The following is a 56419-nucleotide window of genomic DNA, read 5'->3' as shown; positions in this document are numbered from 1 at the left end:
GTGCCAGCGCAGCCTGCAGCGTTTCGTGCTGCCGGTGACGCTGAAGCAACGGTTGGGTCTGGTACGCAGCGAAGAGGAAGAAGCCGCGCTGCCGCCCGACTACGAAGCGCTGCTGGTGCCGGAAGACGGCATGCTGCGCCCCGCCGACCTGGTGGAGGACGAACTGGTCCTCGCCGTGCCGGTGGTGGCGGTGGACCCGGCGTCCGACGCGGTTGAGCGCGAATGGGCGGCGGACGAAGAAGAAGTGGCGAAGACCAGTCCGTTCGCGGCACTGGCCTCGCTGAAGAAGAACTAGCCGCTACCGCGGTCTGGCAATACGAACCGCAAGGTTCACCAACAGATACAAGAGCTGGAGCAATCCCATGGCTGTGCAGAAATCCCGCGTCACCCCGTCCCGTCGTGGCCAGCGTCGTTCGCACGACGCGCTGACCGCCAAGCAGCTGTCGACCGACCCGACCACGGGCGAGATCCACCTGCGCCACCACGTGACCGCCGATGGTTACTACCGCGGCAAGAAGGTCATCGCCACCAAGACCTCGGTGGTCGAGGAAGATTGATCCGTGCGGCGCGCCCTTCCGCAGGGCGCGCTTTCCGCATGATCGATGACAACCAGGGCCCGTCTTCGGGCCGGCAATGGGAGCGTGCATGAGCGAGCCGGGTAACAAGGGGCGCATTTACGCGCGCATCGCCGGGACGGGCAGCTATTTGCCTGAAAAGGTGCTGACCAACGAAGACCTCTCGAAGCTGGTCGATACCAGCGACGAATGGATCCAGTCCCGCACCGGCATCCGCGAACGCCATATCGCCGCCGAAGGCGAGACCGCTGGGGACCTGGGTTACCAGGCGGCACTCCGCGCACTCGAAGCGGCAGGTGTCGATGGGTCCGAGATCGACCTCATCGTGGTGGGCACCACGACGCCCGACCTGATCTTTCCGTCCACCGCCTGCCTGATCCAGGCGCGCCTGGGTGCGGCCGGCTGCGCGGCGCTGGACGTCAATGCCGCATGTTCGGGCTTCATCTATGCGTTGAGCGTGGCGGAGAAATTCATCCGTTGCGGCGATGCCAAGACCGCGCTCGTCATCGGTACCGAAACGCTCAGTCGCATCGTCGACTGGACCGAGCGCACCACCTGCGTGCTGTTCGGTGATGGCGCCGGCGCCGTGGTGCTCAAGGCGGACAGCGAGACCGGCATCCTCAGCACCCATCTGCATGCCGATGGCAGCAAGAAGGAACTGCTGTGGAACCCCGTCGGTGTGTCCAAGGGCTTCAAGGCGGATGAGCCGAACAACGGCATCCGTATTGAAATGAAGGGCAACGATGTCTTCAAGTACGCCGTCAAGGCGCTGGACAGCGTTGTCGACGAAACGCTGGAAGCCAACGGGCTCGACAAGCACGACCTGAACTGGCTGATCCCGCACCAGGCCAACCTGCGCATCATCGAAGCCACCGCAAAGCGGCTGGATATGTCGATGGACCAGGTGATCGTCACCGTCGACAAGCATGGCAACACCTCGTCCGGTTCGGTGCCGCTAGCGCTTGATGCCGCCGTGCGTTCCGGCCGTGTCGAGCGTGGTCAGCTGCTGCTGCTCGAGGCGTTCGGTGGTGGTTTCACCTGGGGTTCGGTACTGCTGCGCTACTGAGCCGTGCGCTTCGGCAACGACGGAAGGCGATGCTGCGAGGCGTCGCCTTCTTCGTTTATGTCGCCATCGTTCTTGCAGCGCTTTGAGCAACCCGCATGCGGCGCGCTGTCGCATGCGCATACGCCCCGGTACAGACAATCCGTCGGGTTCGCCCGTATCATCGCCGCCTGATTTCACGCAGGGTGTCCGAGTGACTTCCACGCAACTTGCTTTCGTCTTCCCCGGTCAGGGTTCGCAGTCGGTCGGCATGCTGGCCGAATTGTCCGAACTGCATCCGATCGTACGCGAGACGTTCGCCGAAGCCTCCGAGGGGGCGGGTGTCGATCTGTGGGCGCTGTCGCAGGGCGGTCCCGAGGAAATGCTCAACCGCACCGAGTACACGCAGCCGGCACTGCTTGCCGGCGGCATCGCGGTGTGGCGTGCATGGCAGGAGCAGGGTGGCGCGCAGCCGTCGCAGCTTGCAGGCCACAGCCTGGGCGAATACACCGCGCTGGTCGCCGCAGGCGCCTTGTCGTTGAAGGACGGTGCGCACCTCGTGCGCCTGCGCGGGCAGCTGATGCAGGACGCGGCGCCCGCGGGTGTCGGCGCGATGGCCGCGGTACTCGGCGCTGAGGATGCGATGGTGGCGGAGGTCTGCGCGCAGGCGTCCGACAGCAAAGTGGTGGTGCCCGCCAACTACAACTCGCCAGGGCAGATCGTCGTCGGCGGCGATGTCGAGGCCGTCGATCGCGCGATCGCGATGCTGACCGAGCGCGGTGTCCGCAAGGTGGTGAAGCTGGCGGTCAGCGTGCCGTCGCATACGCCGCTGATGCGCGAAGCCGCCAACCGTCTCGCCGAGGTGATGGCGGGCCTTCCGTGGCATTCGCCGTCGCTACCTGTCGTGCAGAACGTGGACGCGCAGGTGCATACCGGTGTCGACGCGATCCGCGACGCGCTGGTGCGCCAGTTGTACCTGCCGGTCCGCTGGACCGAGTGCGTGCAGGTGCTGGCATCGCATGGCGCCACGCAGATCGCCGAATGCGGCCCGGGCAAGGTGTTGGCCGGCCTGGTGAAGCGCATCGACAAGGGCCTGGATGCGCGAGCCATCGGCGGCGTCGGTGACTTCCAGGGCGCACTCGCCGACTGGCAGGCCTGACGCTCGTCGCGTCCGTTCCCTTATCCTGACCGCCACGCGCGGAACGTCACGAGGACAACATCATGAGCAAGCCCCTGCAGGGTGAAATCGCACTGGTCACCGGCGCAAGCCGAGGCATCGGTGCCGCCATCGCCGATGAGCTGGCTGCGCAGGGCGCGACGGTCATCGGCACCGCCACCACTGCTTCGGGCGCGCAGGCGATTGGCGAGCGGATGGCGGCGGCAGGTGGCCATGGCCGCGAATTGAATGTCACCGATGCGGCGGCGGTCGATGCGCTGATCGATGCCATCAGCAAGGAGTTCGGCGGCATCTCCATCCTCGTCAACAACGCCGGCATCACCCGCGACAACCTGCTGATGCGGATGAAGGACGAGGACTGGCAGGCCATCCTCGACACCAACCTCACCAGCGTCTACCGCACCTCCAAGGCGGTCATGCGCGGCATGATGAAGGCGCGCAAGGGCCGCATCATCAACATCGCCTCGGTGATCGGCGTGACCGGCAATGCCGGGCAGGCCAACTATGCCGCCGCAAAGGCCGGCATCATCGCGTTCTCCAAGTCGCTCGCGAAAGAGATCGGCAGTCGCGGCGTCACCGTCAACGTGGTCGCGCCGGGCTTCATCGCCACCGACATGACCAAGGACCTGCCGGAAGAGACCAAGAAGGCGCTTGGCGAGCAGATCGCGCTGGGTCGCCTTGGCGAGCCGGCCGACATCGCGAATGCGGTGGCCTTCCTCGCAGGACCCGCTGCCGGCTACATCACCGGTGAGACCCTGCACGTCAACGGCGGCATGTACATGCCGTAAGAATTAGCTGTAAGTGGTTGATTCGGTGGTGTTTGGTGATATCTGCCCGCCGCCGCCGGTTTCCACTACACTATCCCCGGTTTGCCTTCGCCCCGCGTCGGCAGAATCCAACAAGTCACCCATCTCCGTCTGGAGCGAATCCATGAGCAGCATCGAAGAACGCGTCAAGAAAATCGTCGTCGAACAACTCGGCGTTAAGGAAGAAGAAGTCACCACCAGCGCATCGTTCGTCGATGACCTGGGCGCCGACTCGCTGGACACCGTTGAACTGGTGATGGCGCTGGAAGAAGAGTTCGAATGCGAAATTCCGGACGAGGAAGCCGAGAAGATCACTTCGGTGCAGCAGGCCATCGACTACGTCAAGGCGCACGTCAAGGCGTAAGTCCGGCAGTTGTGGCAAACCGTGTCGGGGCCGCGCATGCGGCCCCGCGCGTATCCGGCCCCCATCCGCCCGCGTAGGGCGTGGCCGCCAAGATCCAAGAGGAATCCGATATGAGCCAGCGTCGTCGCGTCGTCATCACCGGCATGGGCCTGGTGTCCCCCCTGGGCAATGACATGGCCACCAGCTGGGACGGCATCGTCAACGGGCGCTCGGGCCTGGGCCCGATCACCACGTTCGATACCGAGGGCTACAGCACGAAGATCGCGGGCGAGATCCGTGGCTTCGATCCCACCGCCTTCGTATCGCCGAAGGACGTGAAGAAGATGGACTCGTTCATCCACTACGGCCTGGCCGCCTCGCTGATGGCGATGGACGATGCCGGCCTGGAAGTGACCGAGGCCAATGCCGAACGTATCGGCGCGATCATCGGCGCCGGCATCGGCGGCATCCTCGGCATCGAGGAAACCGCGGTGAAGCTGCATGAAGGCGGCCCGCGCAAGATTTCTCCGTTCTACATCCCCAGCACCATCATCAACATGCTGCCGGGCCACCTGAGCATCATGAAGGGACTGAAGGGTCCCGGTTATTCGGCGGTCTCCGCCTGCGCCACGTCCAACCATTCGATCGGCATTGCCATGCGCAGCATCCAGTACGGCGACGCCGACGTGATGATCGCCGGCGGCGCCGAGCGCGGTTCGTCGCCCACCTCGGTGGGCGGGTTCTGCGCGATGAAAGCAATGTCCACCCGCAACGACGATCCGACGCGCGCCTCGCGCCCGTGGGACAAGGATCGCGACGGCTTCGTGCTGGGAGACGGCGCCGGCATCCTGGTGCTGGAGGAGTACGAGCATGCCAAGGCGCGCGGCGCACGCATCTACTGCGAGCTGGCCGGGTTCGGCGCTTCGCAGGACGCATTCCACATGACCGCACCCAGCGAGAACGGCGAGGGTCCCGCGCGCTGCATGCTGTCGGCACTGAAGGACGCAGGGCTGAATCCGGAGCAGGTCGAGTACCTCAACGCGCACGGCACCTCCACGCCGCTGGGCGACCTGGCCGAAACGCTGGCGATGAAGCGCGCGCTGGGCGACCACGCATACAAGATCATGGTCAGCTCCACCAAGTCGATGACCGGCCACCTGCTGGGTGCGGCGGGCGGCGCGGAAGCGATCTTCTCCGTACTGGCCATCCACCACGGCATCATCCCGCCGACCATCAACCTGGACGAACCGGGCGAAGGCTGCGATCTCGACTACGTGCCGAACACGGCGCGCGAGAAGAAGATCGATGTCGCGGTGTCGAATGGCTTCGGCTTCGGCGGCACCAACGGCACGCTGGTGTTCAAGCGGATCTGATCCGCGGCGTCCACGTGGCATGAGGAGCGGCGGTACCCTTGGGGCCGCCGTTCCTGTTTTCCTCCCCTGCATTCCCGGCCGCTCCATGTGAGCGTGCAACGACTCCGATGATCGAAACCCGCGCGCTTCCGTCCGATACCGATCTGCTGTCCCTGCATCGCCTGGACCCGCAACGCTATCCGGTGCTGCTGGAGTCGGTGGCGTCAGGCACTGCGCAAGGACGTTGGGATTTCCTGCTGGTCGCCGACGGCACCGGGCTACGGCTGGAGGCGGATGGGGTCACCCGCGATCTGCAAGGTCGGGTGGAAGCAGGCGATTTCCTGACCGTGCTCGACCGCCATTGGAAGTCGCAACGCATTCCTCGTGAAGAACCGCGCTGGCCGTTCCGCGGCGGCTGGGCGTTGCTGCTGGCGTACGAGCTGGCACAGCAGGTGGAGCCGGTGCTGCAGCTTCCGCAGGCGCCGGCGACGCAGCCGGTCGCACTCGCACTGCGCTGTCCCGCGGCCGTGCTGCGCGATCGCAGTACGGGCGACTGCGTGATCGTGGCCGAAGCGGGGCGGGGCGACTTGATCGCGTGCACCGTCGACGACGTCGCGCGCGCGGCTGGCATGCGTCCGCTACCGGCATGGCAACCACCCGCGCGTATCCACGAGGACGAACCGCAACGCTTCACTGACGGCGTCGACCGCATCCTCGACTACCTGCGCGCGGGTGACATCTTCCAGGTCAATCTGTCGCGTGCCTGGCACGCGCGATTCGATGCGCCGCTCGATCCGGCCGCGTTGTATGCGCGGCTGCGCACCGCCAATCCCGCGCCGTTTGCCGGTGTGTTCGCCACACCCGAATGGACGGTGGTCAGTTCATCGCCGGAGCGCCTCGTTTCTATACGTGGCGACGTGGTGGAGACCCGGCCCATCGCCGGTACGCGACCGCGCTTCGAAGGCGACGACGATGCGGAGCGCATCCGCGAACTGGTCGGCCATCCGAAGGAGCGCGCCGAGCACGTCATGCTGATCGACCTGGAGCGCAACGACCTGGGCCGCGTCTGCACGCCCGGCAGCGTGCAGGTCGACGAACTGATGACGGTGGAGAGTTACGCCCACGTGCACCACATCGTCAGCAATGTGCGCGGCCACCTCCGGGCCGATGCCACACCCGGCGACGTCATTCGCGCCACGTTCCCCGGCGGCACCATCACGGGCTGCCCGAAGGTGCGTTGCATGCAGATCATCGCCGAACTGGAACAGGTGCCCCGCGGCGCCTACACCGGCGCGTTCGGCTGGTTGAACCGCGACGGCGATCTCGACCTGAACATCCTGATCCGCAGCGCCGAGGTGGTCGCGGACGGTGCGGGCAGCGTGGCCCGGTTCCGCACTGGCGCGGGCATCGTGGCCGACTCGATCCCGGACAGGGAACTGGACGAGACCCGCGCCAAGGCCCGGGGCGTGCTGCGGGCGCTGGAAGGCTGACCGGGGTTCGCCCGGCGCCTGCGCCTACAGCCTGAGACGGCGACCGGGTATCCTGCACAGCCTGCTTCACACCCCGAGGATTGCGTGGCGTCAGCACTCAAGCGCGGTTGCCGCTTCATCGTCATCACCTTCGTCCTGTTGCTCGCCGTGGCGGTCGCCGGTGGGCTGTGGCTGTGGCAGGGCCATCGTGGCTTCGGCGACGCGCTACTGGACGGCGTGACGCCCGGCAGCACCGTGGAGGTCGCCCGTGGCGACGCATTCCCCACCGTGCTTCGCAAGCTGCGCGAGCGCGGCGTGACGCAGGGATCGGATCTGCAATGGCGCTTGCTAGCGCGCGAGACCGATACTGCCAGCCAGTTGAAGGTGGGCGAATACGCGCTGGAGCCGACCCTCACGCCTCGCGAACTGCTCAAGCGCATGCGCGAAGGCCGCACGCTGCAATACCGCGTCACGATCGTGGAGGGCTGGAACATCCGGCAACTGCGCGCCGCGTTGCGCGCCGCCACGCCGCTGCAGCAGGAGACTGCGCAGATGAGTGATGCCGAACTGATGGCGGCGCTAGGCCACGACGGCCAGCATCCCGAGGGCCGCTTCCTGCCCGAGACCTATGTCTACACCCGTAGTGAAACCGACCTGGACGTGCTCAAGCGCGCCTATGGCGCCATGGAGAAGGCGGTCGATGCGGCCTGGCAGGCACGCGCGCAGGACATTCCGCTGAACTCGGCCGAAGAGGCGCTGATCCTGGCCTCTATCATCGAGAAGGAAACCGGCATCGCCGAGGAACGCCCGGCGATCGCGGGCGTGTTCGCGCGCCGGCTGAAGCTCGGCATGCCGCTGCAGACCGATCCCACCGTGATCTACGGCATCGGCAGCAGCTATGACGGCAACATCCGCAAGCGCGATCTGCTGACCGATACGCCGTACAACACCTACACGCGTCGTGGTCTGACGCCCACACCCATCGCCATGCCGGGCGCCGATGCGCTGAAGGCCGCGGTGAATCCGGCGGACGGCAATGCGCTGTTCTTCGTGGCCGTAGGCGACGGCAGCGGGCGCCATATCTTTTCGGCCACGCTCGCCGAGCACAACGCCGCCGTGGCGCGCTACCTGGTGACCCGTCGCGAGACCCTGCGCAAGGCGGAAGCGCCGTGAGCGAAGCCCTGCTGTCGCAGCCGCGACTGATCACGCTGGAAGGCGGCGAGGGCGCCGGCAAGACCAGCGCCATCGCGGCCATCCGCGACCGTCTGCAGGCCGCGGGCCACGACGTGGTGCTTACGCGCGAGCCCGGCGGCACGCCGCTCGCGGAGCGCATCCGCGAACTGCTGCTGGGCGCGCAGGACGAACCGCTCGCCGCCGAGACCGAACTGTTGCTGATGTTCGCCTCGCGCGCGCAGCACGTGCGCGAAGTGGTGCGTCCGGCGCTGCGACGCGGCGCCTTCGTCATCAGCGACCGTTTCACCGATTCCAGTTACGCCTACCAGGGCGCCGGCCGTGGCCTTGATCCCGAGTGGATCGCCGCGCTCGAGCGCCGCGCAGTGGGATTGAAGCCGGGCCTGACCCTGCTGCTCGATCTCGACGTGCGCGAGGGCCGTGCACGTACCGCCGGTCGCGACCTGTGGCCGGACCGCATCGAGAGTGAGCAGGACGATTTCTTCGAACGCGTGCGCGCCGGCTTTCGTGCGCGCGCCGTCGCCGAGCCCAACCGTTTCCGCGTGATCGATGCCGCCTTGCCACCGACCGGCGTCGCCGCAGCGGTCGAGCAGGCCATCACCGCTTACCTGCGCACCCTGACGGACAGCGATCTGGCATGAGCGCAGCGTTCTCGCCCTGGCAGCAACGCGCCTACGACCATGCCGTCGCGGCGCTGGAGTCCGGCCGTCTCGGCCACGGCCTGCTCGTCTGTGGTCCGGCCGGCCTGGGCAAGCGAGCGGTGCTCGACCGGCTGGCGCGCCGCGTGCTGGCGCAGCAGCGCGATGCGCACGGTGAGCCCGCGCCGGACGATCGCAGCGCCCGGCTGATCGACGCCGGTACGCATCCGGACCTGCAGGTCATCTCGTTCGTCGCTACCAAGGACGGCAGCAAGCTGCGCACCGAGATCGTGATCGACCAGATTCGCGAGGTATCGCAGAAGCTGGCGTTGACACCGCAGTACGGCGGCGCACAGGTGGCGCTGATCGATCCCGCCGATGCGATCAACCGGTCGGCCTGCAATGCCTTGCTGAAGACGCTGGAAGAACCCGCACCCAACCGCTACCTGTGGTTGGTCAGCGCGCAACCCGCGCGGCTGCCCGCCACGATCCGCAGCCGCTGCCAGCGCATCGAGTTCCGGCTGCCGCCGCGCGACGAAGCGCTCGCCTGGCTGCAGGCGCAGGGACATTCCGCTACCGATGCCGCGCGCGCGCTGGATGCAGCGCGCGGTCACCCCGGCCTGGCCGACGACTGGCTGCGCAACGACGGGCTGGCACTGCGCGAGGCCGTGGCACGCGACATGCAGCGGCTGGAGAAGGGCGAGGTCGGCGTGGTCGAGACCGCACAGCGCTGGGCCAACGATGAACTCGCCGACGCACGGCTGCGGCATGCGGCGGACCTCGCGCTGGAACAGGCCGGCACCGTCGGCTTGACCGATCCGGCCCGATTGAACAAGCTGGCCGCCTGGTTCGACGCCGCCAACCGTACCCGCGACCTGTTGCGGACCACGGTACGCGGCGACCTGGCCATGGTGGAACTGCTGCTGGCCTGGGCCGGCAGCGATCGCGGACGCGCTGTCGGGGCGCGCCGCTGACCGAAACACGGAGACGCTGATGAATGCAGCAGGTGGACGGCAGGGCATCCTGTCGCTGGCAGTGAAGGACAAGGCTGCGCTGTACAACGCGTACATGCCGTTCGTGAAGGGCGGCGGCATCTTCGTGCCCACGCCGAAGCGCTACTTCCTCGGCGACGAGGTCTTCCTGCTGCTCACGCTGCCCGAATCAAGCGACCGCCTGCCGGTGGCCGGCAAGGTGGTGTGGGTGACGCCCGTCGGCGCGCAGGGCAACCGTGCGGCCGGTATCGGCGTGCAGTTCGCCGAGAACGGCGAGGGCGAGGCCATCAAGAACCGCATCGAGACGATGCTGGCCGGCAGCCTCAACGGCGAGAAGCCGACGCACACGATGTGAGCGATCACGGCCCTAGCGTCGGGCCGTGAAAGCGCTGCGTTGGCCTGGCCCGCCGGGCGGAGCGGGCATCGTGCGGGGAATGGTCGATCTGCGGTCTACCGCTTCGTCGCCAGTACATCCCTGCCCAAAGGAACGCCCATGAAATACCTCGGCCTTGCCTACTTCACCCCTGACGCGTTCAACGCAATGGCCCCCGGCGAGATCGAGGCGCTGGTAAGCCAGTGCCCCGCCCTGGACGAAAAGATGCGCGCCACCGGCAAGGTGCTCGTATCCGCGTCACTGGGCGACCTGGAAGGCTGGAGGACGCTCCGTCCCCGCAGCGGCAGGACGCAGATCAGTGACGGGCCCTACACCGAATCGAAAGAAGTGGTGGGTGGGCTGTTTGTCATCGAAGCGGACACCCACGAAGAGGCCCTGGAGATTGCATCGATGCATCCGGCGGCCACGCTGGGTGAAGCGGGCGGATGGGCCGTCGAACTCATTCCCATGGAGTTCTATCTCGCTCGCTGAAGGCATGAGGGGCGCCCATGAACCTGCGGGCGCCCACATGCTTCGTGCAGGGCGTGACGTCGTGGCCCTGATCTCCGAGGACCGACTTACCGCGCGATGTTGCGGTCGAGGAACGCGAGCATGCTCGCCGCGATCTCGCCGCCGTGCGTCTCGATGGCGAAATGACCCGTGTCGAGGAAACGCACTTCGGCCTTCGGGTTGTCGCGCTTGTAGGCTTCGGCACCGGCGGGAATGAAGAACGGATCGTTCTTGCCCCAGATCGCCAGGGTCGGCGGCTGGTACGCGCGGAAGAACGCATGCAGCTGAGGGTACTGCCGGACGTTGCTGCCGTAGTCGAGCAGCAGGTCCATCTGCGGTTCGTCGCCGATACGTGCGATCGCGGCGGACGCCAATTGGTAGGCCTCGGGTGCGATCAGCGAGGTATCGCGGACGCCCTCGGTGTACTGCCACTTGATCATGTCCGGCGTGTTGAAGCGGCGCAGCGCTTCGCGGTTCTCGGCGGTCGGTGCGTCCCACGCCTTGCGCATGTCGGCCCAGCCGGCGCTGAGGCCTTCTTCATAGGCGTTGCCGTTCTGGCTGACGATGGCGGTGATCTTCCGGGGATTGGCCACGGCCAGGCGCCATCCGACGGGTGCGCCGTAGTCGAAGACGTAGAGCGCGTAACTATCCAGGCCCTTCTCGACCGTAAAGGCGTCGATGACCGAGGCCACGTTGTCGAAGGTGTAATCGAACGCGACGCCCGGGTTGACCGTCGTCTGTCCGAAGCCCGGCAGGTCGGGGGCAATGACGCGGTAGCGCTGCGCCAGCACCGGAATCAGGTCGCGGAACATGTGGGAGGAGGCGCCGAAGCCGTGCAGGAGCAGGACGGCCGGGGCATCCGCAGGTCCCGCTTCCCGGTAGAAGACGCTGACGCCCTGGATGTCGGCGGTGCGGTAGTGAACCTGGCTGGCGGACTCAGCCGCCGTGGCAGAGAGGGCGGTGCCTAGCGTGGCGGCAGCCAGAAATAGGCTTTTGAGGCTCATGACGGATTCTCGTGATGGTGGATAGGCTGAACGTAAATAACCTCAATAAGATTGTTTAAGAGGTTACTTTGACCTAGACTGCGCCTGTCGTGGTAACCTGTCAATAGTTATTTTAGAGGTTACTTTTATGGGTGCTGTGGAGCTGCGCGCAGCAAATGGCATTACCGATGCCCCCCAGGTGGGCGATCACCTGGCGCTGGACCTGCTCAACACGGAGGCGCGAAGCCAGGGCCTTACCGTCGATCACTGGACAACGCCCGAAGACGTGTGCCGATGGCTGGCGCGACAGGGCGTGTTGCCGGCAGATCCCGTCGGGCCGGTGCCTGCGGATCTACTGATGCGCGGTCGCGAACTGAGGACCGCGGTCCGGGAAGCGATCGCCGCGCGCAAGGCGGGCGAACCGGTCGGTATCGAAGGTCTTAATACCTACCTTCAGGCGTACGTCACCGCGCCGCTTCTTCAACGGGACGATACGGGCGCGGTAACGCTGGCTCGTGTCGCACGCGGCGACGGGGCCGTGTCGATGCTCGGCCCGGTCGCCGAAGCCGCGGCCCACCTGCTGGCGGAAGGCGACTTCGCCCTGGTCCGGCAGTGCGAACACCCCGACTGCATCCTGTGGTTCTACGACCGCACCAAGTCGCACAAGCGGCGCTGGTGCAGCATGGCCCAGTGCGGCAACCGGCATAAGGCCGCGCAGTTCCGTAAGCGCAGCAGCGCGGAGTGAGCCGCGTTGGACGGGGTTACGCGTAGCGGTGCGATGCCGCTACGCGCGCTGATTCATTGGGCGCCGTAATAGCCGCCGTAGTGCTTGATCGGCGACCAGGCCGGGAGGATGTGGGGCAGACGCGGCGAAAGCGGGCTGAAGTCTTCCGCGCCGAACACCACGCGGCCATCCATCACGGTGAGCACCGAGGCCACCGACGCGATCTGGTGCTCGGGCACGGTGAAGTAGTCCCTGTCCAGCAGCGCGAAGTCCGCCAGGTGGCCGGGCGCGATCCTGCCCATCGCGTGCTCCTGGTGCATGAACCACGCCGGGCCGCGGGTGAACAGGTTCAGCGCCTCGGCGCGGGAGAGGCGGTTGTCCTTGGCCAATACTTCCGAACCCGACACCGACTTTCCCGAGACGATCCAGCTGATCGCGACCCACGGGTTGAATGTGGCGGCACGGAACGCGTCGGTGCTCATGGCCAGCGGAACGCCGCTGTCGACGAGGTGGCGCAGATGCGGTGTCTGCAGCGCCTTCTCGCGGCCATGCGTCTTGATGAAACCATCGCCGTGCAGGGCCATCTTGGGATCCAGCGCAATGCCGCCGCCGAGCGCCTTGACCCGCGCGATATTGGCCGGGCTGATCGTCTCCGCGTGCTCGATGCTCCAGCGCAGGCCGTCGAGCGGCATCGTCGCGTTGAGCGTTTCCATCGCATCGAGGAACGGAGTGATGTTCTCGTCGTAACTGATATGCATGCGGAACGGGATCCGCCGCTGCACCAGCTTGGCGACGTCCCGCTCGACATGGCGTCGCATCGTGTCCGGATCGATGATGATCGCCGGTTGGTCGAAGTTCTCGTGGTCATGCAGCTCCATCCGCAGCACCTCGCCGGCGCCCTGGTAGGCGTGGCCATGCGCGAGGGTGGGGTGCAGGTTCTGTCCGGGACTGATGGGCGCGGTGCGCGTGATCGCGTCGATCTGCGCATCGACCATCTCGGTGCCGCCGAACTGCATGTCCATGAAGGGCAGGCGGATGTTCAGGCGGTTGTCGCGCGCGAGTGCGTCGACGGTGGGCTGGGCGAGGGGATAGCCGCGGTTGCCGGCATCGATCGCCGAGGTGACGCCGAAGCGGTTGAGCGCGTGGATGGTGTGGGTCAGCGCGCTCACCTGCTCGTCGAAGCTGGGCTGCGGCACCATCGTTTCCAGAGTGACGAAGACGAAGGTGTAGCCGTGCACCACGCCGGTGTAGTTGCCTTGCGCGTCCTTTTCGAACTCGGTGCCCGGCAGGGTCGGGAACCGATCGGTGCCCACGCCGAACGCGGCCATCGCCTGCGGGTTCAGGAAAGCGCGGTTGTAGGCGTACTGCACCACCATGGGGTGGTCGGGCACGGCCTTCCGCAGTTCCTCCATGGTGGGAAAGCGGTTCTCCTTGAACTGGTAGGGCGACCAGCCTCCGATCACCTTGACCCAGTGGCCCTTGGGTGTCCGCTTCGCCTGCTCGGCCAGCATGTCGAGCGCACGGCGCAGCGTCGGCACGCCGTCCCAACGCAGGGTGTAGGTGTAATGGCTTTCGTTCAGTACGTGGGTGTGGGCGTCGCTGATGCCGGGGATCAGCCGGCGGTTGCCTGCATCGATCACGCGCGTGCCGGTGTTCTTCAGGCCGAGGATGTCGGCATCCGTGCCGACGGCGTAGATACGTCCCTGTTTGACGGCCACGGCAGAGGCCTCGGGTTGTGCCTGATTGCCAGTGAAGACCTTCGCGTTGAAGACGATCAGGTCCGCGCCGGCCGCTGACGGGGTGGACTGTGCGTGGGCGCTCTGGATGCCATGCGCCGCCAGCAGCGCAGCAAGTAGTGTCCTGATCATCTCGATCCTCGTACCTGAAGAAGGGCTGCGGGTTGCGCGGGTGCCGTGGAGTTCCGCAAGGGATGCGGCAACGCCAGCATAGGTCGCGAAGAGGGGTCGAAGACGCGCCGTCGGTGTCAACAGGATTGGACGATGCGTCCAATGTCGATGCGCTTCCACGCGGCCCGCTTGCGGCCTACGCTCTTGCAGCGCGTTGCGTCCTCACTGCGCATGCACGTCATGCGCAGGCCTCGCAGCGTTGCCGCGCGGTGCAATACGGACGCGTTCCTGGTCAACGGACACAGCGAGACGCCACCAGGAACGTGGCGCTACAGGCATCCGATCGCCTGTGCGGGATGGCGTGGATCGCCTGGTACGACTGGATTTATCTGCATTCCGCGCCTCATCCGTCACCGTTCAGCGATGACCGTCCCATTCGTTGGACGGAGCGTCCAACGCGCGAACGCTTGCGAAGCTGCCGTGGGTAACCCAGTTTGCCTCTCAAGCGGAACCCGGCAGATGCAGTGTCGTCATGCCGGTAACGCATTCCTCACAATGAGAAGGAGAAGGACATGAGTGAACTGGCAGGCAAGCGCGCGCTGGTGACTGGCGCATCACGCGGCATCGGTGCGGCCATCGCACTGGCACTGGCCGAGAAGGGTGCGGATGTGGCGATCACCTATGCGGGATCGGCCGATCGCGCCGCCGATGTCGTCAGCGCGATCGAAGCGAAGGGCCGCAAGGCGGTCGCCCTCCAGGCCGACAGCGGTGACCCGGACGCGATCAAGCGCTCGGTCGCCGAAGCGGTCGGCGTACTGGGTGGCCTGGACATCCTGGTGAACAACGCTGCAGTTGCGCTCTACAACCTGATCGCGGACATCAGCGCCGACGAGATCGATACCATGCTGCGGATCAATGTCCGCGGGCCGATCCTCGCTGCGCAGGCCGCCATTCCCCACCTGCAGGCAGGCGGGCGCATCATCACGATCGGCTCGGCGGGCGCCGACCGTATCGTCGGCGAGCCAGGTTCGGTCTACTACATGACCAAGTCGGCGATGCAGTCCTTCACGCGCGGCCTCGCGCGCGAGCTGGGTCCCCGCGACATCACCGTGAATCTGGTGCAGCCGGGATCGACGAACACGGAGTCGAATCCTGCTAACGGCGAGTTCGCGGACTTCCAGCGTGCGCTGTCGCCGCTCGGCCGGTTCGGTGAGCCGACTGACGTGGCGGCGGCGGTGGCGTTCTTCGCCAGTCCCGCGGCGCGGCACATCACCGGCGCCATCCTCAACGTCGATGGCGGCCAGGTGACCTGATTCCGCCGTCGATCGCTACCAGGCGCCGAGCTTCGGAAGTTCGGCGCCGACGTGATCGAGGAAGGCGCGCACCGACGGCAGCATGCCTTGCCGGTGCGGCACCAGCGCGGTGAGTGTTCCGGAGCCCGCAGCCCAGTCCGGCAGGATGCGGCGGAGCTTGCCGGAAGTGACGGCATCGCGGCAGACATAGGGCGGCAGGGCGACGATACCCAGGCAATCCACCGCCGCCTTCTGCAGGGTCGACACGTCGTCGCTCACCAGCCGCGGTGCAAGTGGAACGACCACGTCTTCGCCCTCGCCGCGGATGTGGCGCAGGCGCCAGGTCTGGGGTGCATCTCCCCGCACCATGAACAGCGATGCGTGGCCCAGCAGTTCGTCCGGTGTCCGGGGCTCGCCGTTTGCCTCCAGATACGACACGCCGGCATACAGGTGGAAGTTCTGCGTGATCAGGCGGCGCTGCACCAGGGACGAGTCGGGGAGCGGATCCGAATGCCCGCGGATCGCCACGTCGAAGTTCTCCCTGACGATATCGATGGAAGCGTCGGTCGCGATCGCGACGATGTTGACCTTGGGGTACTTCAGCAGGAAGTCCGCGATGATGTCCGACAGCGCGTACTGCATCGTCGACAGCGCGGCCGTGACCCGCACCACGCCGCTGGGTTCGGACAGCCGCTGACGTACCACGATCTCCGCCATCTCCGCTTCGCGCAGTACCGACACGGCATGGTTGTAGAAATCCCGGCCCGCCTCGGTCACGCCGACATGTCGCGAGGTCCGGTGCAGCAGGCGCGTGCCGAGATCCTCCTCGAGTTTCATCATCCGATGACTGAGCGTCGACTTCGGAATCTCGAGCGCGCGGCTCGCGGCCGTGAATCCGCCCTTGTCGACGATGTTCACGAAGAACAGGAAGTCATTCAGATCAAGCATGGGCCGCTCGCGAAGATGGGCTGGGCGCCGGATGAAGACGGTGAACTGCAGGGCGCGGAACCTGACCAAGGATACCTGCGAGCGTACCGCGTCGTTGAGCGCTCCGTCGTTTCCCCGGAAGCGTTCAATGCATTGGACGGATCGTCCAAGCACCCGGAGGCGGGAAAACCGACTGCGGTGCGTATGCTCGGTGGCTCATCGTCGTGATGAGCCGTGTGAGGGAAGAGAGTGAACGCAAGCGCGTTGAACGTACGGTCTTCTTTGCCTGACCGGGCCGATACCGTGCGTCCGGATGGCCGCATATCCGATCATCCCGGCAGTTGCTTGCCCGCGCGACGGGACGTAAGGATGCGGTCCGTCATCCGCGCCATGACCTACATCGAGTCGAACTTCCGGGAGCCGGTCACGCTGGACGATGTCGCCAGGATCGCGTGCGCCAGCAAATTCCACTTCGCCAGGATATTCCGCGAACAGATCGGGATGAGCCCGATGCAGTATGTCCGCTGGCGGCGCGTGCTGGAGGCGAAACGCATGCTCCGGGCCGGACGCAATCCGCTGGCGACGATCGCGCTGAATCTCGGGTACTTCGACCACAGCCACTTCTCCCGGTCATTCCGGTCGTTCACCGGCATGGGGCCGCACCAGTATCTTCTCGCCGCGCAGCGGACCCGCCGCGAGCGCGGGGGCTAGCCCGTCCGTGTGGCCATGCGCGGTGACGTGGACAGGGACGTCCATGGATGGCGGTGCGGGGTGGCTTCTGCACCCGGATGCGCTCAGTTCCGGCGCATGAGGATCATCTTTTCCTGCGTCATGTCGCGCATGGTGTAAGGGATGCCGCCGGTGCCGTATCCGGACTCGCGGCGACCTGCGAAGGGCATCCAGTCGGTGCGGAAAGCGGTGGGATCGTTGATCATCACGGCCGAGGCGTCGAGGCGGTTCGCCGCACGCAGCGCGATGTCGATGTCCTGCGCGAAGATGCTGGCCTGGAAGGCCGTCGGCAGGGCGTTGGCACGGGCGATGGCGTCGTCGAGATCGTCATAGCGATAGACCGCGACTACTGGACCGAAGATCTCCTGCGTGGTGACCCGCGCGTCGGTGCCGGGATCGAGCAGCACCGTCGGTTGCAGCGTCGTCTCCGAAAGGCGTCTGCCCCCGGTGGCGAGCGTGGCACCGCGCTTGGTCGCTTCGTCGATCCATTCCGCGACGCGGTCGGCCTCGCGCGGCAGGATCAGCGGACCCACTTCGGTGTCCTTCAGCGTGGGGTCGCCGGTCCGCAACCGCTCGACACGCGCGACAAGCCGGTGCATGAAGTCGTCGGCGATGGCGTTGTGGACGTAGATGCGTTGCGTGGATACGCAGACCTGGCCGGCGTGGTAGTAGCCGCCTTTCACGATGGGTTCGATGATCCTGTCCAGATCGGCGCTGCGATCCACGATGGCCGGCGCAGCGCCGCCATGCTCCAGCACGGAGCGCGCGCCGTGCGCGAGCTTGGCATGCAGCGACCAGCCAACCCGGGCCGAGCCGATGAAGCTCAGGAACGCGACGCGCTTGTCGGTCGCCAGCTTTTCGGCCAGTTCGTTGCCGTCGGGAAGGAAGCTCTGGCACCAGGGTTCGGGCAGGCCGGCTTTATGGACCAGCGCCACGAACTCGAGGCAGGAGAGCGGCGTCGTGCCCGCGGGCTTCACGATGACCGGACAGCCGACCGCGATGGCGGGCGCCACCTGGTGGACGATCAGGTTCAACGGATGATTGAACGCCGAGATCGCCGCCACGATGCCGATGGGCTCCTTGGTGGTGAAGGCCCAGCGGTTCTCCGCCGCTGCCGACAATCCCATCGGGATTTCCCGGCCGGCGAAGTTGCGCAGTTCGTCGGCGGCATTGTGGACGCCGTCGATGGCACGCGTGGTCTCGACGATGGCGTCAGGCAGCGGCTTGCCGCCTTCGCGCGCGATCTGCAGCGCGAGGTGGTCGCGCCGGTCTTCCATCAAGGCGGCCAGCCTGCGCAGGATGGCGATGCGCTGATGCGGCTTGAGCCAGCCGTCGCGGTCCCTGAAGACGCGGTCGGCCGCCTGCAGCTTGCGTTCCAGCGCCGCGGCGTCTTCTGTTTCCAATTCGGCGATCGATGCGCGATCGAAGGCCTGCACGACGTTCAACATGGGGGATGTCCTTGTAATCCGGATGCCAGGGAGATCGGCGATGTCGCGAGGCCGCCGTTACGCGCACTCCAGGCCGGGCTTCCGGTTGCGCAATTCATCGACCAGCACGCGTGTGTTCTCGGAATAGTCGATGGGCACGTCGACCAGATGCACGCCACCGCCGGCGAAGGCGGCTTCGAGCGTCGGCACGAGCTCTTCGACGGCGGTCACCCGCGATCCCTTCGCGCCATAGGCCTGCGCGTAGCGCACGAAATCCGGATTGCCGAAGCGCATGCCGAAATCCTCGAAGCCGTCGACCGCCTGCTTCCAGCGGATCATGCCGTAGGCACTGTCGTTGAGGATGACCACGACCAGGTTCAACCCCAGCCGCACGGCCGTCTCCATTTCTTGCGAATTCATCATGAAGCCGCCGTCGCCGCAGACCGCCATCACGCGGCGTTGCGGATACAGCATCGCCGCCATCATCGCCGACGGCAGGCCGGCGCCCATCGTGGCGAGCGCGTTGTCGAGCAGCAGCGTATTGGCCACATGCGTGCGGTAGTTGCGCGCGAACCAGATCTTGTACATGCCATTGTCGAGGCAGACGATGCCGTCGTCCGGCATGACCTCGCGCACATCGTGGACCAGGCGCTGCGGCGTGACCGGAAAGCGGTCTTCCTCGGCCCGGTCGTTGAGGCGGGCGAGGATCTTCTGGCGCAGCTCGATCATCCCCTCGTCGGGCGTGAGCCGGCCTTCGAGCCGTGTCGCGAGCGCTTCGACGGACGCGCCGATGTCGCCGATCACCTCGATGTCCGGGTGATAGACCTGTTCGACCGTGGCCGACTGGAAGCCGATGTGGATGACCTTCGGGCCGCCGGCGTTCTTCATCAGGAACGGGGGCTTTTCGACGGTGTCGTGGCCGATGGCGATGATTACGTCCGCGCGGGCCACCGCTTCGTGGACATAGTCGCCCTCCGACAGCGCTGCGGTGCCCATGTAGAGGTTGGAGCCGCCAGTGACGGCGCCCTTGCCCATCTGCGTGTTGAAGAAGGGCAGCCGGGTACGCGCCACGAAGGCCGACAGCGCGTCGGCCAGCCAGGGCCGGCTGCCGGCGGCGCCGATCATCACCAGCGGTCGCCTGGAAGCGAGGAACATCGCCGCGGCCCTGTCGATCGCGGCAGGAGGTGCGATCGGGCGATCGATCGGATGCACGGGAACGACCGCGGCGCTTTCGACTTCCTCGGCGGCGATGTCCTCCGGCAGTTCGAGATGCACCGGGCCCGGGCGCTCTTCCATCGCGACACGGAACGCGTCCCGTACCGTCGCGGGAATGGCGGCCGCGCTGACGATCTGGCGCGTCATCTTCGTCAGCGGCTTCATCGACGCGACGATATCGACGATCTGGAAGCGCGCCTGCCGGGCGCTCATCACGGCCTTCTGGCCGGTGATGAGGATCATCGGCCAGGCCCCGAGATGGGCGTAGGCCGCGCCGGTCGAGAAGTTCAGTGCACCGGGGCCCAGCGTGGCGAGGCATACGCCGGGCCGGCCCGTGAGCCGTCCGTGCGTGGCGGCCATGAACGCGGCGGCCTGTTCATGGCGCGTCAGGACCAGTTCGATGCGGGAGGTCCGCAGCGATTCCAGGAAATCGAGGTTCTCCTCGCCCGGTACGCCGAAGATGCGGTCTACGCCCTCGTTCTCGAGCGCTTCGACCAACAGGGTGGAACCCTTGCGCATGGTCCGGATCCTCATGGCAGTGAATCGGATGGAGCGGGACGAACGTTGTGCAGGGACGAGTCTAGCAAGCGACGCCGAAGTGCGCGGTGCACGCTGCGAAATGCGCAATCGTGTCTGCGCTGACCGGGCAGCCATCGGCTTCAAGGACGGATCGTTTCGCTGCTCGTGGATTCTCCGTTATTGCCCCACCCGGTCAGCATCGTCCATCTGCGCACACGCCTGATTCCCGATACATCAAGGCGTCGCGTGGAGGAGGTATATCGCCGTCGAAAACAGGGCGACCCTGCTCGCGCCGGTCGACGCTACGCATGTCAGCGAAGGGCGCTCAGGAAGTTCGGGACATTCCTGAAGTGCTCGATGAGTTCTTCAGCGAGCGCCCGTACCTTGCGGGACGGGTGGAGGCCGGGCGGCCGGATGACGTAGACGCCGGTCTCCGGCGGGGGATAGCGGGTCATTACGGGGACGAGGGCGCCAGAGACAAGGTGGTCGTGCACAAGACCTTCAGGTACCGATGCGATGCCGACACCCGCCACCGCTGCGGCAACGAGCGCAACGCCGTTGTCGGCCTTGAAGCGTCCCCGCGGGTTGATTGTGAGGATCTGGTCGCCATCGGTCAGACGCCAGGTCTCGGTTCCTTGCATGAGCGCCTCGTGCGCGGCCAGTTCGTCCGGTGTTTCCGGTGAGCCATGGGCTTCGATGTAGGCGGGACTGGCGACGAGCGCCCGATAGATGGTGCCGACGCGCCGCGCGACCAGATTGGAGTCCTGCAGGTCGCCAAGCCGGATGGCGCAGTCGAATCCTTCCGCGATGAGATCGACGAAGCGATCGCTGTACACGGTATGGATATGAAGGCGGGGATGCGTGTGCGCCATGCTGGCCAGCACCGGCGCGAAGTGCGTGGGCCCGAACGAGAGCGGAACCGCGATCCTCAGGCGCCCGACCAGATCTCCCCCCGGCTGGATCGCATCCTTGGCGGCGTCTATCTCCGCGCACGCGCGCGCCGCGTGGTCGCGGAAGGTCGTGCCTGCTTCGGTGAGCGAGCCGCCACGCGAATTGCGTGCGACAAGCTGCACGCCGAGCTCCGCCTCCAGGCGACTCAGGCGTCGGCTGACGAGCGACTTCGAGATGCCGAGCCTCTGCGCGGCATGGGTCACGCCGCCGGCATCGGCAAGCTCGACGAAGGTACGAAGCTCTTCTATATCCATGGTGTCGATTCCTGTGTGATCGCGAAGCCTGACATGAAACGTAACCGTTGCTGTGTTTCATGTTCTGCAACACAGCTTGGCCGGGACGGTGGGTTCAATGCAGGGGCGGGAGGTGTCACGCTTCGTTACCCGGATGACGTGCTTTGTCTGCGGCAGATTCGCTGGCGGATAGCGCGATAGAGCAAGGAAATCCATGACGTTCCAACGCAGCTGCGCTCTGATTCTTTCAGATGCGCTATCCCGGCGGTCCCGAATCGCCGAGATGAAACTCGAGAGATCGCATGATTGAGATGGTCATCGAACAGCGCCGCCGCAATCTGGGTGGTTCCTTTGAAGTCGGGCGCGTACTGCCGTTCGCCAAGCAACGCATGGTCGGGCCGTTCATCTTCTTCGATCACATGGGTCCCATGGACCTGGCACCTGGCCTCGATCGTAGCGCCGACGTGCGTCCCCATCCGCATATCGGTCTGTCGACGGTGACCTATCTGTTCTCCGGCCAGATGATGCATCGCGACAGCCTCGGCTTCGAGATGCCGATCAGGCCTCGGGAAGTCAACTGGATGACGGCCGGCAGGGGCATCACGCACAGCGAGCGCTTCGAGCACGCACGCATTCATGGCGACCATTTGCACGGCATCCAGGCCTGGGTCGCGCTGCCCACCGAGTACGAGGAGACCGCGCCGAGTTTCTCGCATCATGCGGGAAGCGACCTTCCGGAATGGAGCGAGGGCGGCGTGCATGGCCAGCTGATCGCCGGCGAGGCCTACGGTCTGAAGGCACGTACCGCGACGCACTCGCCGCTGTTCTACGCGCACCTGGACATGGCGTCCGGCGCGACGGCGGAGATTCCGGGCGGATACGCCGAGCGCGCGCTCTATATCGCATCCGGCACCGTCGAGATGGGAGGCGATGTGCATGGCGCCGGCAGGATGCTCGTACTCGACAAAACCGCGTCGCGCGTGACGGCCCTGGAACGATCGGCGCTGATGGTGCTCGGCGGCGAGCCCGTCGGCGAACGCTTCATCTACTGGAACTTCGTGTCGTCTTCCCGGGAGCGGCTGGTCGAGGCTGCCGCCGACTGGAAGGCGGGACGGATCAAGCTGCCGGACGCGGACGACAAGGAGTTCACGCCGTTGCCCGAAGACGGCGGCCCGCCCGTGCATGGCGCATCGAGCGCGCCTCGCACCGCACCTTGAACCGATGAGCGCGGCCTCATGCCCCGGCATGACGTGACCGCGCGGCTGCAAGACGACGGAGCCGGACCGGCAACGGCGGTCGCCCTGTGCGCGACGCCGGGCCGTGCGTCATGCCGCGTCCGCTCCACCAGAAAGGCCTCCCTGCGAGGCTGCCACCACCTTCGCCACGAATCTGGAGACTGCATCTTGAGCACCACCACCACGCCCCACAAGAAGATAGCCAACCACGAGAAGGTCATGCCGTGGCAGGCCGGCTACGGCTATACCCAGGCACTGCAGGTCAAGGACACGGTGTATCTGGCCGGTCAGCTGAGCCACGACATGCAGGGCAATCTGGTGGCACCGGCCCCGCTGGACGCGCAGGGCCGTCCGACCGATTTTTCCAGCATGGAAGCGCAGATGCGCCAGAGCTATCGCAATGCCGCGGCGCTGCTGGCCGGCTTCGGCGCCACCTTCGACGACGTCGTCGAGGAAAACCTGTTCGTGCTCGACATCGGCGCGTCGTACGCGGTGGCGCAGAAAGTCAGGGCCGAGTTCTACGGCAACGACCAGCCGGCGTGCGCGAGCAACCTCATCGGCGTCAGCCAGCTGGCGCTACCGGGCCAGCTGATCGAAGTGACGTTCCGCGCCGTGTTGAAGGACGCCTGAGTTCCGCGCATCGATCGCGCTGCTGCAAAGAACGAAGACAGATCGGCGATCAAGCGTTTCGCTCCGCCTGCGAAGAACGCCTCCCGCCTAAGCACCCATCACCCACCACAGAAGGAGAGACTCCATGCCTACCGCCACCCCGACGCCCGCCAAGGGCCTGCTCACCCCCGACAACCACACGCTGATCCTGATCGATCACCAGCCGCAGATGGCGTTCGCAACGAAGTCGCTGGACACCGCCACCCTGCGCAACAACACCGCACTGGTGGCCAAGAGCGCGGCGGGTTTCAAGGTGTCGACCATCCTGACCACGGTGGCCGAGAAGAGCTTCTCCGGCCCCATCTTCGATGAGATCACCGACGCGTTCCCGGGTGTGCCGACGATCGACCGCACCACCATGAATGCCTGGGAAGACGCCAACATCGCCGCGCGCGTCAACGAGATCGGCAAGGGACGCCTGGTCATCGCGGGCCTGTGGACCAGCGTGTGCATCGTGCAGCCGGTCCTGTCGGCGATCGAACAGGGCTTCGAGGTCTACGTCATCACCGATGCCTGCGGCGACGTCAGCGACGAAGCGCACGAGCGCTCGGTGCAACGGATGATCCAGGTCGGTGCCCGTCCGGTGACCAGCCTGCAGTACCTGCTCGAACTGCAGCGCGACTGGGCACGTGGCGAGACCTACGACCTGACCACCGGCATCGCACGCGTCAACGGTGGCGCGTACGGCATCGGCATCACCTACGCGAAGAAGATGTTCAACGCCAGCGAAGGCGGCCACTGAACGATGTGATGTACGCGGGTGCGGCGTCTTGGCGCCGCACCCGTGCGGAAGCGCGCGGGCATCGTCGTGCCGCGCGTCATCACCGCGTCGATTCCGTCGGCGCGTACCTACACGGAGCCTGAGCATGTCGTTGCACGTCCTGCAACCGGAGCATTCCCTCACCGATGTCGGCCTGCTGTTGCTGCGCCTGGTGGCGGGCGGATTCCTGCTGCCGCATGGGTTGGGGAAGTTGTTCGGCTGGTTCAACGGGCCGGGCCTGAAAGGATTCGCCGGCGAACTGCGCGCCTTCAACCTGCCGGCGCGCGCGCCCATCCCGGCGACCCTGGCGGCGCTGCAGACGTTCGCCGGCATGCTCGTCGTGGTGGGCCTGTTCACTTCATACGCCGCGCTGGCGGGGGCCGGCTTCCTGGCCTTTACGGCGGCATTGAACCGCAGACACGGCTGGTTCTGGATGCACGGAGGCATGGAGTACCCGTTGCTATGGACAGTGACCCTGCTGTCGCTGGCGCTGCTGGGCGGGGGTTCTCTCTCGCTGGATGCCGCCGGGATCATCCCTCTGGAGAACATGCCATGACATCCGCCGATCACGATGGATCACGACGCCGCTTCATCGGCGCGCTGGCGGCGGGCGCCGCTGCCGCCGGCCTGACCCGACACGGTTTCACTCATGCGAAGGAGCCCCCCATGGCGGACCTGATCCTGCACAACGCCAGAATCACCACCCTCGATCCGGCGCGCCCGGCTGCCTCGGCACTCGCGATCGCCAACGGCGTCATCGTGGCGGTCGGCGACGACGCGACCATCATGGGCAAGGCGGGCAGCCACACGCGCGTCATCGATGCCGGTGGCCGCCGGCTGATCCCGGGCCTCAACGACAGCCATACCCACCTCATCCGCGGTGGCCTGAACTACAACCTGGAACTGCGCTGGGACGGTGTGCGCTCGCTGGCCGATGCGATGGCCATGCTGCGTGCGCAGGTCGCGCGCACGCCGGCGCCGCAGTGGGTGCGGGTGATCGGCGGTTTCACCGAACACCAGTTCGCCGAGAAGCGGCTGCCGACGCTCGAGGAGATCAACGCGGTCGCACCGGATACACCGGTCTTCATCATGCGCCTCTACGATCGCGCACTGCTCAACCGCGCGGCATTGCGCGCGGTCGGCTACGACAAGGACACGCCGAATCCGCCGGGCGGCGAGATCCAGCGCGACAAGGCGGGCAATCCCACCGGTCTTCTGTTGGCCAAGCCGAACGCGCTGATCCTCTACGCCACGCTCGGTGCGGGGCCGAAACTGCCGATCGAGTACCAGGTCAATTCCACCCGGCATTTCATGCGGGAACTGAATCGCCTTGGCATCACGTCAGTGATCGACGCCGGGGGCGGCTTCCAGAACTATCCCGACGACTACGAAGTCATCCGGAAGTTGCACGCCGACGATGAGCTGACGGTGCGCATCGCCTACAACCTTTTCACCCAGAAGAAGGGAGAAGAGTTGGCCGACTTCGATCGCTGGACGAAGATGCTCGCGCCGCGCGAAGGCGACGACATGCTGCGGCACAACGGTGCCGGCGAAATGCTGGTGTTCTCCGCGGCCGACTTCGAACTGTTCAGCGAGCCGCGTCCCGAACTGACGCCGAACCTGGAGCCCGATCTCGAGAGCGTGGTGAAGCTGCTGGTCCAGCATCGCTGGCCGTTCCGGATCCATGCGACGTACGAGGAAAGCATCGCGCGCATCCTCGATGTGTACGAGAAGGTGGATCGCGAGATGCCCTTTGATGGGCTGCACTGGATCATCGATCATGCGGAGACCATTTCCGAGCGCAGCATCGAACGCGTGCGCGCGCTCGGCGGCGGCATCGCCATCCAGCACCGGATGGCGTACCAGGGCGAGGCGTTCGTGGAGCGCTACGGCGCGGATTCCGCGGCACGGACGCCGCCCGTCCGGCGCATGCTGGACGCGGGCGTCCCGGTGGGCGCCGGTACCGACGCCACGCGCGTGGCGAGCTACAACCCGTGGGTGGCGCTGTACTGGTTGTGCACCGGGCGCACGCTCGGCGGTCTTCAGCTGTACGGCGAGGACAATCGCCTGGAGCGTGAGCAGGCGCTGCGCCTGTGGACGCACGGGAGCGCCTGGTTCTCCACCGAACAGACACGGAAAGGCGTGCTGGCGACGGGCCAGTTCGCCGACATCACGCTGCTGTCGGCGGACTTCTTCTCGGTGCAGGACGAAGTGATCCAGGACATCACCAGCGTGCTGACCATCGTCGGCGGCAAGGTCGTGCATGGTGAGGGCAACTTCGCGTCGCTGGCGCCAAGCTTGCCCGCACCGATGCCCGACTGGTCACCGGTGCGCCACTTCGGCGGCTACCAGGGCGCGACGTTGCAGCAGGCAACGGCAGTGTTCACCGCGGCGCACGATCGCACGCATGTGGCGGGTGCTGGATGCGGCGTTCATCGGCACGGTCATGCGGCGCACCACAAGACACCGATCCAGGATTACCAGAGCTTCTGGGGCGCGCTGGGCTGTTCGTGCTTCGCGTTCTGATGCACGCGCCCCACGTCCGCTTCATGCACTTCAGGAAACCGCGATGAACCAACCCTCTTCACCACCGGGCGCCCCCGTACTCGGTGCTTGGTCGCCTTTGAGCCAGCCCACGTTCCGCAATCTCTGGCTCGCGGTCCTCGCGGGCAACATCGGTACCTGGATCCACGACGTCAGTGCTGCGTGGGTGATGGCCGAGACCACCGGCTCGCCGTTCATGGTGGCCGCCGTGCAGTCGGCCACCACGCTGCCGGTGGTGCTGCTCGCGGTGCTGGCCGGCACGCTGGCGGACATCGTCGATCGCCGGAAGTACCTGATCCTGGCGCAGCTGTGGATGCTGCTGGTCGCCAGTACGTTGGCCGTGCTGGCGCACCTCGACATGCTGGGGCCATGGACCCTGATCACGCTGACGTTCGCGCTCGGCATCGGTGGGGCGATGGCCTTGCCCGCACAGCAGGCGACGGTGCCCGAGATGGTGCCGAAGTCGATGCTGAGCCAGGCGGTGGCGCTGTCATCGCTGAGCATGAACATCGCGCGTGCCGTGGGCCCCGCGCTGGGCGGGCTGATCGTGGCCAATGCCGGCATCCAGTGGGCCTTCGCGATCAATGCGCTCAGTTTCCTCGGCGTGGCCATCGTGCTGGTCGCCTGGCGGCGTACGCCGAGCGCGACGACATTGCCGCCGGAATCGTTCGGTGTCGCGTTGCGTGCGGGCCTGCGCTACGCCACGCAGGCCTCCGTGCTGCAGTCCGTGCTGGTGAAGGCCGCCAGCTTCTTCGTCTTCGCCAGCGCGTTGACGGCGTTGCTGCCCATCGTCGTGAACCGCGACCTGCAGGCCAGTGCCGGCACCTACGGGTTGCTGCTGGGCTGCATCGGCATCGGTGCGATCAGTGGTGCGCTGTTGCTGCCGAAACTGCGCGCACGCATCGATCCCGACCGCATGGTGCTGATCGCCACGCTGGTCTATGCCGGTTGCATGCTGGCACTGGCCTTGCTGCGCAACGTCCAGGTGCTGTTCGTGGTGTCGCTGGTCAACGGCTTCGCGTGGATCACGGTGCTCTCGTCGTTGCAGATCGCCGCCCAGACCTCGGTGCCGGCATGGGTGAGGGCGCGTGCGTTGTCGCTGTACATCGTCGTGTTCTCGGGCGGCATGGCCATCGGCAGCCTGGGCTGGGGCACGCTGGCGCAGCAGACCAGCACCACCACCGCCCTGCTGATCGCCGCCGCAGGCACCGTGGTCGCCGCACTGTTCGGTGTGCGGTATCGCCTGGGCGAAGCCGCGCGCGTGAACGTCACCCCGTCCGGTCACTGGCCGCAACCGGTGCTTGTGGACGATGTCGCGGGCGATCGCGGACCCGTGCTGATCACGATCGAATACAGGATCGCGCTGGATCACCGCGAGGAATTCCTCGCTTTGATGCAGGCGCTGGGGCGCAGCCGTCGTCGCGACGGCGCGGTGCAGTGGGGTGTCGCCGAGGATACGGAAGTGCCGGGCACGTACCTCGAGTATTTCCTGGACGGCTCGTGGCTGGAGCACCTGCGACAGCACGAGCGGGTCACCGAAGGCGAGCGGGTGCTGCAGGAGCAGATCCTCGCGCTCCTCTCGGACCCGACTGTCCGACCCCATGTCCGTCATTTCGTAGGCGGTAACCCGGGCGCGCCGTTGAAGACGTCGAACATGTCCGGCGGCAAGGAGATGGTGTGACCGTCCTGCGATGCACGATGGATACCGCACGGAACGGGCAGGGTACGCGTCGCGCGCTCCAGGATCGTCGAGCGGATTGATCATGCGCGCTGTCCTGTCTCCAGTCCTGCTGCTGATGGCGGTGGAATCTTCGGCGGCGCAGTTCGAATTGCTGCGCTACGAGGACAACTTCGCCACCCAGCGCCACAACTGTACGGAGCGTCGGCCGATGGCCTGCTGGAAGCATCGCCCGCTAGGCGAGGATGCGACCGTGAGCATCGGGGGCGGCCTGCGCTGGCGCTACGAGTACATCGACAACCCGGCGTTCGGCGATGCCCCGCAGGATCGCGCGGGGGTGGTGCTCCAGCGCTACTCCATCTTCGCGGACCTGGCATGGGGCGCGCACTGGCGTGGCTTCGCACAGCTGGGCATGTCGCTGGCACATGGACGGGCCGACGGACCCTCCCCGGTCGATGCCAATCGCCTTGATCCGACGAACCTGTTCGGCGAGTGGCGCGCCAACACGGCGACCGGGACCCGCGGTGTGCGCGTCGGCATCCAGGAACTGCGGTTCGGATCCGGCCGACTGATCGACGTGCGGGAAGGGCCCAATGTGCGGCGAAGTTTCGAGATGGCACGTGCCTATGCGCATTACGGCGACTGGCGCGTGGATGTCATCGCCGGCGTGCCCAGAGAGCATCGGCCGGGAACCTTCGATGATGCTCGCCTCGACAGCCAGCATCTCCATGGCGTTTACGGCGCTGGCCGCGGCTGGGACGTCTACCTGCTGCACTACGAGGATGCGCGCGCCCGCTATCTGAACGCTGCAGCGCACGAGCGTCGCTGGACCTTTGGTGCCAGGCGTTTCGAGGATCGGGGTGCGTGGGCGTGGAACTGGGAATTCATGGCCCAGGGCGGCCGCTACGGCAACGCCGACATTCGCGCGTGGTCGGTCGCCACCGACACGGGCTACACGTTCGAGGCCACCGTCTGGCAACCGCAGGTCGCGCTACTGGCATCCATCGCCAGTGGCGACCGTGACCCGGACGACGGTCGGCTCCAGACCTTCAACCCGATGTATCCCCGCGGCAACTACTTCGGCGACGAGGCGACGCTGGGGCCGCGAAATTTCTTCAATCTCCAGCCGGTGCTCCGCCTGCAACCCACACCGCGGATGGAACTGAGTGGCCGGGTCGACTTTTTCTGGCGCCACCGCACGCAGGACGGGGTTTACGCACCCAATGGCCGGTTGATACGCGCACCAGGTGACAGCAATGCCCGCCATGTGGCGACGATCGCCTCGCTCAGCGCTGACTGGGTCCTGACGCCGGGATGGGACGCCGCAATGACGCTCGCGTATTTCCGGCCGGGATCATTCCTGCGCGAGACGGGCGCACACGCGCCGCTAAGACATGTCGAGATGACGATCCAGCACCAGTTCTGAAGCGTGCCAACCCGTCGCCAGTTCCCGATTCTGCTGAGCGATCAACAGTCCCCAACCTGATGAGGAGGAAACATCCATGAGCAAGACCATCCGCCGCACCGCGAGCTTCGGCGTACCGTGGGAAAACGCCTACCGCTACGTGCAGGCCGTCCGGATCGACAACACGATCTATGTGTCCGGCCAGCTGTCGCATACCCCGCAGGGCGAGTTCGTCGCACCTGCAACACTGGACGAGAACGGCAAGCCGGCAGACTTCTCGACGATGGAGGCGCAGATGCGGCAGACCTACGAAAACGCGAAGTTCATACTCGGAGAACTGGGGGCGAGCCTGGACGACGTGGTCGAAGAAACGCTGTTCGTGCTGGACATTCCCTCGGCATTCGCGGCAAGCGGAAAGGTTCGTCCGGCCGTGTACGGACAGGAAGTTCCTCCGCTGGCGAGCAACCTGATCGGCGTCTCCTCGCTGGCGCGCCCGGATCAGCTGATCGAGATCGCGTTCCGTGCGGAAATCCGCCCTTGACGTCGGTGTTGAGCACCAGCTGTCTGGGATCGCAGTCGTCCATCAAGCGGCTGCGAACCGGCTGCCTCGTTGAACGACGGAAAGTAACGCAAGTGGACATGCCTCTACGATCCAATCCGAGGAATCTGTTTCGGATGCAGGAGGGCATTGGCGGCACTCCGTCGATGCCCCATGGGCCTGCTCCATTCCAGCGTGGATGCTCGAAAGCCAGGTCGGTGACCTCGGCGCTCGTCTACATCGAGTTCCGGTTCCGCGAGCCCATATCGCTGAAGGACATCGCCGAGGCATCGCATGTCAGCCGATTCCACTTCGCGCGTACCTTCCGCTCGCAGACCGGGATGAGCCCCATGCAGTACGTGCGCTGGCGACGCGTGCTGGAAGCGAAGCGTCTGTTGCGGACGGGGAGGGTTCCGTTGGCGACGATGGCGACGGACCTGGGCTACTTCGACCACAGCCATTTTTCGCGCGCATTCCGTGCGGCGACCGGCGTAAGTCCCCATCAGTATCTCGCCACCGTGAAGGGTTCTTGCGACGTCAGGCCGTAGACGCGCCGACATTGGCGCATCGCCGGCTATCGAGTGGTGGCCACACCGTGAAATCCGCTCATGGCGTCAAGCGGACACCCTGCCCGGATGTCCGCCTCTGGCTGACGGATGAAGCGCTCCTCCACTGTCACTCGGGAATTCGCGCGGTCACCTTGATCTCGAAGTCGAAGCCCGCCAGCCAGGTGACGCCGAGCGCGGTCCAGTTCGGGTAGGGCGTGGTCGGGAACACCTCGTCCTTGACCTTCAGCACGGTCTCGAACTGGTGCTCGGGATCGGTGTGGAAGCTGGTCAGGTCGACGATGTCGTCCAGACCACAACCGGCGGCGCGCAAGGTCGCCTCGAGACGGGTGAAGGCCAGGCGCACCTGGGTCTCGAAGTCGGGTTCGGGCGATCCGTCTTCACGGGCGCCCACTTGGCCGGACACGAACAGGAAGCCGCCGGAACGGATGGCGGGCGAATAGCGATGCTTGTCGTACAGGGCCCGGCGGCCCTCGGGAAAGACGACGTCTCGGATGGTCATGGGAAATCTCCTGATGGGGCCAACGGCCCTGGGGTGGATGGCGATCACTCTAGAGACGCCCTCCGCCCGGATATACGTCGCGATCGCGGGATCACTGTTTGTAGAATCCAAACAATCCCATCCATCCCTGGAGCCCGCATGGACCGTATTGACGCGATGCAGGCTTTCGTCCGCGTGGTCGAGACCGGCAGCTTCACCAAGGCCGCCGACACGCTGCAGGCCAGCCGGACGCGGGTCACGCAGCTGGTGCAGCAGCTCGAGACGCACCTGCGCGTGAAGCTGCTCCATCGCACCACGCGCAAGGTCAACGTCACCGCCGATGGCGCGGCGTACTACGAACGCGTGGTCCGTCTGCTCGCGGATATCGACGACGCGGAAACCAGCCTGTCGTCGGCGTCCGCCTCGCCGCGTGGCCGGCTGCGCGTGGACGTGCCCGCACCGCTGGCCAGCCTGGTGCTGGTACCGGCGCTGCCGGACTTCCATGCGCGCTACCCCGATATCCAGCTCGACCTCGGCGCCAGCGACCGCAAGATCGACCTGATCGACGAGAACGTGGACTGCGTCATCCGCGGCGGCGAGCTCACCGATGCGTCGCTGCGTGCACGACATCTCGCCGATCTGCCGCTAGGCGTGTACGCCGCGCCCGCGTATCTGGCGCGCGCCGGAGTGCCGGCGCATCCGTCGGCGATGGAGGATGCCGGGCACCGCATCGTCGGCTACCGTAGTTCGCGCACCGGCAGTGCGCTGATGACGCCGATGCATCGCGGTGACGAGGAACTGCGCGTGCAAGGGCGCCACGTGCTGTCGGTGGATGATGGCAATGCCTATCTCGCCGCCGGCCTCGCGGGGCTGGGCGTGCTGTGGCTGCCGCAGTACATGGCGCGCGGACCGTTGGCGCGTGGCGAACTGGTGACGCTCTTCGAAGACTGGCAGCTCGACCCGATGCCGATGTACCTGGCGTTCCCGCCCAGCCGGCACGTCAGCCGCAAGCTGCGCGTGCTCATCGACTGGGTCGTGGAGCTGATGGCGCAGCACGCGCCGGCCATCCAGCCACCGCGCTAGGTTCCTCGGCCCCGGCCATCGAAGGCGCGGGGCGGGGATGCATCAGGAACGGTCGACGCTGCGCGCAGACCGTGCCGGGATCACTCTTCGTCCACGGCCGTGATGCGTGCCTTGCCGACGCGACGACGCTCCAGCGTCAGCACGTCGATGCGCCAATCGCCCGAGCGCACGCTGTCGCCAACGGCAGGCAGCCGCTCCAGTGCGTGCAGGAACAGGCCCGACAGGCTGACGTACGCGGGATTTCGCTCCAGCGCGATGCCGGTGGCGCGCTCCACGTCTTCCATCGACATGGACGCATCGACGATCCAGCCGCCGTCGGCCTGCTCTGCGCCGTAGTCGGCATCGCGCGTATCCGCCAGGTCGCCGGCAATCGCGGCAAGCAGGTCGTTCGCGGTAACGATACCCTCGACGCTGCCGTACTCGTCCACGACCACCGCCAGCGGGATGGCGTGCTGCTTGATGCGCTCCAGCGCCCGCAGCGCCGTCGTGCCTTCGGGCAGCGTCAGCGGCTCGCGCAGATGGTCGGCCAGCACCAGCGGCTTGCCGGACAGCAGGCCCGCCAGCAGGTCGCGGCTCTGCACCACGCCCTGCAGGTTGTCGAGTTCGCCATCGCCGACCAGCAGGCGCGTATGCGGCGACTGCATCAGCAACTGCGCGGCGTGCTCGGGGCCCTTCCGGGTGTCGATCCACTGGATGTCGGTGCGCACGGTCATCACGCTGGCCACCGAGCGGTCCGCCAGCGTCAGCACGCTGCGGATCATGTCGTGCTCGACGGCTTCCAGGCCGGGTTCTTCACGCGCTTCCTGGCCGGACGGTTCGTTGGCGGCATCGGTCGACGGGCGCGAGCCGAGCAGCGTGAGTACCGCATTGGCGGTGCGCTGGCGGAAGGGCAGGCGCTGGGCGTGCTTCTCGCGATTGAAGCGCGACCACTGGTTGAAGCCTTCGATCAGGATCGAGAACACGATGGCCGCGTACAGATAACCCTTCGGGATCTTGAAGCCCAGGCCTTCGGCCACGAGGCTGAAGCCGATCATCAGCAGGAAGCCCAGGCACAGCACCACCACCGTGGGATGCCGGTTGACGAAGCTGGTGAGCGGCTTGCTGGCCAGCATCATCACGACCATGGCGATGATCACGGCCGCGAACATTACGCCGAGTTCGTCGACCATGCCGACCGCGGTGATCACCGAGTCGAGCGAGAACACGGCGTCAAGGATGACGATCTGCGTGACCACCAGCCCGAAGCTGGCGTACACCTTGTTGCCGCCGGCCTCGTGCGCACGGCCTTCAAGGCGTTCGTGCAGCTCCATGGTGGCCTTGAACAACAGGAACAGGCCGCCGACCAGCAGGATGAGGTCGCGTCCGGAGAAGGCGTGTTCGAAGACGGAGAACAGCGGCGTCGTCAGCCGCATGATCCAGGAAAGTGTCGCCAGCAGGCCCAGCCGCATGAGCAGCGCCAGGCTCAGGCCGATCAGGCGCGCTTTGTCGCGCTGATGCGGAGGAAGCTTGTCCGCCAGGATGGCGATGAAGACGAGGTTGTCGATGCCGAGGATGATCTCGAGCACCACCAGTGTTGCCAGACCCATCCAGATCGTCGGGTCGGATAACCATTCCATGCAGGTAAGTGGAAGCCAAGGGACTTGGATCATCGCACGCGTCGCGCAATGCGCTTTTCTCTACCGCGCGATTAACTGAATCTTACGTTCATGTTGTGCGGCAATCCGCACATGCGCGGATGATTTCCGCGGTGCCTTGCACTAAAGAAGGGCGTCGCGCGGTGGCTTCGTTGCTGGCCAACGCTTAGTATCGCGTCGTCGCTCAAGCCCGCACACGGCTACGCCAGAGCGCTCCACTCAATCACCTAGGAGAACCCATGCGTTCTGTTGCGCACCGTGTCCCTGCGTCCTTGATGGCGCGTACCTGCAAGCTCGCCGCTGCCGGCGGCCTGCTTGTCCTGCTCGTCGCCTGCAAGCCGCAGGCCCCCGCCAGCGAACCCGCCGCCGCTGCGCCCACGCCTGCCACGGGCGGTGGCGAACTGAACCTCTACACCACGCGCGAACCCGCCCTGGTGCAGCCGCTGCTCGATGCCTTCACCGCGCAGACCGGCACCAAGGTCAACACGGTGTTCGTCAAGGACGGCCTGCCCGAGCGCCTGCGTGCGGAAGGCGAGCGTTCGCCGGCCGACGTGCTGATGACCGTCGACAGCGGCAACCTGATCGAACTGGTCGATGGCGGACACACGCAGCCCGTCGCATCCGAGGTGCTCGATGCCGCGATCCCCGCGCACCTGCGTGCGGCCGATGGCCAGTGGTTCGCGCTGTCGCTGCGCGACCGCGTGCTGTATGCGCGCAAGGACCTGTCGCTGGCCGGCTTCGCCTACGAAGACCTGGCCAAGCCGGAATGGAAGGGCAAGGTGTGCATCCGCTCGGGCCAGCATCCCTACAACATCAGCCTGATCGCGGCGATGATCGCGCATGCCGGCGAACCGGCCACCGAACAGTGGCTGCGCGGAGTGAAAGCCAACCTGGCGCGCAAGGCTGCCGGTGGCGACCGCGAAGTGGCGCGCGACATCCTGGGCGGCATCTGCGACATCGGCATCGCCAACGCGTACTACGTCGGCCGCATGAAGAACAGCGAGGAAGGCTCCGAACAGCGCCAGTGGGGCGATGCGATCCAGGTGGTGCGCCCGGTGTTCGCCTCGGCAAATCCCAGCGGTACCCACGTCAACATCAGCGGCGCCTCGGTGGCGAAGTTCTCGCCCAACCGCGACAACGCGGTGAAGCTGCTCGAATACCTCGTCTCGGATGAAGCGCAGAGCCTCTACGCCAAGGCCAACTACGAGTATCCGGTGAAGGCGGGCGTCGAACTGGATCCGGTCGTCGCCAGCTTCGGCACGCTGACCAGCGATCCGCTGCCATTGCAGCAGGTCGTGGCCCAGCGCAAGAAGGCCAGCGAACTGGTCGATCGCGTGGGCTTCGACAACTGATCGTCGCGCGATGAGGACAGCCCGCCGGCTGCCCGCAGGATGGCGCATCGCCGCGGCCGGCATCGGGCTGGCCGCGGTGGCGCCGCTGATCGCGCTGGTGGTAGAAGCCGCCGGTGGCAGTGGCGGGCTGTGGGCGCACCTCGCGCGCCATGTGTTGCCGCAGGCGGGCGTGAACACGTTGCTGCTGCTGGCTGGCGTCGGCGTGATCGTCGGCGTCGTGGGTACGGGCACCGCCTGGCTGGTGACGGCGTACGCGTTTCCGGGTCGCCGCGTGATGGCGTGGGCATTGCTGCTGCCGCTCGCGGTGCCCACCTACGTCGTTGCCTACGTCTACCTCGACCTGCTGCATCCGCTCGGTCCGCTGCATGGTGGTCTGCGTGCGGTCCTCGGCATCGATGATCCGCGCGACCTGCGCCTGCCGGATGCGCGCTCGCTGGTGGGCTGCATCGTGCTGCTGGGTTTCGTGCTGTATCCGTATGTCTACCTGACCACCCGCGCGATGTTCATGACGCAGGCCGGCGGCCTGCTGGATGCCGCGCGCTCGCTGGGTACGCCGGCGTCGTCGCTGTTCCATCGCGTGGCGCTGCCGCTGGCGCGACCGGCGATCGCGGTCGGCATGGTGCTGGCGCTACTGGAAGCCCTCAATGACATCGGCGCGTCCGAATTCCTCGGCGTGCAGACGCTCACCGTGTCCGTCTACACCACCTGGATCGCGCGTGGTGATCTGGCCGGTGCGGCGCAGATCGCGCTGGGCATGCTGGCGGTGGTGCTGGCATTGCTGGCGCTGGAGCGCTACGCACGACGGCGGCAGCGCTACGCCACGGCGCGACGCCCGCAGCCGATGCAGCCCACGCGCCTGCGCGGCATCGGCGCGTTTGCCGCGTTCGTGGCAACGTTGTTGCCGGTGACGATCGGCTTCCTGTTGCCGTTCGCGCACCTGGCGATGAGCGGCTGGCAGCGCTGGCGGCAGGCCGGGTTGTCGCCGCAATTGCTGGACAGCCTGTGGAACACCCTGAAAGTCGCCGTGCTGGCCACCGCACTCACCCTGGTCGCGGCGCTGGTGGTGGTGTGGGCGCTGCGACTAGCGCGCGCGCGGCGGCACTCCCGCGTGGAGGCGATCAGCCTGCGCAGTGCCAGCCTGGGCTACGCCATTCCCGGCACCGTGCTCGCGCTGGGCCTGCTGGCGCCGATGGGCGCGTTCGATGCCGGTCTGTCCGCACTGCTGGCGCCGTTCGATGTTCGGCCACAGCTGTGGCTGATGGGTTCGGCCGCCGCGCTGGTGATCGCGTACACGCTGCGGTTCCTGACCATCGCCATCGGCAACCTCGAAGCGGGCATGGAGCGCATCGCACCGTCGCTGGACGATGCCGCGCGCAGCCTCGGCGAGACACCCGCCGCCGTACTGCGCCGCGTGCATCTGCCGTTGCTTCGACCGGCGCTGGCGGCGGGCGCCTTGCTGGTATTCGTCGACGTGATGAAGGAACTGCCGGCGACGCTGCTGCTGCGGCCGCTGGGTTTCGACACACTGGCGACCTGGCTGTACGCCGATGCCGCGCGTGGCGCGTATGAGGAAGGCGCCATCGCGGCGCTACTGATCGTGGTGGCCGGCCTGTTGCCGGTCGTGCTGCTGGCGCGTGCCGGCCATCGCATGGGGAGGTGCGCCGCATGACGCAGGACGCTTGGCTGGAACTGGACGGCGTAGCGGTCGGGTATCCCGGTCCGGACGGATGGCGCACGGTGGTGCAGGGCCTGTCGCTGGCACTGCCGCGCGGCGAGATCGGCGCACTGCTGGGCGCCTCTGGCTGCGGCAAGACCACCGCATTGCGCGCCATCGCCGGCTTCGAACCGATCACCGGTGGCCGCATCGTGCTCGACGGCATCGAGCTCGCGGGACAGCACCACGCGCTGGCACCGGAACAGCGGCGCGTCGGCATGATGTTCCAGGACTACGCGTTGTTCCCGCATCTGGATGTCGCCGGCAACATCGCCTTCGGCATCCACACGCTCGCGTCCGCGCCGCGCGCCGCGCGCGTGCAGGAACTGCTGGAGTTGGTCTGCCTGCGCGATGCCGCACGCGCCTATCCGCATGAACTCTCCGGCGGACAGCAGCAGCGCGTCGCCCTGGCGCGTGCGCTCGCGCCGCGTCCATCGCTGTTGCTGCTGGACGAACCCTTCTCCAGCCTCGACGTGCAGACCCGTGCGCGCCTCGCCGCGGATCTGCGCAGTCTGTTGAAGGCGGCGGAGACGACCTCGCTGTTCGTCACCCACGACCAGTCCGAAGCCTTCGCCATGGCGGACCGCGTCGGCGTGATGGCGCAGGGCGACCTGCTGCAATGGGATCGCCCCGACCGCCTGTACCGGCACCCCGCGCACCGCGAGGTGGCCCGTTTCATCGGGCGCGGCGTGCTGGTGCCCGCCGCCGTGCTGCAGGCAGGAGGCGAGGGCGACGTGCTGCTGCGACCCGGCGACCTGCGTCCGGATCCCGCCGGCCACCTGCGCGGCGTGCTGACCGCAGTGACGTTCCGCGGTCCGCATTTCGAAGGCCGCGTGCAGTTGCCGAATGGCGACTGCCTGGACGTCGACCTCGGCCCCGCAACGCCGCCCGCCGTCGGCAGCACGTTGGTCATGACTTGGCAGGATGCGGCGCCGATCCGCTTCCCTGCGTGACGCGCTAGCGCTGTGCCGCCAGCGCCACCGCGTCGGCGCCGGCCGGGAAATGCAGCTGTCCGTCAATGTCGTGGACCGCGTGCCACACGCCTTCCGCCACGTCGGTTTCCAGGGTCACGGCGGTGCTGCGGCCGAGTCCGGCGAACACGCTGTGCGCATACGGCTGGTAGTGCTCGGGAATCAGTCCCTGCATGCGCTGCTGTCCGTTGACGGTGAACCGCGTGGACGGTCCGTAGCCCGGTTCGACCAGCACGGCGCGTACGCCGAACGCCGCCAGTTCGTGCCGCAGCGATGCGGTGAAACCTTCCACCGCCGTCTTGCTCGCGGTGTAGGCAGCGACCAGCGGGAACGGCGCCAGCGTGGCGCTGGAGGTGACGTTGACGATGACGCCGGCACCGCGTTCGCGGAACTGCGGGATCACCGCCTGACACATCGCCATCGTGCCGAAGGTGTTGGTCTCGAACACCTCGCGCACCGTGGACATCGGCGTGGCTTCGAATGCACCGAACAGGCCGATGCCCGCGTTGTTGACCAGCGCGTCGATCGGACCCGCCGCGTCGATCGCCGCCGCGATGCTGTCGGGCCGGGTGACGTCCAGCGCCAGCAGGCGCAGGCGGGAGGAGGCGGGCAGCAGGTCTTCGCGCGGCTGGCGCTGGGTGGCGATGACGTTCCAGCCGTGGGCCAGGAAGTGGCGGGCAGTCTCCAGGCCGTAGCCGGAAGAGCAGCCGGTGATCAGGACGGTCTTCATGTGTTCTCCGAGAGTGGGTTGACGCGGGAGGCACGATAGGCCAGCCTCATCGGATGATCGATAACAGATCGTCGTGATTTATTTAGCGAGCGTCCGGAATGGCTGACCCGCTCTCCGATGTCGTGCGCCTGCTGCATCCGCGCTCGGTCTTCGCCAACGTCATCAGCGGCAAGGGCAACTGGGCCGTGCGCTATGCCGACTACGGGCTGCCCGGGTTCTGCATCGTGCTGGAAGGCAGCGCACTGCTGGCCGTGGACGGGCACGACCCCGTCACCCTGCGCGCGGGCGATTTCGTGCTGCTGCCCACCACGCCGCCATTCACCCTCTCCAGCTTCGTGCCGGCGCCGCCGGTCTTCATCGATCCGCGCGTGGTGCCGGGCGGACGCGGCGAACTGCGCCACGGCGATCCGGATGGACCGCCCGACATGCGCTCGCTGGGCGGCGCCTTCCTGTTCGATACGAAGCAGGCCGGCCTGCTGGCCTCGCTGCTGCCGGTGATCGTGCACGTGCAGGGATCGCAACGCCTGCAGCAGCTCGTGCAGATGGTCGGCGAGGAATACGAGGCGCAGCAGCCCGGCAGCGACTACCTGCTGTCGCGTCTGGTCGAGATGCTGCTGGTGGAAGCCATGCGCTGGACCAGTGCGCTGGATGCGCCGCCGGGCCTGCTGCGTGGACTGGGCGACGAACGGCTGGCGCGCGCGCTCACGCGCATCCATGCGGATATCGCGCACGCGTGGACGGTGGCCGAACTGGCGGACGCCGCGGCGTTGTCGCGTTCCACCTTCTTCGACCGCTTCACCCGCGCCGTCGGCGTGGCGCCGATGGAGTATCTGGCAACGTGGCGCATGGAAGTCGCCAAGGACCTGCTCGCCCAGGGCGAACTCACCGTGGCGCAGGTGGCCGAGCGCGTGGGCTATGGCTCGACCAGCGCCTTCAGCGTGGCCTTCAGCCGGCGCGTGGGCGAGCCGCCCAGCCGCTACGTCCGCGGGCGCTGATGCACGCGCGGATCAGCTGCCGCGCTGTGCGCGCCGCAGGTAACGGATCGCCGCGTTCTCCCATTGCCGCGGGCCACTCGCACCACGCGCCGCGCGTTGCAGCTGGCCGGCTTCCCAGCCGGTGAACACGCGCGGATCCACGTAGTTCTTCTCGCAGATGCGCGGCGTGTTGCCCAGCAGGTCGGCGGCGCCCCGCAACACCGCCTGTCTTATCCGCGTGCGCTGCGCAGCGTCGTCCTCGTCGGGCACGTCCGTGCCGGCGAGCGTGCGGAAGGCGAGCAGGGTGGCGCCCAGCGTGCGGAAATCCTTCGCCGTGTACGGCCCGTCGAGGTGCGCATGCAGGTACGCGTTGACGTCGCCCGAGGTGATGCGCTGCACCTTGCCGTCCTCGCGGTACTGGAACAGCGCCTGACCCGGCAGCTGCCGGCACTGGCGCACCAGTTTCACCAGCCGCGCATCGGACACGCTGGATTCGAGCGGTTTGCCGCCTTTGCCGCGGAACGCGAAGCGCACTTCGCCGGCAGCGATGAAGTGCGCGTGCACGTTGCGCAGCGTGGTCAGGCCGTACGAACCGTTTTCCTTCTGGTAGCTCGCGTTGCCGACGCGCAGCAGCGTGTGCCCGAGCAGGGCGACGACGAGCGCGACGATCTTCTCGCGCGGCAAGCCGGGCAGAGCGAGGTCGGCGCGCACCTGGCGGCGCAGGCGGGGCAGGGCATCGGCGAAGGCGATCAGGCGGTCGTACTTGCGCGCACCACGCTCGGCCTGCCACGCGGCGTGGTAGCGGTACTGCTTGCGCCCGCGCGCATCGCGGCCGGTCGCCTGCAGGTGGCCACTTGCGTCGGGGCAGATCCAGACATCGGTATAGGCCGGGGGAATCGCCAGTTGGCGGATGCGCGCGAGGGTGGCCGCATCGCGGATCGCGCGGCCGCGTGCATCCAGGTAGGCGAAGCCGCGCCCGCGCCGACGGCGGCGCAGGCCGGGCATGGCGTCGGAGGTGTAGTGCAGGCCGGCCACGACGGCTCAGAAGTCGTCGACGTACTCGATCACCAGACCGTACTGCGCGGCGATCCCGTCGGCGGTGGCGGTCACGGTCTCGGCATAGGGCGAGGCCACCTCGACTTCCACGTCGTGCACGTCGCTTGCACCGATGTCGTCGGGCAGCCCGGCGGAACTGGAATCGTCGTCGTCCATGTGCGGCATCAGGTCCGCCAGCTCCTCCAGGCGCTCCACGCCGTCGACGCCTTCCAGCGCCGCCATCAAGGCATCGAAGCCGGTCTGTGGGCCGGTGGCCCGGAGCCTGATCGTCGTCATCGTGTCCCTCCGCGCCGCGCGCGATGCTGTCGTGGCCTCGAACTTAGGTGCGGGGTGGTCACGCTGTCGTGAAGCTGGCGTGTTCCGGTGGTGGGGCGTTCAGCAGGAGGCGCGCCGTTCGCGCATCGGCTTGTTGGTCGGACGTGGCAGCCCTAAGATCCCGCTGTATTGCATGGGGGGCGGCCGCATTCACGGATCCGCTGTCGCGTAGTTTGCGGAGGGGCATGGATGATCTATCTGCGCTGGGGCAAGGACGACATCGTCGATCTGGAGAGCGTCGGACTCGCCCACGTCGTCACGGAGTGCGATATCGACGGATCGGTGCTGCGGGAGATCGGCTTCGATCGTTCCGGCAATCCTATGCATCGCGCACCGGATCCGGTCTCCGCCTTCTTCCTGTTCGACCTTCAATCGGTGGACGTCAGCCGCAAAACCGCCTGCATGTCCACCGAGCAGTTCAACGCCGCCTGGCGCGATGCCGGTTTGTCCGTCGGCACGCCATCCAACCATCGACAGGGATGTACATGATGAAAGTCGTCGCTGCAGGGTTTCTTCTGACAGGCGTTTCTCTGGCCACATCCGCTGCCGCACCCGAGCGCGTCCAGTTCACGGGCACGGTGCAGCAGGATGGATCGGCTCCCGTTGCGCTCGATCTCCAGTTGCCGTCCAGACAGGCCGCAACGCTTCGCCTGTCCGATGGCTCCTCGCTGGAGCTTGCGACGCCGGGAAGCGCCGCCAGTCCGGACAGCGCACGCGTCAGGCTGGTATCGCCTTCCGGCGAAGTCATGCACACGGCGACCATTCCGGGTGCCGGCGTCATCAGCACGTCGTTTGCGTATCTGGTCTGCAAGGGCGAGGTCACCTACATCAGTCCTGCGCCGGCGGTATCGCCCGCGTGCGATGCGTAACCTTGATGGTCCACTCAAGTCGAAGCCGCTTCGCGGGTCCGCTTAATCAAATGCCAAGGTCGACGATGCCGCGACGTTACGGGTTGACTTCACTGCTGGTTGCCTTGGCTTGCGTGGCCTGTGCCTCACCTCCCAGGGTTGATGTTGCCCAATGCAACGCGCGAGGTGGAGCCGTGCAAGGCGTCGGCATGTTTGGCACGCCCGCCTGTGTCATCCCTTACCCGGACGCCGGAAAGGCATGCAAGGATGGTTCGGAGTGCGAGGGCCTTTGCAAAGCGGCCCCGGACGCGGTCATCGGCGCCGAGGCGACCGGCACATGTCAGAAAGATACGCACGACATCTATGGATGCTACGACGAGATAAAAGCGGGCGTGGTTGTCGGGGGCATGTGCTTCGATTAGCCATATTCCGTAGGATGGGTTGAGCCGCAGGCGATACCCATCGGGTAGATCAGCCAGACCCCGTCTTTCGACCGGTGAAGAGACACCGTGAATAGCCCTTACTCACCACCCGATGCCGACTTGAGGCCAGACGTCGAATCGAGAGGTCGCGTTCTCCACGCCGTGGTTGCCTTCCTGTCCGGATTGATCGTCATTCCTTCCGCGATCTTTATCGCAGCCGAAATTCTCTTTCCGGGCGAACGTGGCATCGGCAACATCTACTTCTGGGGCAGCATTCTTGTGGGGAGTGTTCTGGCGGGCGTTCTGTCCTTCCCCTTCAAGCGCATGTCGCTTTGGCTGGCGGTTGTTTTCGGTCCTGCCTGCGTTTTGATCGCCCTGTTGGGGCTGGGGATTTGGGCCGTCGCCACCGATCGGATGTAGCACCTAGGATGGGTTGAGCCGCAGGCGATACCCATCGATGCGGTCAGTGTCGGGAATGCCGGTACGGAACAACGCGACCACGATCCGGCCGAACCTTGTCGCGTAGAACATGCGTGATGGGTATCGCCTGCGGCTCAACCCATCCTACGAAAGCGGTCCGCAAGCCTCCGCGGCTCGTCCGCAACCCTCCGAATCCCGGCTTCGACATGCCGCCACCTTGCGCGCGACTCGTCTAGACTTGCGCGCAAGTTCCGGCGCCTTGCACTGCAAGCCTCACAGACCCGCCTGCAAGCCTCGGATGCTCGCGCGCAAGCCTCCAAGGCTTGCGCCTCTCACATTGAGAGTCGCCGGCGAGTCTCGCGGGCTTGCCGCGACAAGCGTCCGGGGGTTGCGCGCAAGCCGCGGAGACTTGCCGGCGAGTGTTTCTGTCTTGCGCGCAAGTCTCCGCAGCCGACGCCTCACATTCCGAACCTTGCGGGCGGGCGGCAACGGCTTGTCGTGACATGTTTCCCATTAGCGCGCCGGATGCGTTCGACCCGTGCATCGCGCGCTACGCTGCGGGCGCCGGCCAGCGAGGCCGGTATCCCACGACACGGAATCAAGGACCGACCATGAGTCAAAACCGCATCAGCCTGAACTACTCCGAGAACTCGCTGGAGGTCATCGACGCCGCACTCGCGGTGCTGGACACCGAGTTCGCCAACCTCATCGGCCTGACCAACGACGAACGCCGCCAGCTCAACAAGATGGGCGACAAGTCCGAAGCCTTCTGCCGGCAGGCGGTCGTGGTGTTCTCCGAGAACAGCAGCGTGCTGCCGCGCAACTTCGACCTGCAAGGCTATCTCGACGACCTCAAGGCCCTCGACGAGCTGCGCCCGCGCCTGATGCGCGTGCAGCGCCTTTACGAACGCATGCTCGACAGCGAGATGGCGCTGGGCAGCGACCTGATGGCCGGCTCGCTGGAAGGCTATGCCGTGCTGAAGATCTCCGGCGAAGGCGAGGGCCTGGATCACCTGCGGAAGATCCTGTCCAACCGCTTCCGCCGCACATCGCGGCGCAGTGGCGAGGATGAAGGCAGCGACGCCGCGGAGTGACGCGCTGCACCTGATGCCACGAAAGGCCCCGCATGACGGGGCCTTTTCTTTTGATCGCACGACGCGCAGGACCGGCGCCCACATCCCGGAGACGCGCGCTGGTGCACAATGCCGCCCATTGAAACGAGCGGAACAGCCCATGGATATCGAGACCCTCCTGACGAACGCCCTGCGGGAAGCGGGGTACGGACAGGACGCCATCGGCTCGGCGATGCCGCGCATCCTGCGCATCCTGGAAGCCGAGGACGTGCGGATCGAGATGGGTCGCGCGCTGTCGCGCAAGGAGCGCGAGTACGTTCGCCTTCAGCTGGAACTGGGCCTCAGCGTGCGCGAAGTGGTGGCCGGGCTGAAGAAGTAGCCGGCGCCATGCGTCCGCCGGACATCGACGGACTGGCGGCCAGCACGCTGCAGTTGCCGCCCGGCACGTGGGCGACGGTGCTGGATTGCCTGTGCGAGCGGTTTCTGTCGGTCTCCCGGGCGCAGTGGATCGACCGGATGGCACGCGGGCGCGTGATGGATGGTGCGGGCCGCGCGATCACCCCGGAGACGCCGCATCGCGTCGGCCGGGAGGTGCACTACTACCGCGAAGTCGTCGACGAGCCGGTGATTCCTTTCGACGAAGCCATCCTGCACGTCGACGAAGATCTGCTGGTGGCCGACAAACCGCATTTCCTGCCGGTCACGCCCGCCGGTGGCCATGTGCATGAAACGCTGCTGGGGCGGCTGATCCGTCGCACCGGCAACACCGCCCTGGCGCCGCTGCACCGGATCGATCGCGAGACGGCCGGACTGGTGCTGTTCTCGACCCGTCCCGAGAGCCGCGCGCAGTACCAGGCGCTGTTCCGCGAGCGACGGATCGTGAAGCACTACGAAGCGCTCGCCCCGGCGTTGCCGCACCTTGCGTTCCCGCATACGCGCGCCAGTCGGCTCGTTGCCGGCACCCCGTTCTTCCGCATGCAGGAAGCGGATGGCGTGGCGAACAGCGAAACCCGGATCGAGGTGATCGCGCGCGACGGCGATCGCTGGCGCTATGCACTGGCGCCAGTCACCGGCCGCAAGCACCAGCTGCGCGTGCACATGGCCGCGCTGGGTGCACCGATTGCCGGGGATCCGCTGTATCCGGAGGTGCGTCATCGCGATCCGGGCGACTACACGGCGCGGTTGCAGTTGCTGGCCAGGCGGCTGGTCTTCATCGATCCGCTCAGCGGTGCCGAGCGCAGCCTCACCAGCGGGTTCGCGCTCGACGGTTGAGTGCTGTCGCCCCTGCGTGCGACGGTCGACGCGCTCGGTCATACTCGTTCGCGAGCGGTCCACTGTCGGGGACGACTGCTTCAACACGCGCCTGCGGGGAGTGCCCGACGTCATGCCCGGGAATCACACGTGCTCCGAATCACGCGCCACCTGCTGCTGTCCTGCTGCCTGCTGCTGATCTGCGTCCTGTCGAGTGCTGATGCCCGTGCGCAGGCGGCCGACGCCTCCGCTTCGCGCCCCAAGACCTGCCTGGTACTGGGCGGTGGTGGCGCACGGGGTGGCGCGCATGTCGGCGTACTGAAGGTGCTGGAGCGCGAACGCATCCCGATCGACTGCATCGTCGGCACCTCGATGGGCGCGGTCGTCGGTGGTCTGTATGCGGCGGGCTACAGCGCCGACGAGATCCAGACCATCCTGGACAACGTGGACTGGAACGCGGAGTTGCGCGACAAGCCGCCGCGCAGCGACCGTGGCATGCGCCGCAAGGAAGACGACCTGCGCCTGCTGGGCGGCATCGAACTGGGCATCCACGAAGGCCGCATCGCGTTTCCGCGCGGCGTCATCCAGGGGCAGCGGCTGGAACTGCTGCTGCGCAAGCTGTTGTTGCCGGTCGCCACGGTGGACGACTTCGACGACCTGCCCATTCCATTCCGCGCCGTTGCCACCGACATCGTGAAGGGCGAGAAGGTGGTGTTCGGCGGCGGCGATCTGGCGGCGGCGATCCGCGCCAGCATGTCGGTGCCGGGCGTGTTCGCGCCGGTGAAGATCGACGGCCGGCTGCTGGTGGATGGCGGCGTGCTGGACAACGTGCCGGTGGACGAAGCGCGCAAGCTGGGTGCGCAGCGCCTGATCGTCTCGCGCGTGGGTAGCCCACTGCGGACCGAAGAGGGGCTGACTTCGCCGCTGGCGATCACCGAGCAGATGAGCAGCATCCTGATGCAGCGCGAGGTGGAGGCGCAGTTGGCCACGCTGGGCGAGCAGGACCTGCTGCTGGCGCCAGACCTGGGCGACATCGGCAGCGAACAGTTCAACCGCGCGCCGGAGGCGGTGGCGCCCGGCGTGCGCGCCGCGGATGCGGTGGTGCCGCAGTTGCAGCGGTATGCCGTGGAGGCCGATGCCTACGCGACGTTCACCGCGCGTCACCGCATGCCGCGTTTCGACACGCCGGTGGTGCAGTTCGTCGATGTCGACGGCAGCAGCACCAACACGGCGGACTTCGTGCGCCAGCGCATGGCGCCGCTGGCCGGCAAGCCGCTGGAAGTCCCGGTGGTCGAGCAGACGCTGGCCACGCTGTACGGCGAAGGGCGCTACGAGAAGATCGGATGGACGCCGGTGCGGCGGGACGATGCCTGGGGGCTCAAGGTCAGTCCCGTGGACAAGGCCTGGGGGCCGGATTTCCTGCACCTGTCGCTGCGCGTGTCCGACGATTTCGACGGTGCCAGTGCGTACCAGTTCATCGCCGAACTGACCCGCACCGGCCTGTCCGAAGCCGGCGCCGAGGCGCGCGTGCGTGCGGCGATCGGCCAGGAGTCGCAACTGTTCCTGGAGTACTACCACCCGCTCGGGAAGCGTGCGCACCACGCGCTGTCGACGTACCTGCAGTACCGGGCGACCAACCGTGACATCTCGTTCGTGCAGGATGATCTGGGCGACTACCGCTACTTCCAGGCTTACGGGGGTGCGCGATGGACGTATTCGCCGCATCGCGACTGGGAGTTCTCCACGTTCCTCGAACGCGGCCACGAACGTGTGCGCTTCGATCTGGGCGATCCCGACCTCAGCGGCCGTTACCACGCCAACCTGGGCAGCTTGGGCGTGCAGTTGCGTCACGACTCGATCGACAGCTCCACGTTCCCCACGCAGGGGCATCGTGCCTCGCTGACGTACCAGCGGTTTGATGACGCGCTGGGGTCGACCGTGGACAGTGCGGTCACGCGCCTGCAGTGGGACGGTGCGTGGTCGCACGGCGAGCATCGTTTCGTGGGCGGCGTGCGTGCGTCCACGTCCACGGGCAGTGATGCATTGCTGGCGACCTACGGCTTCCTCGGCGGGCTGGGCAATCTGTCCGGCTATCCGGAGCAGAGCATTTTCGCGCCGCATACCGCGCTGCTGCGCCTGATGTACTACCGGCGTGTGTTGCGCCGGGACAGCTTGATCACCGTGCCGCTGTATGTCGGTGGCAGTGCGGAGTGGGGCGGCTTCTGGACGAGGCGCGACGAGGCGGACCTGGGCAGCATGATGCCGGCGGGCAGTCTGTTCGTCGGTGCCGATTCACCGCTCGGTCCGGTCTTCCTGGGCTGGGGCCGCGCCGAGGGCGGGCGCGATTCGTTCTACCTCACCTTCGGGTCGCTGCTGAGGACGCTCGATGGCTTCTGACCGCTCGCGCGCGCCTTCCACATCGACGACGGCGTGGCACGTGCTGCTCGGAGGTGCGTGGTATGCGCTTGCCCTGGTGTGGGGCGGCGAGTGGCTGTTCGCGCAGTTCACGGCGCGCGAATTCACGATGGGGTACGAAGTGGGGCCGCGCTGGACGCGCACGGCGCTGGCGTTCGCGCCGTTCGCCGGCCTGGCGTTGTACGCCTTCGTTCGCCGGCACGCGGTGTGGTCCGCGCGCGTGCGGTTGGCGTGGGCAACCGGCATCGCGCTGTCGCTGCTGCTGTGGCTGTGGTACTTCCTCGATCCGCTGCTCAACCCGGGTGGCGGTGCCAACATCGGCCTCGGCCTGGTGATGATGGCCTCGCCGTTGCCGATCTTCGTGGTGATGTGGCTGATCGCCCGTCGACCGCGCGCATGAACGCGTTTTCCCTCCAAGGAGCTGTCCGATGAAGGCGACCGTGCTGGTGGTGATGGCCTGCCTGCTGATGCCGTTCGCGGCGGACGCGGTGCCGTTCTGGGGCGCCAAGCAGTCCAGTCCGGCGGACACGCCGCCGTCGGCACTCAAGCCCGGCGAGTGGATCTGGGGCGGCGACAGCAAGGCGATGGGGCCGATGGCGGTGCTGGTCAGCCTGACCGAGCAGCGCGCCTATGTGTACCGCAACGGCGTGCTGGTGGCGGTGTCCACGGTCAGCACCGGCAAGCCGGGGCACGAGACGCCGACGGGGGTGTTCACCATCCTGCAGAAGGACAAGGACCACCATTCCAGCAAGTACAACAATGCGGCGATGCCGTACCAGGAGCGGCTGACCTGGGATGGCATCGCGTTGCATGCCGGCGGCCTGCCGGGCTATCCGGAATCGCACGGCTGCGTGCACCTGCCGTCGCAGTTCGCACAGACGCTGTTCGACAGCACGAACATGGGCATGGTGGTGGTGATCACGAAGACTGGCGAAGCGCCCGAACGCCTCGTGCATCCCACCGCGATCAGTCCGATCAGCGCCACCACGGGCGCGGATGACGAAGCCGCGCCGCTGCCGGCCGGGGAAGCCTTCCGCTGGCAGCCGGAGAAGGCGCCCGAGGGTGTCGTGTCGCTGGTGATGAGCACGGCGGACCGCCGCCTCTTCGTCTACCGCAACGGTGTGGAGATCGGTCGCGCCCGCATCGATTTCAGCGCCGCGGGTCCGCCGCAGGGCACGCATGCGTATCTCGTGGCGACCAGTGGCCAACCGGGACGGATGCCGCCGTGGTTGCGCATCGGCATTCCCGGGCACGAGGACGAAGCACGCCAGCCGGTCAGCCCGCAGGACGTTGCCCGCGTGGTGGTGCCGAGGGCGTTCGTCGACGACGTGCTGCCCTTGCTGGTGCCCGGCGTGGTGCTGGTGCAGACCGATGCGCACGTGCTGCCCGATACCACCGGGGTGAAGACACAGGTGCTCAATGCGGATCCGCCGACGCTGTAAGCGCAGCAGCGCGTTCCGATCCGTCTACGGGGACGCAGTGCCCGCGTGCTTCCGCCCAAGGTAAGGCAGGGCGAACAGGTAAAGCCCGGTGAACAGTTGCAGGAACAGCGGCGGCAGCGGCGAGTAGGTCACCCACGCCGGCGGTTCGCCACCCACGGCCGCACGCCAGGCGAAATTGAGCACCACGGTCAGGGTGAACACGATGGACAGCCAGCGATGGCTCTGGCGGGACAAGCGCGCGATGTTCATGGCGTCTCCCTGCGCTGGCTCTCGATCATCTTCCAGCCGTTGCCGGACGGATCGCGGAAGCCGGCGTCGACCTGGCCGTAGCGGCTGATAGGCGCCTGGATGAATTCCACGCCCTTGCCGCTCAGCGTGTCGTACATGGCCTGGCAGTCCTTCACCTTCAGCACCAGCGGCGGCATCGCGCCCTTGGCGACCAGACTGTCCAGCGCGGCGGCGGTGGCGGCGTCGTGCACCGGCGGACCGGGCTTGAACAGGCCCAGCTGCACGGACGGTTGCTCCGGGTGCTGCACCGTCAGCCAGCGGTAGTCGCCGTTGCGCACGTCGGCCTGGACGCGAAAGCCGAGCTTGTCCACGTAGAACGCCAGCGCTTCGTCCTGGTCGCGGACGTACACGCCGATCACATCGATACCCTGGTTCATGGGACCTCCTTCGTTGGTGGCGCCACCGTAGCGGCGGCCGCCTGCCTGCGCTTCTCCAAAACTGCGGTCTTCAGATCCGGGCGTTCGGCCGCGCGCAGCACGCACTCGGGAATCACGAACGGGGGCGCCACGGCGGCACGGGCGCGCTGGCGGCACTCGCCCGGACTCTCGCCGGTGATGTCGCGGAAAATGCGGCCGAAGGTGCCGATGCTGGTCCAGCCGGTCTGCAGCGCGATGTCGATGACCGGCGCGTCGGTATCGCGCAGCAGCGACGCTGCGCGTTCGATGCGTCGTGTCAGCAGGTAGCGGTGCGGCGGCAGGCCGAACGCCTGCTTGAACGAACGCGCGAAGTGCGCCGGCGACACGGCGCTGACCTCGGCCAGTCGTTCGACCGGCCAGTCCTGGTCGGGAAACGCGTCCATCCGGTCCTTGGCGCGCAACAACCGGCGCAGCAGTTCAGGGCTCTGGGTCACCGGCAGGGGCTCCGAAGGACGAGGGCGCGGCCAGCTCGTCCGCGACGCGCATTGTGCCCGCACCTGCGTCGTCGTCCGGTGCGATCGGTCGCCATAATGGACGGGCCCGCAGGCCGCGGCTGTGATGGAGATTCCGCATGATGCGCAGGCTGACCGTCATGCTCGCGTGCTGGCTGGCGACCGCGATGGCGCCGGCGGCCGAGGACGCACTGTCCGTCTCTGCCTAAACCGGCATATCCGGGCAGCTCGGTGCCCTGGGGCTTGCCCAGCTTGGTGAGGCTGGCGTCCCGACGCAGATTCGCCGAGCGCCTCTCACTGCGAATTGGCGATCAATACGCCGACGGCCAAGCCGAATCCGAGCACGCCGATGGCCAGGATCAGGTAGCCGGCATTGCCGAGAAGCCGCTGCAGCAGACGTTTCCTTTCATGGGCTTGTGATGCTTCGAAGCTCGCGAACTCGACAACGCCCCCCGCGGAGGTGTTGTGGAACTCGTAGCGCGCAAGGGAGGTGCCCAGTCTGCGTGCCAACACGAACAGGGCGATGCCGATGCCCAGCGGAATCAACGAGAGCCCGCCGAGAATCAGGGGCAGCTTCTTCCGGAATTCGCGTCCGCGTTCGGCACGTCCGGCTTCGCGGCGTTCACTCTGATAGTCGGCGAACCGCTGACGGCTGCCGCCCACGCCGGTCAGGTCCACGAATCGGTCCTGATACCCCGGCGGAAAATACAGCTGGGCCGTCTCCTGCGCCGCCTGCGGACTCGCCTTGAAGTAGTTCTTCTCCCTGGCAAAGCGCTGGCGGCGGCAGGTATCGAACAGGTTGTCCAGATAGCCGCACTTCTTGCGCCAGTCGGGATCGGCCTGCATCTTTTCGTCGAGGGAACGATACGCCTGGCTGTACGCGTCGAGCAGCTCGCGAGCAGGGCGCGATGCTTGGGACACATTGCCGCTGCTGCTTGAGGTATGCGCCAGGGCACTGTGCAGCATCATCAGCCGCCCGGCCTGGCGGCCGGCGATTTCGTCGGGTTCCGCGTCCCCTGCGGTCGCCAGAAGGTCGGACTGGACCTGTTCCGCGGAAGGATAGTGCGCCAGGGCAGCGGCATCTTCGTCATTCGCCCATGCCAGTCCTGCCTGTGTGCCGAGTAGGGCGAACATCAACATCGCGCCGATCTTCATACGCTTCCCCTGTGAGTGACGCTGTTCCGGACATGTCCCGCAGATTCTGCGAACACGTATCGCCGGCAGTGGATGCAGGCCGGCCCCGCTTTGAGCGAGGCGGACGTCCATCCCCCCGGATACCACCTCAATCCCCCGCGCCCCCCGGGCCCTGCAACAGGCGTTGCCACGCGGCCATCTCGTCTTCCTCCGGCGTGCCGAGGTCGGTCAGTGCGGCGACCGCGGCGACCAGCAGCGGGCGACCTTCCTGCGCGTGGCCCGACTGCATGAGGATCTGGCCGCGCAGCGCCTGCAGGCGGTGTTCCCAGCCGGGCGTGGAGTCGCCGGCAGTGAGCGCGGGCACGCTGAGGCCCTCGACCATTTCCAGCGCCTCCGTGTACTGGCCTTCGGTGGCGAGGTGGCCGGCCAGCGCATAGCGGAAGCTGTGCGCGGCGACATTGTCTTCGCCGAAGTGCCGACGCAATCCGCTCTCCGCCTGGCGCAGGTAGGCCAGGCCCGCAGGACGGTCGCCGCAGGCGTATTCCTTGAAGCCCAGGTTGCCCGTCTCGATCAGCGTGGCCTGGCGTTCTTCGCCATAGCGCTTCGCCATGCGCTCGCGCACCGTGCGCGCGATGGGCAATGCCTTGGGGCAGGCGTCGGCGTAGTCGTGGATGCTGGCCACCAGCGAGAGCTGCACCAGCGTGGTGTAGTCGTCGGGGCCGAGGATGCGTTCGGTGGTGGCGGCCGCGGTCTGCGCGATCGGCAGCGCCTCGGCGTAACGGCCCATGTTGCGCAGCGCACGCGCCAGCATCACGCGGTAACCCGCGACCGTGGACTCGCCGATCCGGCCCGCATCCAGCAGTGGATCGGCCAGCAGCTGTTGCAGCAGCGGCACCGCTTCTTCGGCCTTGCCGGAGCGGAGCAGGGCATCGGCGATGTTGGAGCGGATCAGCGCGGCCATCGAGGCGTCGTCGGGACGCAAGGCGCGCTGCAACGCATCCGCGCGGCGGTGCGCGACCAGTGACGGTTCGATCTGCAGTTGCTGGAAGTGAAGCTGGCCGCGTGCGATGGCGGCATACAGGGCCACGTCGTTCCGGCCGTCCAGCCGTAGGCGGCCGGCGAGGCGGTCGGCTTCCTGCAGTTGCCGCTCGGCCTCGGCGAAGGATTCGCGCGTGCCGGCATAGGCCAGCGTGCGCACCAGGCCATAGCGCGTGACCAGCGTCTGCTCGTCGTCCACGCCGAATGCACGACCGTAGTCCTGCACCGCCTGCCGCAGGTGGTCGGCGGCGCGTTCACGGTCGCCGAGCGTGCGCCAGGCATCCCCCAGTGCCGCGTGGATGCCGCCGCGCACGGCAGGGTCCCTGTCGAAGCGCGCGGCCAGCGGCGTGCCGGCCTGTTCGAGCATCTGCCGCACGGTGGGATCGCGTTCGAAGCCGGCGCCGCCCGGACTCAGTGCGCCGATCAGGTCGTCGCTGAGGAAGCGCGTCACCGCCTCGGCGCGGGCGGCCTGCATCGCGGCGCTCTGGCGCTGCTGTTCGCTGCGGTACCAGAACAGCGAACTCGCCAGCAGGCCCGCGCTGAGCAGCGCGAAGCTGGCGACGATCCAGGGACGCCGCGCATGCGTGCGTTCCAGCATCCGTTGCGCGTGCCGGGCGTTGCGCTCTGCCGCCTGTTGTTCGTCCTCGCGTGCGCGTCGCTGCGGCAACGAGGACAGGCGATCGATCAGGTCCGCCACGCTGCCGAGGCGCCGCGCCGGGTCGCCGTCGGTGGCGCGGCCGATGTCTTCCAGCAGCAGCGGATCATCGATGTCGCGCTCCCAGCCGGGTGCCATCGGGCGACGCAGGTCGCCCACCAGCCACTGGTACAGCAGCACGCCCAGCGCGTAGACATCGCTGCGCACCGTGGCCGGCTGGCCGGCGATCAGTTCCGGTGCCAGGTAGAGCGGGGTGCCCGAGCTGTCGCTGCCGGCGGTGGTCACCGTCATGCCCATGCCGGTGATGCCGAGTTCGGCCAGCCGCTCCGGTTGCAGCAGGCGGCTGTTGCCGAAGTCGGTGAGGCAGGGCTGCCACCGTTCGTCCTGGCGCGCACGCACCAGCACGTTGTCCGGCTTGATGTCCTTGTGCAGCACACCCACGCCGTGCGCGGCATCGACCGTTGCCGCGATCTGCAGGAAGAACGCCAGCTTGCGCGCGCGGTCCCAGCCGGCCAGCGCGCCGTGTTCGCCTGCCCAGTCGGGCAGGGCCTGGCCGCCGTACTCGCATTCGAGGAAGTACGGTTCGGTTTCGAAATTCCAGTCCAGCACGCGCACGAAGTCGTCGCGCTCGCCCAGCGTGTCGCGCAGCACGCGCATCAGCGTGGCCTCGCGCTTGATGGCGGCCAGGCGCTCGCCGCCCACGCTGAACTTGAACACGCGCGCATCGCGGCTGCGCGGCTGTCGGGCCAGCCAGACTTCGCTGCCCAGGGTGCGGCCGAGCGGGCGTTCGAGCAGGAAGTGTTCGCGGCCGGGCACCGGTTGGCCGGCGACGAAGCTCAGCGCGGTGCCGAGCCGCTGTCCCTGCGCCACGCGTTCGACCGGCCCGTCGAGGCGGTAGCCCACGCGCGGGACGGTGGCGATGCGGTCTTCGCCGGCGGCATCGAGCGCCTTGCGCAGCTTGCCGATGGCGGTGGCCAGGACGTGGTCGACGGTGATCCGGCCGGTCCAGACCTGGTCGAACAGTTCCTCCTTGGTCACCACCTCGCCGACGTGGCGCAGCAGTACCGACAGCACCTGCAGCGGCTTGTGCTCGATGTCGACGGCCAGGCCGGCGACCCGCAGCTCGTGGCGGGCTTCGTCGAACTCGACGGTGCCGAAGCGCCAGCGGTAGAGGCGGGCGTCGGGAGGCGGGGTAGGTGGCATGCGATCGATGATAACGCCGGTTACAGGGGCGGTTGGGCAGGCGAAAAGCCCGTGCCGGCGGGCTTGAAGGTTTCTTGAAAACGCCATGAGGACGCCGGGGGCGCAGCACCCGCAGCCTCGGTTCCATGGCCGGGCCGTGTGGCGCCCGGACGGACATCCGGGGGGCGTGCATGGGAACGGACAGCGGACACTGGCGGTGGTGGCGGGGCCGGGGCGCGCCCGTCGCCATGCTCATCGCCGCCGCAGGGTGCGGTGTCGCCGGACCGGCCCTCGCCCAGACGCCAGCGCCTGCGCGTAGCGTCCTGGGTCCTTGGGTGGGCACCTATGTCTGTGCGCAGGGCCTGACCGGGCTGACGCTCAGCATCGCCGAGGCCACGCCCACGCAGGCGCGCGCGCTCTTCCATTTCTATGCGGACCCGCGCAACCCGCGGGTGCCCACCGGCTGCTTCACCATGACCGGCCAGTACGACCCCGCGTCAGGCCGGCTGCAACTCAAGGGCGGGGACTGGCTGCTCAAGCCCGGGGGCTACCGCGTGGTGCACTTCGACGGCCATGTCGATGCGGAGGGTCGCCGGTTCTCCGGCAAGGTCAGCGGTGCGCCCGCATGCAAGCAGTTCGACCTGGCCCGCGCGCCATCACCGGTGACACCGCCAGCCACCTGCGCCATCGCCATGCCGGTCGCGCAGGCCGACCTGCAGGATGCGGGAAGCCTGGGTGACGCACTGACGAACGCGGGCCGCGTCGATCTGAACATCCTGTTCGACTTCGCGCAGGCGACGATCCGGCCAGACAGCCTGCCGCAACTCGACGAGTTGGGCCGGATCCTGCTGACGCCCGCGCTGTCCGCACGGCGCATCGGCATCCACGGCCATACCGATGCCGTCGGCAACGCGGACGCCAACCTGCGCCTGTCGCGCCAGCGTGCGGCCGCTGTCGCCGAATACCTGCAGCGTGCGTTCGGCATCGCGCCGCAACGCGTCGACGTGCAGGGCTTCGGCAAGACACGCCTCAAGCAACCGCGCACGCCCGAGGCGGAAGCCAATCGCCGGGTCGAGATCGTGTTGCTGGACTGACCCGTTGCGCCGTGTCGCCCGCGCGCGCCACGACACCCATCACCCAGAAAAGGAAATGCCGATGACGAAGACCTTGCCCCTGCTGGCCCTGTCCGTCCTGCTGCTGTCCGCCTGCGGCGGCGACAACGACCTCGCCGACGGCCAGGAGGAAATGGGCGTGCCGGTCGATGAACTGGAGGAAGCGGCGGCGGCCGCGCCCGACGGCACCGCGTCGCTGCGTTGTCCGCCGAAGGTGCGCAAGGACCTGGTCGGCCCGGACATCACCGGGTTGCGCCCGGGCATGACGCGCGAGGAAGCGCTGTCCACCGTGCGCTGCACGCTGGGCGAAGACGCGGTGGTGACCGAGGAAAAGCGCTGGCTCGATCGGCTGGATACCTACGGCGTCGAGCTGGGCACGCAGTTCTTCACCGTCGAGAAAGGCAGCTACCGGCCGTGCAACTTCGCGCGCGAGTGGCAGGAGTGCCGCGGCAAGTTCAAGTGGGAGCACACCGACGAGATCGTCAGCGTCGCCACGCCGGGCGTGCCGGGCAAGGAAACGGCGGTGGCGATCTGGCGCACGCAGAAGTTCCGCGATGGCCAGATGCCTTCGGTGGACGCCACGCTGGAAGCGCTGACCGGCAAGTACGGACAGCCGCAGGTGCGCGAGAACATCGATTCGCCGCGCGGCTATGCGGCCGGCACGCGCGATCTGCAGTGGATCTACGACCGTGCGGGCAGTCCGCTGTCCGAGGCCAATCCACTGTTCAACCAGTGCCGCAACGGTGTCTATGCGGCCAGCGACAACACCAGCGCCCGCTGGACCCAGGGGTGCGGCCTGAACATCAGTGCGCGTGTCGTGCTTAGCGGCAAGAACCCGGGGCTGGTGATGGAGTTCTACACCGCCATGATCCAGCAGAGCGACACCTACGCCGTCGTGGAAGGCATGGGGGCGGAGTTGCAGCGGCTCGGCCAGGCGCGTCGCGATGCCGAGGTCAAGGAGGCCGGCGATGCCAGCGATGTCCGCCTCTGAGATACGCGCGTCCGCGATCGCGGCGCTGCTCCTGGTGCTGTCCGCCTGTGGTGGCGGTACCGACGCCGCGGTCGAGGAGGCGGCGGCGGCCACTGCAACGCCCGCACCGTCGTCCAGCGCTGCGCCGGTGGCAGGCGCGGCATCGACGTCTTCTTCCACGCAGCCTGCGGTGACGGAAGCGCGTTACGGCGAACGCCAGCTGGACCATCCGGACGACCTGCAGATGCTGCTGCTGTCCTATCGTCTGGAAGGACGCGAGC

General features: G+C 67.1%; 58 protein-coding genes (2 of these 58 cut by a window edge). 42 read left to right on the top strand and 16 right to left on the bottom strand.

The genetic code is table 11. The annotated features are described in order from the left end of the window. The 13 genes from IB225_RS02865 to IB225_RS02805 all read left to right on the top strand — a co-directional run. A protein-coding gene (locus IB225_RS02865; protein WP_192309587.1) for a YceD family protein crosses the window boundary here: on the top strand, positions 1 to 295 show its 3' portion. 212 nt of this gene lie to the left of the window's left edge; only the last 295 of its 507 coding nucleotides appear in the window; its start codon lies off the left edge, out of view; it ends in the stop codon at positions 293 to 295. Positions 296 to 362: 67 nt separating this feature from the next. Continuing rightward, entirely contained in the window at positions 363 to 557 is a 195-nt protein-coding gene (rpmF, locus tag IB225_RS02860; RefSeq protein ID WP_013535671.1) for a 50S ribosomal protein L32, read from the top strand. Positions 558 to 645: 88 nt separating this feature from the next. Continuing rightward, positions 646 to 1641, top strand: coding sequence for a beta-ketoacyl-ACP synthase III (locus IB225_RS02855; RefSeq protein WP_192309585.1), 996 nt, complete (start codon positions 646 to 648; stop codon positions 1639 to 1641). A 190-nt stretch (positions 1642 to 1831) separates the two neighbouring features. Continuing rightward, a complete protein-coding gene (fabD, locus tag IB225_RS02850) occupies positions 1832 to 2776 on the top strand; it encodes an ACP S-malonyltransferase (RefSeq protein ID WP_192309583.1) in 945 nt (314 codons plus the stop codon). Between the two features lie 62 nt (positions 2777 to 2838). Beyond that, on the top strand, positions 2839 to 3582 hold the full coding sequence (fabG, locus tag IB225_RS02845; protein ID WP_192309581.1) for a 3-oxoacyl-ACP reductase FabG: 744 nt from the start codon (positions 2839 to 2841) through the stop codon (positions 3580 to 3582). Positions 3583 to 3724: 142 nt separating this feature from the next. Next, positions 3725 to 3964, top strand: coding sequence for an acyl carrier protein (gene acpP, locus IB225_RS02840; RefSeq protein WP_014161144.1), 240 nt, complete (start codon positions 3725 to 3727; stop codon positions 3962 to 3964). Between the two features lie 110 nt (positions 3965 to 4074). After that, positions 4075 to 5316 carry a beta-ketoacyl-ACP synthase II gene (gene fabF / locus IB225_RS02835; RefSeq protein WP_192309579.1) on the top strand — a complete coding sequence of 414 codons (1242 nt, stop codon included), beginning with the start codon at positions 4075 to 4077 and terminating at the stop codon, positions 5314 to 5316. Positions 5317 to 5423: 107 nt separating this feature from the next. Continuing rightward, a complete protein-coding gene (locus IB225_RS02830; protein WP_192309577.1) occupies positions 5424 to 6785 on the top strand; it encodes an aminodeoxychorismate synthase component I in 1362 nt (453 codons plus the stop codon). Between the two features lie 84 nt (positions 6786 to 6869). After that, positions 6870 to 7937 (top strand): endolytic transglycosylase MltG, encoded by a 1068-nt coding sequence (mltG, locus tag IB225_RS02825; RefSeq protein ID WP_192309575.1) that lies wholly within the window; start codon positions 6870 to 6872, stop codon positions 7935 to 7937. Then, on the top strand, positions 7934 to 8596 hold the full coding sequence (gene tmk / locus IB225_RS02820; RefSeq protein ID WP_192309573.1) for a dTMP kinase: 663 nt from the start codon (positions 7934 to 7936) through the stop codon (positions 8594 to 8596). The genes mltG and tmk overlap by 4 nt, the downstream gene beginning before the upstream one ends. After that, the gene (locus IB225_RS02815; protein WP_192309572.1) at positions 8593 to 9567 is read left to right on the top strand and encodes a DNA polymerase III subunit delta'; all 975 of its coding nucleotides are present in this window, start codon (positions 8593 to 8595) and stop codon (positions 9565 to 9567) included. The genes tmk and IB225_RS02815 overlap by 4 nt, the downstream gene beginning before the upstream one ends. Positions 9568 to 9586: 19 nt before the next feature. Continuing rightward, on the top strand, positions 9587 to 9940 hold the full coding sequence (locus IB225_RS02810) for a PilZ domain-containing protein (protein ID WP_192271587.1): 354 nt from the start codon (positions 9587 to 9589) through the stop codon (positions 9938 to 9940). 138 nt (positions 9941 to 10078) lie between these two features. Further along, complete coding sequence (locus tag IB225_RS02805; protein WP_192309570.1) at positions 10079 to 10450, top strand: YciI family protein; 372 nt, start codon at positions 10079 to 10081, stop codon at positions 10448 to 10450. Positions 10451 to 10536: 86 nt separating this feature from the next. On the opposite strand, the gene IB225_RS02800 is transcribed toward IB225_RS02805, so the two are convergent. Further along, entirely contained in the window at positions 10537 to 11472 is a 936-nt protein-coding gene (locus tag IB225_RS02800; protein WP_192309568.1) for an alpha/beta hydrolase, read from the bottom strand. A 127-nt stretch (positions 11473 to 11599) separates the two neighbouring features. Between IB225_RS02800 and IB225_RS02795 the strand changes: the two genes are divergently transcribed. Then, entirely contained in the window at positions 11600 to 12196 is a 597-nt protein-coding gene (locus IB225_RS02795) for an ABATE domain-containing protein (RefSeq protein ID WP_192309566.1), read from the top strand. A 53-nt stretch (positions 12197 to 12249) separates the two neighbouring features. Here the strand turns inward: IB225_RS02795 and IB225_RS02790 are convergent, their stop codons facing one another. After that, positions 12250 to 14043: an amidohydrolase gene (locus IB225_RS02790; protein WP_192309558.1), complete on the bottom strand. Its 1794-nt coding sequence runs from the start codon at positions 14041 to 14043 to the stop codon at positions 12250 to 12252. Between the two features lie 551 nt (positions 14044 to 14594). On the opposite strand from IB225_RS02790, the gene IB225_RS02785 reads away from it, so the two are divergent. Next, the gene (locus IB225_RS02785) at positions 14595 to 15335 is read left to right on the top strand and encodes an SDR family oxidoreductase (protein WP_192309556.1); all 741 of its coding nucleotides are present in this window, start codon (positions 14595 to 14597) and stop codon (positions 15333 to 15335) included. 15 nt (positions 15336 to 15350) lie between these two features. On the opposite strand, the gene IB225_RS02780 is transcribed toward IB225_RS02785, so the two are convergent. After that, positions 15351 to 16331, bottom strand: coding sequence for a LysR substrate-binding domain-containing protein (locus IB225_RS02780; protein ID WP_225583225.1), 981 nt, complete (start codon positions 16329 to 16331; stop codon positions 15351 to 15353). Positions 16332 to 16610: 279 nt separating this feature from the next. Here IB225_RS02780 and IB225_RS02775 point away from each other — a divergent pair, with 279 nt between their 5' ends. Beyond that, positions 16611 to 16952, top strand: a complete 342-nt coding sequence (locus IB225_RS02775) for an AraC family transcriptional regulator (RefSeq protein ID WP_192309554.1) — start codon at positions 16611 to 16613, stop codon at positions 16950 to 16952. Between the two features lie 83 nt (positions 16953 to 17035). Here the strand turns inward: IB225_RS02775 and IB225_RS02770 are convergent, their stop codons facing one another. From IB225_RS02770 to IB225_RS02760, 3 genes are all read right to left on the bottom strand, one after another. Then, a complete protein-coding gene (locus IB225_RS02770; protein WP_192309553.1) occupies positions 17036 to 18418 on the bottom strand; it encodes an aldehyde dehydrogenase family protein in 1383 nt (460 codons plus the stop codon). A gap of 57 nt (positions 18419 to 18475) precedes the next feature. Further along, complete coding sequence (locus IB225_RS02765; RefSeq protein WP_192309551.1) at positions 18476 to 20131, bottom strand: acetolactate synthase large subunit; 1656 nt, start codon at positions 20129 to 20131, stop codon at positions 18476 to 18478. 311 nt (positions 20132 to 20442) lie between these two features. Beyond that, on the bottom strand, positions 20443 to 21336 hold the full coding sequence (locus IB225_RS02760) for a LysR family transcriptional regulator (RefSeq protein ID WP_192309549.1): 894 nt from the start codon (positions 21334 to 21336) through the stop codon (positions 20443 to 20445). A 290-nt stretch (positions 21337 to 21626) separates the two neighbouring features. Here IB225_RS02760 and IB225_RS02755 point away from each other — a divergent pair, with 290 nt between their 5' ends. The 9 genes from IB225_RS02755 to IB225_RS02715 all read left to right on the top strand — a co-directional run bounded on the left by IB225_RS02755 (position 21627) and on the right by IB225_RS02715 (position 30692). Next, positions 21627 to 22532 carry a pirin family protein gene (locus tag IB225_RS02755; RefSeq protein WP_225583224.1) on the top strand — a complete coding sequence of 302 codons (906 nt, stop codon included), beginning with the start codon at positions 21627 to 21629 and terminating at the stop codon, positions 22530 to 22532. 186 nt (positions 22533 to 22718) lie between these two features. Continuing rightward, entirely contained in the window at positions 22719 to 23180 is a 462-nt protein-coding gene (locus IB225_RS02750; protein ID WP_225583222.1) for a Rid family hydrolase, read from the top strand. A 124-nt stretch (positions 23181 to 23304) separates the two neighbouring features. Further along, positions 23305 to 23961: a hydrolase gene (locus IB225_RS02745; protein ID WP_192309546.1), complete on the top strand. Its 657-nt coding sequence runs from the start codon at positions 23305 to 23307 to the stop codon at positions 23959 to 23961. Between the two features lie 124 nt (positions 23962 to 24085). Beyond that, positions 24086 to 24535: a DoxX family protein gene (locus IB225_RS02740; RefSeq protein WP_192309544.1), complete on the top strand. Its 450-nt coding sequence runs from the start codon at positions 24086 to 24088 to the stop codon at positions 24533 to 24535. Between the two features lie 110 nt (positions 24536 to 24645). Then, positions 24646 to 26505 carry an amidohydrolase gene (locus tag IB225_RS02735; protein ID WP_192310830.1) on the top strand — a complete coding sequence of 620 codons (1860 nt, stop codon included), beginning with the start codon at positions 24646 to 24648 and terminating at the stop codon, positions 26503 to 26505. Between the two features lie 43 nt (positions 26506 to 26548). After that, entirely contained in the window at positions 26549 to 28204 is a 1656-nt protein-coding gene (locus IB225_RS02730) for an MFS transporter (RefSeq protein ID WP_192309543.1), read from the top strand. Positions 28205 to 28286: 82 nt separating this feature from the next. Then, complete coding sequence (locus IB225_RS02725) at positions 28287 to 29627, top strand: alginate export family protein (protein WP_192309541.1); 1341 nt, start codon at positions 28287 to 28289, stop codon at positions 29625 to 29627. Between the two features lie 76 nt (positions 29628 to 29703). After that, positions 29704 to 30147, top strand: a complete 444-nt coding sequence (locus tag IB225_RS02720; protein ID WP_192309539.1) for a RidA family protein — start codon at positions 29704 to 29706, stop codon at positions 30145 to 30147. A gap of 215 nt (positions 30148 to 30362) precedes the next feature. Next, the gene (locus IB225_RS02715) at positions 30363 to 30692 is read left to right on the top strand and encodes a helix-turn-helix transcriptional regulator (protein WP_192309537.1); all 330 of its coding nucleotides are present in this window, start codon (positions 30363 to 30365) and stop codon (positions 30690 to 30692) included. 127 nt (positions 30693 to 30819) lie between these two features. Here IB225_RS02715 and IB225_RS02710 read toward each other — a convergent pair whose 3' ends face one another. Beyond that, on the bottom strand, positions 30820 to 31212 hold the full coding sequence (locus tag IB225_RS02710) for a RidA family protein (protein WP_192309535.1): 393 nt from the start codon (positions 31210 to 31212) through the stop codon (positions 30820 to 30822). 138 nt (positions 31213 to 31350) lie between these two features. Between IB225_RS02710 and IB225_RS02705 the strand changes: the two genes are divergently transcribed. After that, positions 31351 to 32274 carry a LysR family transcriptional regulator gene (locus IB225_RS02705; RefSeq protein ID WP_192309533.1) on the top strand — a complete coding sequence of 308 codons (924 nt, stop codon included), beginning with the start codon at positions 31351 to 31353 and terminating at the stop codon, positions 32272 to 32274. An 80-nt stretch (positions 32275 to 32354) separates the two neighbouring features. Here IB225_RS02705 and IB225_RS02700 read toward each other — a convergent pair whose 3' ends face one another. Continuing rightward, positions 32355 to 33890: a TerC family protein gene (locus IB225_RS02700; protein ID WP_192309531.1), complete on the bottom strand. Its 1536-nt coding sequence runs from the start codon at positions 33888 to 33890 to the stop codon at positions 32355 to 32357. 257 nt (positions 33891 to 34147) lie between these two features. On the opposite strand from IB225_RS02700, the gene IB225_RS02695 reads away from it, so the two are divergent. Genes IB225_RS02695 through IB225_RS02685 form a run of 3 tightly spaced genes read left to right on the top strand, consistent with a single transcriptional unit; the run spans position 34148 to position 37927 of the window. Beyond that, positions 34148 to 35260: a Fe(3+) ABC transporter substrate-binding protein gene (locus tag IB225_RS02695; protein ID WP_225583219.1), complete on the top strand. Its 1113-nt coding sequence runs from the start codon at positions 34148 to 34150 to the stop codon at positions 35258 to 35260. A gap of 10 nt (positions 35261 to 35270) precedes the next feature. Further along, positions 35271 to 36929 carry an iron ABC transporter permease gene (locus IB225_RS02690; RefSeq protein WP_192309529.1) on the top strand — a complete coding sequence of 553 codons (1659 nt, stop codon included), beginning with the start codon at positions 35271 to 35273 and terminating at the stop codon, positions 36927 to 36929. Next, the gene (locus IB225_RS02685; RefSeq protein WP_192309528.1) at positions 36926 to 37927 is read left to right on the top strand and encodes an ABC transporter ATP-binding protein; all 1002 of its coding nucleotides are present in this window, start codon (positions 36926 to 36928) and stop codon (positions 37925 to 37927) included. The genes IB225_RS02690 and IB225_RS02685 overlap by 4 nt, the downstream gene beginning before the upstream one ends. Positions 37928 to 37931: 4 nt before the next feature. On the opposite strand, the gene IB225_RS02680 is transcribed toward IB225_RS02685, so the two are convergent. Then, positions 37932 to 38675 carry an SDR family oxidoreductase gene (locus IB225_RS02680; protein ID WP_192309526.1) on the bottom strand — a complete coding sequence of 248 codons (744 nt, stop codon included), beginning with the start codon at positions 38673 to 38675 and terminating at the stop codon, positions 37932 to 37934. Positions 38676 to 38773: 98 nt separating this feature from the next. Between IB225_RS02680 and IB225_RS02675 the strand changes: the two genes are divergently transcribed. Beyond that, positions 38774 to 39670 (top strand): AraC family transcriptional regulator, encoded by an 897-nt coding sequence (locus tag IB225_RS02675; protein WP_192309524.1) that lies wholly within the window; start codon positions 38774 to 38776, stop codon positions 39668 to 39670. Between the two features lie 12 nt (positions 39671 to 39682). Here IB225_RS02675 and IB225_RS02670 read toward each other — a convergent pair whose 3' ends face one another. Together IB225_RS02670 and IB225_RS02665 are read right to left on the bottom strand one after the other, a co-directional pair. Then, entirely contained in the window at positions 39683 to 40684 is a 1002-nt protein-coding gene (locus IB225_RS02670; RefSeq protein WP_345776561.1) for a DNA topoisomerase IB, read from the bottom strand. Between the two features lie 6 nt (positions 40685 to 40690). Continuing rightward, positions 40691 to 40981: a hypothetical protein gene (locus IB225_RS02665; RefSeq protein WP_192309522.1), complete on the bottom strand. Its 291-nt coding sequence runs from the start codon at positions 40979 to 40981 to the stop codon at positions 40691 to 40693. A gap of 228 nt (positions 40982 to 41209) precedes the next feature. Here IB225_RS02665 and IB225_RS02660 point away from each other — a divergent pair, with 228 nt between their 5' ends. The 9 genes from IB225_RS02660 (at position 41210) to IB225_RS02620 (ending at position 48891) form a co-directional block, all read left to right on the top strand. Then, entirely contained in the window at positions 41210 to 41509 is a 300-nt protein-coding gene (locus tag IB225_RS02660) for a hypothetical protein (protein WP_192309520.1), read from the top strand. Then, positions 41509 to 41889 carry a hypothetical protein gene (locus IB225_RS02655; protein WP_192309518.1) on the top strand — a complete coding sequence of 127 codons (381 nt, stop codon included), beginning with the start codon at positions 41509 to 41511 and terminating at the stop codon, positions 41887 to 41889. The genes IB225_RS02660 and IB225_RS02655 overlap by 1 nt, the downstream gene beginning before the upstream one ends. A gap of 488 nt (positions 41890 to 42377) precedes the next feature. Continuing rightward, entirely contained in the window at positions 42378 to 42710 is a 333-nt protein-coding gene (locus IB225_RS02650) for a hypothetical protein (RefSeq protein WP_192309517.1), read from the top strand. A 611-nt stretch (positions 42711 to 43321) separates the two neighbouring features. Beyond that, positions 43322 to 43804 (top strand): hypothetical protein, encoded by a 483-nt coding sequence (locus IB225_RS02645; RefSeq protein ID WP_192309515.1) that lies wholly within the window; start codon positions 43322 to 43324, stop codon positions 43802 to 43804. A gap of 139 nt (positions 43805 to 43943) precedes the next feature. Continuing rightward, positions 43944 to 44162 (top strand): polyprenyl synthetase, encoded by a 219-nt coding sequence (locus tag IB225_RS02640; protein WP_192309513.1) that lies wholly within the window; start codon positions 43944 to 43946, stop codon positions 44160 to 44162. Positions 44163 to 44170: 8 nt separating this feature from the next. After that, entirely contained in the window at positions 44171 to 45055 is an 885-nt protein-coding gene (locus tag IB225_RS02635) for a pseudouridine synthase (RefSeq protein ID WP_192309511.1), read from the top strand. 129 nt (positions 45056 to 45184) lie between these two features. Next, positions 45185 to 47431 (top strand): patatin-like phospholipase family protein, encoded by a 2247-nt coding sequence (locus IB225_RS02630; RefSeq protein ID WP_192309509.1) that lies wholly within the window; start codon positions 45185 to 45187, stop codon positions 47429 to 47431. Further along, entirely contained in the window at positions 47421 to 47849 is a 429-nt protein-coding gene (locus IB225_RS02625) for a hypothetical protein (RefSeq protein WP_192309507.1), read from the top strand. Before IB225_RS02630 ends, IB225_RS02625 begins: the two co-directional genes overlap by 11 nt. 28 nt (positions 47850 to 47877) lie before the next feature. Further along, positions 47878 to 48891: a L,D-transpeptidase gene (locus tag IB225_RS02620; RefSeq protein WP_192309505.1), complete on the top strand. Its 1014-nt coding sequence runs from the start codon at positions 47878 to 47880 to the stop codon at positions 48889 to 48891. A 24-nt stretch (positions 48892 to 48915) separates the two neighbouring features. On the opposite strand, the gene IB225_RS02615 is transcribed toward IB225_RS02620, so the two are convergent. The 5 genes from IB225_RS02615 to IB225_RS02595 form a co-directional block, all read right to left on the bottom strand. Then, the gene (locus IB225_RS02615; protein WP_192309503.1) at positions 48916 to 49140 is read right to left on the bottom strand and encodes a hypothetical protein; all 225 of its coding nucleotides are present in this window, start codon (positions 49138 to 49140) and stop codon (positions 48916 to 48918) included. Continuing rightward, a complete protein-coding gene (locus IB225_RS02610) occupies positions 49137 to 49556 on the bottom strand; it encodes a VOC family protein (protein WP_192309501.1) in 420 nt (139 codons plus the stop codon). The genes IB225_RS02615 and IB225_RS02610 overlap by 4 nt, the downstream gene beginning before the upstream one ends. Continuing rightward, positions 49553 to 50029 (bottom strand): AraC family transcriptional regulator, encoded by a 477-nt coding sequence (locus IB225_RS02605; RefSeq protein ID WP_192309499.1) that lies wholly within the window; start codon positions 50027 to 50029, stop codon positions 49553 to 49555. The genes IB225_RS02610 and IB225_RS02605 overlap by 4 nt, the downstream gene beginning before the upstream one ends. A gap of 312 nt (positions 50030 to 50341) precedes the next feature. Then, positions 50342 to 51202: a hypothetical protein gene (locus IB225_RS02600; RefSeq protein WP_192309497.1), complete on the bottom strand. Its 861-nt coding sequence runs from the start codon at positions 51200 to 51202 to the stop codon at positions 50342 to 50344. A 127-nt stretch (positions 51203 to 51329) separates the two neighbouring features. After that, positions 51330 to 54077 (bottom strand): winged helix-turn-helix domain-containing protein, encoded by a 2748-nt coding sequence (locus tag IB225_RS02595; RefSeq protein ID WP_192309495.1) that lies wholly within the window; start codon positions 54075 to 54077, stop codon positions 51330 to 51332. A gap of 227 nt (positions 54078 to 54304) precedes the next feature. On the opposite strand from IB225_RS02595, the gene IB225_RS02590 reads away from it, so the two are divergent. The 3 genes from IB225_RS02590 to IB225_RS02580 all read left to right on the top strand — a co-directional run. Beyond that, positions 54305 to 55150, top strand: a complete 846-nt coding sequence (locus IB225_RS02590; RefSeq protein ID WP_192309493.1) for an OmpA family protein — start codon at positions 54305 to 54307, stop codon at positions 55148 to 55150. A gap of 61 nt (positions 55151 to 55211) precedes the next feature. Beyond that, a complete protein-coding gene (locus tag IB225_RS02585) occupies positions 55212 to 56159 on the top strand; it encodes a hypothetical protein (protein ID WP_192309491.1) in 948 nt (315 codons plus the stop codon). After that, positions 56137 to 56419: the 5' end (the start) of a hypothetical protein gene (locus tag IB225_RS02580; RefSeq protein ID WP_192309489.1), read on the top strand. The gene runs 518 nt beyond the window's last position; the window shows 283 of its 801 coding nt (coding positions 1-283); its start codon is at positions 56137 to 56139; the stop codon falls past the right edge of the window. Before IB225_RS02585 ends, IB225_RS02580 begins: the two co-directional genes overlap by 23 nt.

Origin of the sequence: Pseudoxanthomonas sp. PXM02, from assembly GCF_014851805.1 — a bacterium.
Lineage (GTDB): Bacteria > Pseudomonadota > Gammaproteobacteria > Xanthomonadales > Xanthomonadaceae > Pseudoxanthomonas_A.
This window is presented reverse-complemented; position numbering and strand designations above follow the sequence as displayed.

Bases quoted from the DNA above. Each gene is read 5' to 3' on its own strand.
- IB225_RS02585 (WP_192309491.1), top strand. From the start codon at position 55,212: ATGACGAAGACCTTGCCCCTGCTGGCCCTGTCCGTCCTGCTGCTGTCC.
- IB225_RS02595 (WP_192309495.1), bottom strand. From the start codon at position 54,077: ATGCCACCTACCCCGCCTCCCGACGCCCGCCTCTACCGCTGGCGCTTC.
- IB225_RS02660 (WP_192309520.1), top strand. From the start codon at position 41,210: ATGATCTATCTGCGCTGGGGCAAGGACGACATCGTCGATCTGGAGAGC.
- IB225_RS02645 (WP_192309515.1), top strand. From the start codon at position 43,322: ATGAGTCAAAACCGCATCAGCCTGAACTACTCCGAGAACTCGCTGGAG.
- IB225_RS02735 (WP_192310830.1), top strand. From the start codon at position 24,646: ATGGCGGACCTGATCCTGCACAACGCCAGAATCACCACCCTCGATCCG.
- IB225_RS02685 (WP_192309528.1), top strand. From the start codon at position 36,926: ATGACGCAGGACGCTTGGCTGGAACTGGACGGCGTAGCGGTCGGGTAT.
- IB225_RS02795 (WP_192309566.1), top strand. From the start codon at position 11,600: ATGGGTGCTGTGGAGCTGCGCGCAGCAAATGGCATTACCGATGCCCCC.
- IB225_RS02725 (WP_192309541.1), top strand. From the start codon at position 28,287: ATGCGCGCTGTCCTGTCTCCAGTCCTGCTGCTGATGGCGGTGGAATCT.
- IB225_RS02830 (WP_192309577.1), top strand. From the start codon at position 5,424: ATGATCGAAACCCGCGCGCTTCCGTCCGATACCGATCTGCTGTCCCTG.
- IB225_RS02765 (WP_192309551.1), bottom strand. From the start codon at position 20,131: ATGCGCAAGGGTTCCACCCTGTTGGTCGAAGCGCTCGAGAACGAGGGC.
- IB225_RS02800 (WP_192309568.1), bottom strand. From the start codon at position 11,472: ATGAGCCTCAAAAGCCTATTTCTGGCTGCCGCCACGCTAGGCACCGCC.
- IB225_RS02640 (WP_192309513.1), top strand. From the start codon at position 43,944: ATGGATATCGAGACCCTCCTGACGAACGCCCTGCGGGAAGCGGGGTAC.
- IB225_RS02690 (WP_192309529.1), top strand. From the start codon at position 35,271: ATGAGGACAGCCCGCCGGCTGCCCGCAGGATGGCGCATCGCCGCGGCC.
- IB225_RS02810 (WP_192271587.1), top strand. From the start codon at position 9,587: ATGAATGCAGCAGGTGGACGGCAGGGCATCCTGTCGCTGGCAGTGAAG.
- IB225_RS02740 (WP_192309544.1), top strand. From the start codon at position 24,086: ATGTCGTTGCACGTCCTGCAACCGGAGCATTCCCTCACCGATGTCGGC.
- IB225_RS02805 (WP_192309570.1), top strand. From the start codon at position 10,079: ATGAAATACCTCGGCCTTGCCTACTTCACCCCTGACGCGTTCAACGCA.
- IB225_RS02790 (WP_192309558.1), bottom strand. From the start codon at position 14,043: ATGATCAGGACACTACTTGCTGCGCTGCTGGCGGCGCATGGCATCCAG.
- IB225_RS02730 (WP_192309543.1), top strand. From the start codon at position 26,549: ATGAACCAACCCTCTTCACCACCGGGCGCCCCCGTACTCGGTGCTTGG.
- IB225_RS02620 (WP_192309505.1), top strand. From the start codon at position 47,878: ATGAAGGCGACCGTGCTGGTGGTGATGGCCTGCCTGCTGATGCCGTTC.
- IB225_RS02675 (WP_192309524.1), top strand. From the start codon at position 38,774: ATGGCTGACCCGCTCTCCGATGTCGTGCGCCTGCTGCATCCGCGCTCG.
- IB225_RS02775 (WP_192309554.1), top strand. From the start codon at position 16,611: ATGCGGTCCGTCATCCGCGCCATGACCTACATCGAGTCGAACTTCCGG.
- IB225_RS02700 (WP_192309531.1), bottom strand. From the start codon at position 33,890: ATGGAATGGTTATCCGACCCGACGATCTGGATGGGTCTGGCAACACTG.
- IB225_RS02710 (WP_192309535.1), bottom strand. From the start codon at position 31,212: ATGACCATCCGAGACGTCGTCTTTCCCGAGGGCCGCCGGGCCCTGTAC.
- IB225_RS02695 (WP_225583219.1), top strand. From the start codon at position 34,148: ATGCGTTCTGTTGCGCACCGTGTCCCTGCGTCCTTGATGGCGCGTACC.
- IB225_RS02590 (WP_192309493.1), top strand. From the start codon at position 54,305: ATGCTCATCGCCGCCGCAGGGTGCGGTGTCGCCGGACCGGCCCTCGCC.
- IB225_RS02600 (WP_192309497.1), bottom strand. From the start codon at position 51,202: ATGAAGATCGGCGCGATGTTGATGTTCGCCCTACTCGGCACACAGGCA.
- acpP (WP_014161144.1), top strand. From the start codon at position 3,725: ATGAGCAGCATCGAAGAACGCGTCAAGAAAATCGTCGTCGAACAACTC.
- IB225_RS02855 (WP_192309585.1), top strand. From the start codon at position 646: ATGAGCGAGCCGGGTAACAAGGGGCGCATTTACGCGCGCATCGCCGGG.
- IB225_RS02665 (WP_192309522.1), bottom strand. From the start codon at position 40,981: ATGACGACGATCAGGCTCCGGGCCACCGGCCCACAGACCGGCTTCGAT.
- IB225_RS02625 (WP_192309507.1), top strand. From the start codon at position 47,421: ATGGCTTCTGACCGCTCGCGCGCGCCTTCCACATCGACGACGGCGTGG.
- IB225_RS02745 (WP_192309546.1), top strand. From the start codon at position 23,305: ATGCCTACCGCCACCCCGACGCCCGCCAAGGGCCTGCTCACCCCCGAC.
- IB225_RS02770 (WP_192309553.1), bottom strand. From the start codon at position 18,418: ATGTTGAACGTCGTGCAGGCCTTCGATCGCGCATCGATCGCCGAATTG.
- rpmF (WP_013535671.1), top strand. From the start codon at position 363: ATGGCTGTGCAGAAATCCCGCGTCACCCCGTCCCGTCGTGGCCAGCGT.
- IB225_RS02760 (WP_192309549.1), bottom strand. From the start codon at position 21,336: ATGGATATAGAAGAGCTTCGTACCTTCGTCGAGCTTGCCGATGCCGGC.
- fabF (WP_192309579.1), top strand. From the start codon at position 4,075: ATGAGCCAGCGTCGTCGCGTCGTCATCACCGGCATGGGCCTGGTGTCC.
- IB225_RS02680 (WP_192309526.1), bottom strand. From the start codon at position 38,675: ATGAAGACCGTCCTGATCACCGGCTGCTCTTCCGGCTACGGCCTGGAG.
- IB225_RS02705 (WP_192309533.1), top strand. From the start codon at position 31,351: ATGGACCGTATTGACGCGATGCAGGCTTTCGTCCGCGTGGTCGAGACC.
- IB225_RS02815 (WP_192309572.1), top strand. From the start codon at position 8,593: ATGAGCGCAGCGTTCTCGCCCTGGCAGCAACGCGCCTACGACCATGCC.
- IB225_RS02655 (WP_192309518.1), top strand. From the start codon at position 41,509: ATGAAAGTCGTCGCTGCAGGGTTTCTTCTGACAGGCGTTTCTCTGGCC.
- IB225_RS02635 (WP_192309511.1), top strand. From the start codon at position 44,171: ATGCGTCCGCCGGACATCGACGGACTGGCGGCCAGCACGCTGCAGTTG.
- IB225_RS02785 (WP_192309556.1), top strand. From the start codon at position 14,595: ATGAGTGAACTGGCAGGCAAGCGCGCGCTGGTGACTGGCGCATCACGC.
- IB225_RS02755 (WP_225583224.1), top strand. From the start codon at position 21,627: ATGGTCATCGAACAGCGCCGCCGCAATCTGGGTGGTTCCTTTGAAGTC.
- fabG (WP_192309581.1), top strand. From the start codon at position 2,839: ATGAGCAAGCCCCTGCAGGGTGAAATCGCACTGGTCACCGGCGCAAGC.
- IB225_RS02610 (WP_192309501.1), bottom strand. From the start codon at position 49,556: ATGAACCAGGGTATCGATGTGATCGGCGTGTACGTCCGCGACCAGGAC.
- IB225_RS02615 (WP_192309503.1), bottom strand. From the start codon at position 49,140: ATGAACATCGCGCGCTTGTCCCGCCAGAGCCATCGCTGGCTGTCCATC.
- IB225_RS02720 (WP_192309539.1), top strand. From the start codon at position 29,704: ATGAGCAAGACCATCCGCCGCACCGCGAGCTTCGGCGTACCGTGGGAA.